49 protein-coding genes, 1 pseudogene and 1 riboswitch (2 of these 51 only partly in view) are annotated in these 56,713 nt (G+C 64.4%); of the genes and pseudogenes, 23 read left to right on the top strand and 27 right to left on the bottom strand.

The features are described 5' to 3' along the window. Positions 1-803, bottom strand: the start of a protein-coding gene (locus HG549_RS14155) for an NADP-dependent glyceraldehyde-3-phosphate dehydrogenase (protein ID WP_170030128.1). It extends 817 nt beyond the left edge of the window; 803 of the gene's 1,620 nt are visible here — the first part of the coding sequence; its start codon is at positions 801-803; the stop codon falls past the left edge of the window. Between the two features lie 148 nt (positions 804-951). Beyond that, the gene (locus tag HG549_RS14150) at positions 952-4,776 is read right to left on the bottom strand and encodes a leucine-rich repeat domain-containing protein (RefSeq protein WP_170030127.1); all 3,825 of its coding nucleotides are present in this window, start codon (positions 4,774-4,776) and stop codon (positions 952-954) included. Positions 4,777-5,109: 333 nt separating this feature from the next. Between HG549_RS14150 and HG549_RS14145 the strand changes: the two genes are divergently transcribed. The 3 genes from HG549_RS14145 to HG549_RS14135 all read left to right on the top strand — a co-directional run bounded on the left by HG549_RS14145 (position 5,110) and on the right by HG549_RS14135 (position 8,293). Beyond that, entirely contained in the window at positions 5,110-6,264 is a 1,155-nt protein-coding gene (locus HG549_RS14145) for a hypothetical protein (RefSeq protein WP_170030126.1), read from the top strand. A 73-nt stretch (positions 6,265-6,337) separates the two neighbouring features. Further along, complete coding sequence (locus HG549_RS14140; RefSeq protein ID WP_170030125.1) at positions 6,338-7,465, top strand: glycosyltransferase family 61 protein; 1,128 nt, start codon at positions 6,338-6,340, stop codon at positions 7,463-7,465. A 36-nt stretch (positions 7,466-7,501) separates the two neighbouring features. Continuing rightward, positions 7,502-8,293, top strand: a complete 792-nt coding sequence (locus HG549_RS14135) for an AraC family transcriptional regulator (RefSeq protein ID WP_170030124.1) — start codon at positions 7,502-7,504, stop codon at positions 8,291-8,293. Here HG549_RS14135 and HG549_RS14130 read toward each other — a convergent pair. After that, positions 8,263-8,871 carry a LysE family translocator gene (locus HG549_RS14130; protein WP_170030123.1) on the bottom strand — a complete coding sequence of 203 codons (609 nt, stop codon included), beginning with the start codon at positions 8,869-8,871 and terminating at the stop codon, positions 8,263-8,265. The two genes, HG549_RS14135 and HG549_RS14130, sit on opposite strands and share 31 nt — an antisense overlap. A gap of 280 nt (positions 8,872-9,151) precedes the next feature. On the opposite strand from HG549_RS14130, the gene HG549_RS14125 reads away from it, so the two are divergent. Next, positions 9,152-10,723: a TerC family protein gene (locus HG549_RS14125; RefSeq protein WP_170030122.1), complete on the top strand. Its 1,572-nt coding sequence runs from the start codon at positions 9,152-9,154 to the stop codon at positions 10,721-10,723. On the opposite strand, the gene rarD is transcribed toward HG549_RS14125, so the two are convergent. Beyond that, positions 10,686-11,573: an EamA family transporter RarD gene (gene rarD, locus HG549_RS14120; protein WP_170030121.1), complete on the bottom strand. Its 888-nt coding sequence runs from the start codon at positions 11,571-11,573 to the stop codon at positions 10,686-10,688. The two genes, HG549_RS14125 and rarD, sit on opposite strands and share 38 nt — an antisense overlap. A gap of 32 nt (positions 11,574-11,605) precedes the next feature. Continuing rightward, positions 11,606-13,192, bottom strand: coding sequence for an EAL domain-containing protein (locus tag HG549_RS14115; protein WP_170030120.1), 1,587 nt, complete (start codon positions 13,190-13,192; stop codon positions 11,606-11,608). A gap of 298 nt (positions 13,193-13,490) precedes the next feature. Between HG549_RS14115 and hppD the strand changes: the two genes are divergently transcribed. Continuing rightward, positions 13,491-14,567, top strand: coding sequence for a 4-hydroxyphenylpyruvate dioxygenase (hppD, locus tag HG549_RS14110; RefSeq protein WP_170030119.1), 1,077 nt, complete (start codon positions 13,491-13,493; stop codon positions 14,565-14,567). 20 nt (positions 14,568-14,587) lie between these two features. On the opposite strand, the gene HG549_RS14105 is transcribed toward hppD, so the two are convergent. Beyond that, complete coding sequence (locus HG549_RS14105) at positions 14,588-15,394, bottom strand: CSS-motif domain-containing protein (RefSeq protein WP_256665898.1); 807 nt, start codon at positions 15,392-15,394, stop codon at positions 14,588-14,590. Positions 15,395-15,526: 132 nt separating this feature from the next. Further along, positions 15,527-16,213 (bottom strand): type 1 glutamine amidotransferase domain-containing protein, encoded by a 687-nt coding sequence (locus HG549_RS14100; RefSeq protein WP_170030118.1) that lies wholly within the window; start codon positions 16,211-16,213, stop codon positions 15,527-15,529. A gap of 166 nt (positions 16,214-16,379) precedes the next feature. Between HG549_RS14100 and HG549_RS14095 the strand changes: the two genes are divergently transcribed. Beyond that, entirely contained in the window at positions 16,380-18,446 is a 2,067-nt protein-coding gene (locus HG549_RS14095; protein ID WP_170030117.1) for a PAS domain-containing sensor histidine kinase, read from the top strand. 5 nt (positions 18,447-18,451) lie between these two features. Here HG549_RS14095 and HG549_RS14090 read toward each other — a convergent pair whose 3' ends face one another. From HG549_RS14090 to HG549_RS14055, 8 genes are all read right to left on the bottom strand, one after another. Then, a complete protein-coding gene (locus HG549_RS14090) occupies positions 18,452-20,068 on the bottom strand; it encodes a response regulator (RefSeq protein WP_170030116.1) in 1,617 nt (538 codons plus the stop codon). A gap of 80 nt (positions 20,069-20,148) precedes the next feature. Continuing rightward, positions 20,149-21,204 (bottom strand): HEAT repeat domain-containing protein, encoded by a 1,056-nt coding sequence (locus HG549_RS14085; RefSeq protein ID WP_170030115.1) that lies wholly within the window; start codon positions 21,202-21,204, stop codon positions 20,149-20,151. A 251-nt stretch (positions 21,205-21,455) separates the two neighbouring features. Continuing rightward, on the bottom strand, positions 21,456-22,871 hold the full coding sequence (locus tag HG549_RS14080) for an efflux transporter outer membrane subunit (RefSeq protein WP_170030114.1): 1,416 nt from the start codon (positions 22,869-22,871) through the stop codon (positions 21,456-21,458). Then, entirely contained in the window at positions 22,868-26,047 is a 3,180-nt protein-coding gene (locus HG549_RS14075; protein WP_170030113.1) for an efflux RND transporter permease subunit, read from the bottom strand. Before HG549_RS14075 ends, HG549_RS14080 begins: the two co-directional genes overlap by 4 nt. A gap of 12 nt (positions 26,048-26,059) precedes the next feature. Then, the gene (mexE, locus tag HG549_RS14070) at positions 26,060-27,301 is read right to left on the bottom strand and encodes a multidrug efflux RND transporter periplasmic adaptor subunit MexE (RefSeq protein ID WP_170030112.1); all 1,242 of its coding nucleotides are present in this window, start codon (positions 27,299-27,301) and stop codon (positions 26,060-26,062) included. A gap of 252 nt (positions 27,302-27,553) precedes the next feature. After that, positions 27,554-27,847: a hypothetical protein gene (locus HG549_RS14065; RefSeq protein ID WP_170030111.1), complete on the bottom strand. Its 294-nt coding sequence runs from the start codon at positions 27,845-27,847 to the stop codon at positions 27,554-27,556. Positions 27,848-27,931: 84 nt separating this feature from the next. Further along, on the bottom strand, positions 27,932-29,284 hold the full coding sequence (locus HG549_RS14060) for a GntP family permease (RefSeq protein WP_170030110.1): 1,353 nt from the start codon (positions 29,282-29,284) through the stop codon (positions 27,932-27,934). 108 nt (positions 29,285-29,392) lie between these two features. Then, positions 29,393-29,932: a gluconokinase gene (locus HG549_RS14055; RefSeq protein ID WP_170030109.1), complete on the bottom strand. Its 540-nt coding sequence runs from the start codon at positions 29,930-29,932 to the stop codon at positions 29,393-29,395. A gap of 206 nt (positions 29,933-30,138) precedes the next feature. Here HG549_RS14055 and HG549_RS14050 point away from each other — a divergent pair, with 206 nt between their 5' ends. The 3 genes and pseudogenes from HG549_RS14050 to HG549_RS26335 all read left to right on the top strand — a co-directional run bounded on the left by HG549_RS14050 (position 30,139) and on the right by HG549_RS26335 (position 32,604). Next, positions 30,139-31,158 carry a LacI family DNA-binding transcriptional regulator gene (locus HG549_RS14050; RefSeq protein WP_170030108.1) on the top strand — a complete coding sequence of 340 codons (1,020 nt, stop codon included), beginning with the start codon at positions 30,139-30,141 and terminating at the stop codon, positions 31,156-31,158. A gap of 90 nt (positions 31,159-31,248) precedes the next feature. Beyond that, a pseudogene (locus HG549_RS26340) lies at positions 31,249-32,019 on the top strand (PAS domain-containing protein); the annotation flags it as partial. 90 nt (positions 32,020-32,109) lie between these two features. Next, entirely contained in the window at positions 32,110-32,604 is a 495-nt protein-coding gene (locus HG549_RS26335; RefSeq protein ID WP_225931966.1) for a methyl-accepting chemotaxis protein, read from the top strand. On the opposite strand, the gene HG549_RS14040 is transcribed toward HG549_RS26335, so the two are convergent. From HG549_RS14040 to HG549_RS14005, 8 genes are all read right to left on the bottom strand, one after another. Then, positions 32,579-35,866, bottom strand: coding sequence for a transporter substrate-binding domain-containing protein (locus HG549_RS14040; protein WP_170030106.1), 3,288 nt, complete (start codon positions 35,864-35,866; stop codon positions 32,579-32,581). The genes HG549_RS26335 and HG549_RS14040 overlap by 26 nt on opposite strands. Before the next feature lie 13 nt (positions 35,867-35,879). Further along, positions 35,880-36,494, bottom strand: a complete 615-nt coding sequence (locus tag HG549_RS14035) for a response regulator transcription factor (protein ID WP_170030105.1) — start codon at positions 36,492-36,494, stop codon at positions 35,880-35,882. A 220-nt stretch (positions 36,495-36,714) separates the two neighbouring features. Beyond that, a complete protein-coding gene (locus HG549_RS14030) occupies positions 36,715-36,957 on the bottom strand; it encodes a DUF1272 domain-containing protein (RefSeq protein WP_170030104.1) in 243 nt (80 codons plus the stop codon). 66 nt (positions 36,958-37,023) lie between these two features. Further along, a complete protein-coding gene (gene cobM, locus HG549_RS14025; protein WP_170030103.1) occupies positions 37,024-37,776 on the bottom strand; it encodes a precorrin-4 C(11)-methyltransferase in 753 nt (250 codons plus the stop codon). 34 nt (positions 37,777-37,810) lie between these two features. Continuing rightward, positions 37,811-38,197, bottom strand: a complete 387-nt coding sequence (locus HG549_RS14020; protein ID WP_170030102.1) for a cobalamin biosynthesis protein — start codon at positions 38,195-38,197, stop codon at positions 37,811-37,813. Then, positions 38,197-38,883 carry a CbtA family protein gene (locus tag HG549_RS14015; RefSeq protein ID WP_170030101.1) on the bottom strand — a complete coding sequence of 229 codons (687 nt, stop codon included), beginning with the start codon at positions 38,881-38,883 and terminating at the stop codon, positions 38,197-38,199. The genes HG549_RS14020 and HG549_RS14015 overlap by 1 nt, the downstream gene beginning before the upstream one ends. Before the next feature lie 9 nt (positions 38,884-38,892). Next, positions 38,893-39,081, bottom strand: a complete 189-nt coding sequence (locus tag HG549_RS14010; RefSeq protein WP_110742999.1) for a CbtB-domain containing protein — start codon at positions 39,079-39,081, stop codon at positions 38,893-38,895. Between the two features lie 91 nt (positions 39,082-39,172). Beyond that, a riboswitch (cobalamin riboswitch) is annotated at positions 39,173-39,395 on the bottom strand. Positions 39,396-39,514: 119 nt separating this feature from the next. Then, positions 39,515-39,994 (bottom strand): GNAT family N-acetyltransferase, encoded by a 480-nt coding sequence (locus tag HG549_RS14005; protein WP_170030100.1) that lies wholly within the window; start codon positions 39,992-39,994, stop codon positions 39,515-39,517. Positions 39,995-40,118: 124 nt separating this feature from the next. Between HG549_RS14005 and HG549_RS14000 the strand changes: the two genes are divergently transcribed. From HG549_RS14000 to HG549_RS13975, 6 genes are all read left to right on the top strand, one after another. Next, a complete protein-coding gene (locus HG549_RS14000) occupies positions 40,119-40,748 on the top strand; it encodes a LysE family translocator (protein ID WP_170030099.1) in 630 nt (209 codons plus the stop codon). 21 nt (positions 40,749-40,769) lie between these two features. Then, positions 40,770-41,651: an alpha/beta fold hydrolase gene (locus HG549_RS13995; RefSeq protein ID WP_170030098.1), complete on the top strand. Its 882-nt coding sequence runs from the start codon at positions 40,770-40,772 to the stop codon at positions 41,649-41,651. Positions 41,652-41,714: 63 nt separating this feature from the next. After that, positions 41,715-42,689, top strand: a complete 975-nt coding sequence (locus HG549_RS13990) for a hypothetical protein (protein ID WP_170030097.1) — start codon at positions 41,715-41,717, stop codon at positions 42,687-42,689. 96 nt (positions 42,690-42,785) lie between these two features. Continuing rightward, the gene (locus tag HG549_RS13985) at positions 42,786-43,673 is read left to right on the top strand and encodes a pirin family protein (protein WP_170030096.1); all 888 of its coding nucleotides are present in this window, start codon (positions 42,786-42,788) and stop codon (positions 43,671-43,673) included. 63 nt (positions 43,674-43,736) lie between these two features. After that, positions 43,737-44,666 carry a DNA-3-methyladenine glycosylase gene (locus HG549_RS13980; protein ID WP_170030095.1) on the top strand — a complete coding sequence of 310 codons (930 nt, stop codon included), beginning with the start codon at positions 43,737-43,739 and terminating at the stop codon, positions 44,664-44,666. A 186-nt stretch (positions 44,667-44,852) separates the two neighbouring features. Continuing rightward, a complete protein-coding gene (locus HG549_RS13975) occupies positions 44,853-45,113 on the top strand; it encodes a DUF1652 domain-containing protein (protein ID WP_063914185.1) in 261 nt (86 codons plus the stop codon). A gap of 19 nt (positions 45,114-45,132) precedes the next feature. On the opposite strand, the gene HG549_RS13970 is transcribed toward HG549_RS13975, so the two are convergent. The 3 genes from HG549_RS13970 to alkB all read right to left on the bottom strand — a co-directional run bounded on the left by HG549_RS13970 (position 45,133) and on the right by alkB (position 46,937). Then, complete coding sequence (locus HG549_RS13970; protein ID WP_170030094.1) at positions 45,133-45,747, bottom strand: Yip1 family protein; 615 nt, start codon at positions 45,745-45,747, stop codon at positions 45,133-45,135. 86 nt (positions 45,748-45,833) lie between these two features. Next, positions 45,834-46,121, bottom strand: a complete 288-nt coding sequence (locus tag HG549_RS13965) for a hypothetical protein (RefSeq protein WP_170030093.1) — start codon at positions 46,119-46,121, stop codon at positions 45,834-45,836. 168 nt (positions 46,122-46,289) lie between these two features. Next, on the bottom strand, positions 46,290-46,937 hold the full coding sequence (gene alkB, locus HG549_RS13960; protein WP_170030092.1) for a DNA oxidative demethylase AlkB: 648 nt from the start codon (positions 46,935-46,937) through the stop codon (positions 46,290-46,292). Between the two features lie 258 nt (positions 46,938-47,195). On the opposite strand from alkB, the gene HG549_RS13955 reads away from it, so the two are divergent. From HG549_RS13955 to HG549_RS13935, 5 genes are all read left to right on the top strand, one after another. Beyond that, positions 47,196-48,215 carry a LacI family DNA-binding transcriptional regulator gene (locus tag HG549_RS13955; protein WP_170030091.1) on the top strand — a complete coding sequence of 340 codons (1,020 nt, stop codon included), beginning with the start codon at positions 47,196-47,198 and terminating at the stop codon, positions 48,213-48,215. Between the two features lie 66 nt (positions 48,216-48,281). After that, positions 48,282-49,073, top strand: a complete 792-nt coding sequence (locus tag HG549_RS13950; RefSeq protein WP_170030090.1) for an AP endonuclease — start codon at positions 48,282-48,284, stop codon at positions 49,071-49,073. Continuing rightward, entirely contained in the window at positions 49,066-50,016 is a 951-nt protein-coding gene (locus tag HG549_RS13945; protein ID WP_170030089.1) for a sugar kinase, read from the top strand. The genes HG549_RS13950 and HG549_RS13945 overlap by 8 nt, the downstream gene beginning before the upstream one ends. Positions 50,017-50,075: 59 nt before the next feature. Beyond that, complete coding sequence (locus tag HG549_RS13940) at positions 50,076-51,368, top strand: MFS transporter (RefSeq protein WP_170030088.1); 1,293 nt, start codon at positions 50,076-50,078, stop codon at positions 51,366-51,368. A 10-nt stretch (positions 51,369-51,378) separates the two neighbouring features. Further along, positions 51,379-52,353, top strand: a complete 975-nt coding sequence (locus HG549_RS13935; protein ID WP_170030087.1) for a D-glycerate dehydrogenase — start codon at positions 51,379-51,381, stop codon at positions 52,351-52,353. A 105-nt stretch (positions 52,354-52,458) separates the two neighbouring features. On the opposite strand, the gene HG549_RS13930 is transcribed toward HG549_RS13935, so the two are convergent. Continuing rightward, a complete protein-coding gene (locus HG549_RS13930; RefSeq protein WP_170030086.1) occupies positions 52,459-53,463 on the bottom strand; it encodes an AraC family transcriptional regulator in 1,005 nt (334 codons plus the stop codon). Between the two features lie 195 nt (positions 53,464-53,658). Between HG549_RS13930 and HG549_RS13925 the strand changes: the two genes are divergently transcribed. The 3 genes from HG549_RS13925 to HG549_RS13915 form a co-directional block, all read left to right on the top strand. Then, positions 53,659-54,237: an alpha/beta hydrolase gene (locus HG549_RS13925; RefSeq protein ID WP_170030085.1), complete on the top strand. Its 579-nt coding sequence runs from the start codon at positions 53,659-53,661 to the stop codon at positions 54,235-54,237. A gap of 74 nt (positions 54,238-54,311) precedes the next feature. Next, complete coding sequence (locus HG549_RS13920; protein WP_170030084.1) at positions 54,312-56,267, top strand: DUF1302 domain-containing protein; 1,956 nt, start codon at positions 54,312-54,314, stop codon at positions 56,265-56,267. A gap of 38 nt (positions 56,268-56,305) precedes the next feature. After that, positions 56,306-56,713, top strand: partial view of a DUF1329 domain-containing protein gene (locus HG549_RS13915; protein WP_170030083.1) — the 5' end (the start) only. The gene runs 951 nt beyond the window's last position; the window shows 408 of its 1,359 coding nt (coding positions 1-408); its start codon is at positions 56,306-56,308; its stop codon lies off the right edge, out of view.

The following is a 56,713-nucleotide window of genomic DNA, read 5'->3' as shown; positions in this document are numbered from 1 at the left end:
TCACTGGCGGCCTTGTGCGTGCCGATGAAGGCGAACACATCGATCTTGCCACTGGCCATCAGCGCGCTCACCGTTTCCCGGCCGCGGCCATAGATGACGTTGATCACGCCTGGCGGGAAGCTGTCGCGGAACGCTTCGAGCAGCGGCCGAATCAGCAGTACGCCGAACTTGGCCGGTTTGAACACCACGGTGTTGCCCATGATCAGGGCCGGGATCAACGTGGTGAAGGTTTCATTGAGCGGGTAGTTGTAAGGCCCCATGCACAGCGCTACACCCAGCGGTGCCCGGCGGATCTGGCCCAGCGTGCCCTGTTCCAGCTCGAAGCGACTGGAGCGGCGATCGAGGTCCTTGAGGGCATTGATGGTGTCGACGATATAGTCGCAGGTACGGTCGAATTCCTTTTCCGAGTCCTTGAGGTTCTTGCCGATCTCCCACATCAGCAGCTTGACCACTGCTTCGCGCTGCTCACGCATGCGCGCCAGGAACGCCTCGACATGCTGGATGCGCTCGGCCACGCGCAGGGTGGGCCAGGCGCCGCGGCCTTTGTCGTAGGCCTGTACGGCGGCATCGAGAGCGGTGAGCGCGGTATCGGCGTCGAGCAGCGGCGCGCTGCCCAGCACCACCTGGTGTTCTTCGTTGCCGTCCTTGAGCCAGACCGGGCTGCGCACCGTGGCCAAGGGGCCGTCCCAGCGCCTGAGCTCGCCGTTCACCAGGTAGTCGCGTTGTTCCAGGGGGGCTTCCAGGCGCCAGGATTGCGGGATGTTTTCGGCACTGGGGAAGAGTGAATCGAGCAGACGGTCCATGGGTACTGCACCTCACATTACTGGGCGGGTTTAGAGCCGGGTGAAACGCTTCAGCTGCGAGCATGCACCGGCTGCCGGAAAAACACCAGTCTGGCCTAACCTGGCCATCAATGCCTGCCTGTTGTACAGGCAGGCGCGCAGGGCCATGTCAAAGCGGGAGGTTGAACAGGTTGTATGGCGGGTGCGTCAACCATTCCTGGCGCAGGGCCGGGTCTGCGTCGATCAACGCCAGGCGCCGCCAGAACTCGGCACGAGCATGTTGCGGATGGGACAGGAACGGTTCACCTTCGAGCAACGGCCTGAGATCGCGCCGATACTGCAGCGGTAACCGCTGCCACAGGGCCGCTTCGGCCGGGCCGGTCTGCTCGAAGAATTCCAGGTAGTCATCTGCGTTTACCAGCAGGTCCACCTGGTGCGTGGCGTTGTAGGCTTCGATCTGCGCAAGCACCGGGGCGCCCAGCCAGTCGCTTTCCAGGCGCAGCGCGTCTGCGACCGGCCGTGGCACGTTGAAACCCTCCGGCAACCGCAGCAGCTGATTGTCGCCAATGTCGAGCATGATCGGCTCGGTGACCAGCTCCAGGCCGCGCGGCAATTCGCTGAGCGTACAGTTGTTCAGGAACAGCGTCTTCAGATAAGCCAGCCCGCGCAGGTCCGGGGCCTGCAGCAAGGGGTTGCCCGACAGGTCCAGGACAACCAGGCCGAAGCAGCTGTCCAGGGTTTGCTGGGCCTGGGCATCCCAGGTGATACGGTTGCCTTCCATATCCAGCCAGCTTAGCTGGGCAGGGTTGCTCAGGCGCGGCAGTGTGTCGAAGCGGCAGTCAGTCAGCAGCAAGCGCTGCAGGTTGGGGAAGCGTTGGAAGAATCTGCCCGGCAACTGGCTGAGCGAACGGTTATAGCTCAAGGACAGATGCTCGACATGGCTGAAGTCATTGGGTAGTGGCAGGCTGGCCAGGGCCTGGTTGTCCAGTTCCAGGCCGGACAGGTCCAGGCTGTGCAGGCGGCCACCGCCTTCCAGCGCTACGGTCGAGAGTCGTTGCCAGGCGTTGAGGATGGGGCGGATCGCCCGCTGCCTCTGGTGCGTGCGCTGCGGGTCGGGCCGGGCCCACTCCCGCAGGTCGCGGCGCAGGCTATCCAGACGCTGCTGCAGGTCGCGCAGCCGCTGGGTGGGGGAGCGAAGGTCATCGAGGTACGGGTTGTCCTCATCGTTGCCGAGCCAGTTTTCGAATTCCTGATCGCTGGCGTCGGGGTACAGGCGGCGGTAGGCCCCGGCCAGCGACCCTGCCAGGCGCGGCTGATGGGGTTCGGGGGCAAGGGGCCGGCCGCCGTACAGGGCGCCCTTGGGCCTGCGCAGCAACGCGCGATGCCCCCACAGCCGCTGTGCCAGTATCGCCCTGTGCTGGTCGGCCCAGGCCAGCACACGCTGGCGTAGCGTGCTGCCATCGTCGGTGAGCAAACCCAGGGTCTGGCGTTGCGCGGCTGGCAGGGCCTGTTCTACCGCGCGGCACAGGTCGTGATCACGCAGTGCGGGTGCAGGGCGATCACCGAGATAGGCCTCATAGCCGTCGACGGTCTTGATCACACGGTACAGGGTAGTGGCCCGGTCGCTGCCGACCTGGTCCAGGCGGACGCCTGCCGGGCTGGCGCCGCACAACTCCAGGCGCACATCCCCAGGCCAGCCCGGCATGGCATCCAGTGCGCTGAACAACAGGTGTTCGCTGGCGCTGTTGGCCCGGGCTGGCTGAAGCAGGCCCTCCAGCGCGCGTACCAGCGGTAGCTCGCTGTGCACCTGCTCCAGCGATTGGCGAACCCACACAGGCAACTGGCTGCGCTGTTGCCAGGCGAGCAGTTCGGCGTCATCCAGCGGTGCCAGCAAGCGCCTGGCCAGGGCAGGGGACAGCCGCGGGTAGGTATCGAGCAATTTCTGCGTCGGTGGAGTAATGGCTGCGTCACCGTTGTACAGCCGCTCGAACAAGCCAGGCGGGGCCTTGCCAGCCAAAACCTCGACCTCGGCTTGTGCCGCCATGCGTTGCAGCGCATCGAGCAACAGTGGCGGCGTGGCCAGGCCTTCCAGGTGCACCCGGCGCAACTGCGTGGCATCGATGCCACAAAGCCGTCCAGCCTGCGCCAACTGGTCTGGGGTGAAGGCGCGGTAGGCATCGCCCAGCCGGCGCGCCAGCTGGGCAAATGGCCACTGCTCGGGGTGCTCATGCTGGCCACGCCAGGCGCCTTGGCCATCATGCGTCAGCGGTGGCTGCCAGGCATCCGGCGTATCAGGGTGAACCACCCGCCATTGCTGCAGGTCGTTGTCGAATCGTTGTTCGAACAGATGGCCGTCCATGCGGATGAAATGGCGGCCCTCGTACAGGTATTGGCCAAGTGGATTGGCCTGCAGGTGTTCGGGCAGAACCCGGGCACTGCGGTAGGGGGTGAGGTCTTCATTCCAGAGCCGGTAGCGCCCGTCGCGGCCGCGTACCTGCTGCAGGCTTTCCATCAATGGGCTGTTGAACAGCTTGGGGACCACCTTGGCAGCTGTCGCGAAGCCGGCAATCAGCGCCAGGTTCAGGCCGACCGCCTCCAGGTGGCGCAGCGCCAGGTGCCGGTCGCCTTCCTGCCAGGCCTCATAGCCCTCGAAGGCTTCGCCGAGCAACTGACATGCGGTAACGGCCAGCATCAGGGTGCCTACCCCTGGAATGAAGAAACCGGCGATATTCAGTGCATCCAGGCCAAGGCTTTCCCATGCCTCCAGGCGCCTGGCCCGCGCGCTGGCATCGGCCGCGGCTGTCGGCACCGCCAGCAGGCTGGCTTCGTGCTTGAGGCGGGCCAGGTGCAGGTCCTGGTAGTGGCCGAAAGGCTCGGCCGTGATCGCCAGGCGCGTGGGGCGCAGGTCGGCCTGTGCGGCACGCTGCCAGGTGCGGTCGGGGGCGCTGTTGCCGGTAGCGTCGAGGTTCTGCTGCAGCAGGTCGAGGAAGTGCGCGCGCTGGTCCTGGCTGATGTAGGCGCTGAAGGCCTGGCGGGCATCGGCTTCCAGCAGCAAGGTCGCCAGTGCATCGTGCACCGCCTCCAGGTTGCTGCACTGTCGCAGGGCTGGGTCATGGCCGGGCAGGTACAGGGCCAACCCTGCGCGGCCGGCGTCGATCAGCATGACTTCGTGCAGGGTGATGCCGAACAGCGCCAGCTGCCAGCACTTCACCTCGCCACCCTGCAGCAGTTGCTCGACCTGGTCACGCATGCTGCCGTCGACCAGGTGCCGCAAGTAGGCAAGGTCGGCGGCCAGGCGCAGGCGGTTTTTCTGCACCTTGATGGCCAGCGCTCGGGTGGTGGGCCGGGCGAAGTGTTGTTCAAGGTGGGCCTGATACGCACCCCCCAGGTCCAGTTCACGGCATAACGTGGCGAACTCGCTGGGGGCCAGCGGCAGGCGCTCCACCCGGTAGCGCTCGGACTTCAGCGGAAAGTGGGCCACAGGTACCTGCATACCCAATGTGACCGAACCTTGTACCTCGACTGCCGTCACCTGGATGTTGCCGCTCAAGGCAATGGCACTCTCGGCAGTGAACGCCTCGTCGTCGGCGAAGTTCTGCAGGGCTGCCTGGAGCAGGTTATGGCGCTGGTGACGATAGAGATAGCGCATGCCGCCCCAATGCCAGGTGCGTTCGACCCGCAGTAACTCGGTGCTGCGCAGGGCCTGAATGCCATGTTGGGCAAGGCGGCCCTGCAGCAACGGCTCAGCGAATTCAGTGATCTGTTTCAGGCCTTGCAGTGAGTGGGCCAGGGCTGCTTGTGCGTGGAGCAGGCGCGTGCTGCTGGCGCGCACGGCCTGGCGCAGGTCTGGGGGTGAATTGGCGAACCAGTCCTGTGCCTGCCACGGGGCGACCTGGGTACGCGGTAACGTGGCCCACTGTTCGGGCGTTGCCTGGCGGGCCCACTGCGGTAGTTGCGCTTCGAGCACGGTCTGATGAGGGTTGTTGGCGGGCATGGCGATGCTCCTTCTCTATAAGAGAAGGCATCAAACGTGATTTCTCGCTGGGCAAGTGGTAACGGGATAACGCGCGAGCGCAGGGCCACAGAACGTGTTCAGCGGAGGCGCTGTTCATGCAGGAAATTTGACGCCATGAAACGTTGCAGCAGCCCGAACAGGCGTCAGGAAATGCAATCAAAGTGCCGCTTGCGAAACGCTTTGGGCCCACCTTAAATTGTTAATCGATAGCACACTTTGTGGATAAAACGCGCAAATCCATAACCAGTCGTTGCTGAACAGTGGTCCTTTTCCGATAGACCAAAGAGCACATCGAAGGACGTCGAAGAAGAAATGAAAGCGACCTTGACGGCTTTGGCGCGAAAACACTTGTCGCCCTCGATACGCTACGAAATCAGACACCTGGCCAGCAAACTGCGTGAAGGACTGGCGCGTGCCTGCTTCTGGCGCTGGGAAGTGGCCAGGTTCCGCTTGCAGCAGGAAAGCCCTTACGAGATTGTCTATGTCGGGCGCAAGCAGCAGAGGGAAATGGCCAAGCTGCTGATCGCCGGCAAGGGCCAGGCCAGCATGGCAATCATCGACAGCGCCAGCGCGACCACGGCAGCCGACCACCGGGTGGTGGTCAGCGAAATGCCGACGGCGGGGGCGTTGTCGGTGCCGCATTACCTGAGCGCCGTGGTGCCGCTGGGCCGTCCGCTGGAGGACATCACGGCGCGCTACGACAGCGAGCTCAGACGCAGCATCCGCAAGCATCGCCCGCTGTACCGTATGCGCCAGGCCCTGACGGACGAGGAGATCGCCATGGCCGACCGCGACCTTCTGCGCCCCTATGCCAGCGCCAGGCAGGGGATCCATGCCGCCCAGTTCCCCACGCCGGAAGTGTTCCGCATTGCCAGGAGCGCCGGTCGGCTCGACCTGATCACGTTGAACGACGAAGTGATTGGCTGCCACCTGGGCTGTGAAGTGGTGCGCGGCGGCAAGCGTTATTGGAGCACGTTGCGTTTCGGCTATTGCGAGGCGGTGTTTTCCGATGCGCGCAAGTTGCGCGAGGTGAACTCGATCACCACCTTCATGGCGCTGGAATGGGCCCTGGAGAAGGGCTTCGATTACTACGACATTGGCCTTTGCCTGGCGCGCCCGGACGACGGGTTGCTGAAATGGAAGCGCCGCCGCGGCGGCGATATCGACTCGCTTGGCAACCATGCCTGTCTGTTTGTTCGCTTACCGAGGACCGGCACCGCGAAGTTCCTCTGGGACACTCCGATGTTCGCCATCGAAGGCGACAAGCTCACGCTGCACCTGGGGTTGCCCGAAGGCCCGAGTGACGCGGAAGTCGCCAGCCGCTACCAGGAAATGGTGTTTGGCGGCCTGCACAAGATCTACCTCTACGGTCGCAGCGGTGCAGGCGAGCCATTCATGGAGAGCTTACGCAGCCGCTACGCCAGCCTGCAGTCACCGCCCAGCATGGAACGGGTCATGTGCAGTTAGAGATATCCAAGTCGTGTTGATCTGGCACGTTGCGCCAAAATTCTTCTGGCCTCTTCACCAAGGGAGCAGCTTCATGGAGAGCGACATCTCGCAGTCCGGCACACCAGCGCCAGCCAGGCAGCACACCTGGACCTTGGCCGCCTATTGCAACATGGTGCGCAAACGGCTGGGCGGGCGCAGCGTCATCGACCTCAAGAGCATCGCGGACAAAAGCTGGGACATTGCCCCGGGCGAAACCACGGTCTCGCCACCGGCCATTTATCTGCCAGGTCAACTGGAGCGAGTGACGGGCTGGGAAGGCAAGCGTTTCTATCCGTACGTACACCCGGGTCCTACCATGCGGGGCGGCATCAGCGTGCAGCAAGGGCCGACCCGGGGGTACCTGTTCAAAGATGTGTGGTTGGTCGAGGGGGCATTGTACAAGGGCAAGGCCAGCCACTGGCTGTCGCTGAAGCCTCGCACTTTTCCAACCATCACCGTGGACCGCGAAGTCGATCGCGCGGCGATCTACTGCACGCAGAACGGCAATACCTGGTTCGGCACCTGGCTGATGGAAGATTGCCCGACCTATGCGTTGGCCCGCAACGAGGGCGTACCGGTGACCACGGCGCCTTCGGCCAGATTCCCGCTGTATCCCCAGGTGCAGGCCTATGAAAACTGGCTGGAGATGAGACCGCTGCGCTTGCGCAGTGCGTTCTTCCGGGAACTGGTGCTGTTCGATGATCTGTCCAACAACCGCAGCCGACATGCTCGCTACCGGGCCATGGGCGAAAAGTTGCTGGCGCATGTGGCGCATGCTTCCCACCCTGGTGTGTTCCTGCTGCGCGGTAGTGACGGTGACTTGCGCCTGTTGCGCAATGAGCTGGCGCTGGCCGAGCATTTGAGAGCCACCCGCGGCTTTCGCATTGTCAATCCGCTGAAGTGCGATGTACCCACTATCGTGGCGGCCTGTGCCGGGGCGAGGGTGGTGATGGGGGTGGAGGGTAGTCAGCTGGTGCACGGCGTGAACGTACTGCAACCCGGCGGCTGCCTGCTGACCTTGCAGCCGCCGAACCGGTTCGTCAGCTACTACAAGTACCTCACGGATCGTGACGACCAACATTTCGGCTTTGTGGTGGGGACACCGGAAGGCGATGGTTTTACGATTGATATTGGCGAAGTGGAACGAACACTCGACCTGTTTCCCCGGCATACTGTGTAGTATCCGGATGCATGACAGCGGCGAGCGGGGCGAGGGATGATCGAAGTATCAAGGTTTTGGCGTGATCCGGCGTTGCCCTTCGTCGAAGCGCGACGGGTAGGGGATGGGCGCCAGGTGTGTTACGCCGCGCACTCTCATGAAAGCTTTTCCCTCGGAGTGATCACCGGCGGGCGCAGTACTTACCTGAACGGTGACCGGCAGCTCGAGGTGGCAGCGGGTACCACGGTGCTGATGAACCCAGGCGTGGTGCATGCCTGCAACCCCATTGCCGGGGAAGCATGGTCGTACCTGATGCTGTTCGTCGACATGCCCTGGTTGCAGGCGCAGGGGTTTGCCTTGCCGGCCCAGGCCTGGAGTCGCTCGCCAGAATTGTACCGGCGGCTGTTGCAGCTGTTTGCCGACCTGTTCGATGCCAGCGTGCCAGACCGCGAACACCGCCTGGCGGCGCTGTTTGCCGCGTTGCCGGGTCTGCTCGGCGGCCATAGCGGTGTGCCCGAGGAGGGCAACCCGCGGTTGGCCGCCGCGGCTGCATTCATCCGTGCCCATCGCAGCGACCCGCTGAGCCTGGAAGACATCTGCGCCGCCTGCGGTCTGTCACGCTCCTACCTGATCCGCGCATTCCGCCAGCGCTTCGGCCTGACGCCGCATGGCTACCTGCTCGACCAGCGTGTGCAACTGGCCAGGGCGCAGTTGCGCCAGGGCCGGGCGATTGCCGAGGTGGCGCAGGAAGCCGGGTTTGCCGACCAGGCACACCTGCAGCGGGCGTTCAAGCAGCACCTGGCGGCGACCCCCGGGCATTACCGCAATGCCGCCCCTTGCTGGCCCTGAAGCACCAGGCAGATCGCGCTGCCCACCAACAGCACGGCCAAGCCCCGATTGAGCCGGCGCAGGTGCCGTGGGTTGCCCAGGTATTGCCGGATCACGCTGCCTGCCCACGCCCAGCTGGCCACTGAAAGGAAACAGATCGGCCCATAGATCCAGGCGAACAGCCACAGCAGCTGCTGCTCACCGCCGGTGTAGGCACCAACCCCGGCCACCGCTGCCAGCCAGGCCTTGGGGTTGAGCCATTGCATCGCCGCGCCGTGCCACGCCGAAGGGGCCTGCAGCGGATGGCTGCCACCCAGTTGCCCATCGTCGGCTGCCAGCTTCCACGCCATGTACAGCAGGAACGCCACGCCGCCCCAGTGCAACAGCAGGCCCAGTAGTGGCCAGCGCAGCAGCAACTGGTGCAGGCCCAGGCCGACCAGCACCAGCAGCAGACAGAAGCCCAGCGTGGCGCCGGCCACATGGGCCAGGCTGGCGCGCAGGCCATGGCGGGCACCGCTGCCCAGCGCGACGATGTTGACCGGGCCGGGGGAGATCGAAGCCGCCAGCGCGAAGGCGGCCATGGACAGGGACAGGCTCATGAGGAAATCCGTTTGGTTGAGAGAGGGTTTCATCCTCGGCTAATGACAGCCGGTGGTATTGAAGAAAAGTACCCATCGCCGGGCCGGCGGTTTGCTACGTTAGTGGTTACAGGTTTTGTAATAGTTTTCCGTTATCAAACTCAGCTGCTCAGCCGGTACGATCATTTTCCCTATTTGCTATCAAGGTCCCTATGAGCACCTTCGCGGAGCCCCCCAGTCCCCGGCCTTCACGGCCTTCCTTTTCTCGTCCTCGTGACGTTGCCCACATGAGTATCCGCTAATGGAATGGCTAGCCGACCCCACGGCCTGGCTGGGCCTGTTGACGCTTATCGTCCTCGAACTGGTGCTGGGCATCGACAACCTGGTGTTCATCGCCATCCTCGCCGACAAGCTGCCGCCGCATCAGCGCGACCGCGCGCGGGTGATTGGCCTGAGCCTGGCGCTGATCATGCGCCTGGGCCTGCTGGCCAGCATTTCCTGGATGGTCACCCTGACCACGCCGTTGTTCGAGGTGTTTGCCAAGAGCTTCTCCGGCCGGGACCTGATCATGCTGTTCGGTGGTGTGTTCCTGCTGTTCAAGGCCACCATGGAGTTGCATGAACGTCTGGAGGGCCATGTGGCCCAGGCCAGCGGCGCGGTGCGCCATGCCGCGTTCTGGCCGATCGTTGCGCAGATCGTGGTGCTCGACGCGGTGTTCTCGCTTGATGCGGTCATCACCGCAGTGGGCATGGTCGAACAGTTGTCGGTGATGATGATCGCGGTGATCTTCTCGATCGGCATCATGATCGTCGCCAGCAAGCCGCTGACCCGCTTCGTCAACGCCCACCCCACGGTGATCATGCTGTGCCTGGGCTTCCTGATGATGATCGGCTTCAGCCTGACTGCCGAAGGCCTGGGCTTCCATATCCCGAAAGGCTACCTGTACGCGGCGATCGGCTTCTCCATCCTGATCGAACTGTTCAACCAGCTGGCCCGTGCCCGCCGCAAGCGCAGCCTGCAGCAGCACCGGCCGCTGCGCGAACGTACTGCGCATGCTGTGCTGCGCCTGCTGGGTGGTCGCCGGGTCGAGGCTGACGAAGTGGGTGAGGAGATCGCCGACCTGGTCGCGAGCGGCGAGGAGCAGGTGGTGTTCGACCGTCGCGAGCGGGTGATGATCAGTGGCGTGCTGAACCTCGCCGAGCGGCCGATCCGCACGGTGATGACGGCACGCGCCGAGGTCGATGTGATCGACCTGGCGCAGCCGGCCGACGCCATTGCCCAGGCCCTGGCCAATTCGCCGTACTCGCGCCTGCCGTTGATCCGCGATGGGCGCGTGGACGAGCCACTGGGCTTCGTGCACAAGAAGGAACTGCTCAAGGAGCTGCTGGCGGGTAACCAGCCGGACCTGGAAGGTATGGCCCGGGCGCCATTGAACCTGCTGGAAAGCTTCAGCATCCTCAACGCCCTGGAACAGATGCGTGGCCAGTCCACCCATATCGCCTTCGTGGTCAACGAGTTCGGTGACTTTACCGGCCTGCTGACCATGACCGACATCCTCGAGTCGATCGCCGGTGAATTGCCCGATGCCAGCGAGGTTGAAGGGCCGGGCATCGTCGAGGACGGTGAGGGCTTCGTGGTCAGCGGTGCGGTGAACCTGAGCCAGGTACAGGCACGCACGGGGTTCAGCGCCCGCGCCACCGAGGACTACCAGACCCTCGCGGGCCTGGTCATGAGCCTGCTTGACCGCCTGCCGGTGGTTGGCGACCGCCTGGCCTGGAACGGCTGGACGCTGGTCGTGGAGGCGGTTGAAGAACGGCGTGTGCGCCAGGTTCGGCTTACACCGAACGACGCCGTTGACGCAGCAGGTGCCTGAACCCTTCGAGGATCAGCACCAGTACCGCGGCCCAGATCGGCAGGTAGGTCAGCCACTGGTCCGGGCCGATGGTCTCGCCGAGCAGCAGCGCCACGCCCACCAGCAGCACGGGTTCGACATAGCTGAGCAGGCCGAACAGGCTGAAGGGCAGCAAGCGGCTGGCCAGCACATAGGCAATCAGCGCCGAGGCGCTGATTGCTCCGAGAATCGGGATCAGCGCATACAACCCGGGGTATGCCTGCAGGTCAGCCGTGGACAGCGGGCCCTGGATCACGAAATACAACGCCCACGGCAACAGCAGGCACATGTCGCACCACAGGCCACCGAGGTGGTCTGTGCGGCACCGCCGGCGCAACACGAAGTAGATCGGGTAGCCGATTGTCACCACCAGGGTTTCCCAGGCAAAACTGCCATGCTGGAACAGTTCGTGGCCTACGCCCAGCGCGGCACACGCCACCGCCACCTTTTGCAGGCGTGACAGCCGCTCGCCGTAGACCAGCCGCCCGGTCAGGACCATGGCCAGCGGTAGCAGGAAGTAGCCCATCGACACTTCCAGGCTGCGCCCGTGCAGGGGCGCCCAGAGGAACAGCCACAGCTGCACACCCATCAGCCACGATGTGCCGAGCATGCCCAGCGCCAGCAGCGGCGTGCGTCTTACCCGGGCGAGCAATTCGGCGACCCGTTTCCAGTCCTGCGAGACCAGCATGAACAGGGTGAGGCAAGGCAAGGTCAGCAGCGTGCGCCAGCCGAAGATTTCCTCGCCGTCGAGTGGGGTGAGCAGCGAGGTATAGAAGTACATCACGGCGAACAGACAGGACGCCATGACCGACGAGAGAATGCCTTTTGACACGAATGCCTCGAATTGGGAGTTGAGCGGCTGGATCAGCCGCGCATGATCTCAGGGGGCGCAGCTTGCGGCAACCGCGATGCGCTCGCATGTGCGGCCAGCGCTTCGAGAAACGCGGCCGCCGGCATGGGCCTGGCGTACAGGTAGCCCTGCTGGAAGTCGACATCGTGACGGGCCAGGTAGTCGCGCTGGGCTTCGGTCTCGACCCCCTCGGCGACAATCCCCAGGCCCAGCTTGGCCGACAGTTCGATGATGGTGTCGAGGATGTGCACCGACAGCGCGTCGCCGCCGATCATGGCGACGAAACTCTGGTCGATCTTCAGGTAGTCGACCTTGAACTGGCGCAGGTAGTTGAGGCTGGACTGGCCAGTGCCGAAGTCGTCGAGGGCGATTTTCACGCCCATGGCGTCCAGCTTCTCGAACAGTTCCAGGGTCACCGGTGTGGCCTCGATCAGCTTGCGCTCGGTCAGCTCCAGGGTCAGCACCACCCGGCCAGGTGGAAAATGCTGGAGGAAGGTACGGCAGTCGTCCAGCAAGCTGAAGTCGCGGCAATGGTCGGCGGTGATGTTGATGCCGATATGGAAGCCGTCTTCCAGCAGCCCGGCATACGGTGCCAGGTTGTGTGCCGTGTGAGTCATCAGCGCGCGGGTCATGGCGACGATCTGCCCACTGTGTTCGGCGTAGGGGATGAACAGGTCGGGCCGCACCAGGCCTTCCTGCGGGTGATTCCAGCGCACCAGCACCTCGGCGCCGGCCCAACGGTAATCACCCTTGCGCACGACCGGCTGGAAGAACGGCAGGAACTCGTCGGCCTCCAGGGCCCGGCGCAGCTCGGCACGGGGCGAGGTGATGCGGCGTATCTGCCAGCGGCATACCAGGGCGGACACCGCGCCCAGCACCAGCAGCAGGCCGAACAGGGCGGGGTAGTGGCTGCGCCATAGCTGGCCTGGCCTGTCGCTGCCATAACCACCCTGCACGCTGAACGGGTAACGCGTCGAGCCCACCTGCACATTCGCCTTGGCGGCGGCGGGGGGCTGGCCCTTGTGCACGATGCCATCCTTGCCCAGCCAGGCATTGCCCACGCGGATCTGCAGCGTTTCGTCGGGGCCGATCAGGCGCAGCGCCGTGAGCAGGTGCTCACCATCGACCGTGCTGATCGCGCCCTGGTCATTGTCGCTGGCCCGATAGACCAGCAGTGGATGGCCCGGGGTGACCGAGTTGCCATCCATCAGCCACAGCTTGCCGTCGGCATAATTACCAGCGTTGACGGGCTCGTCGAAGTCACCGAACAGCGAGGTGCAATAAAGGGTGTTGTGCCGGAACAGGTTGGTCGAGCGGACGAAGGCGTTGCGCGTGACCTCGGCGCGCAATCTGAGTTTGACCTGCTCGCACGGGCTGCCGGCAAGCGGCAGCAGGGAGTCGGCAGCACTGGACAGGTTGTCGAGAATACGTTCGACATGCGCCACCACCTGGCGAGTGGTGGCTTGGCTGCTGGCCTGCATTTCGCGTTCGATCTGCCAGTTCATCACGGCCAGGCCGCACACCACCGGCAGCACGCCGACGACCCAGGGCAGCAGGGTGCGCCAGGTCAGGCCGGCGCGGCGTTTGGCTGTAAGGGGCATGCTGGCTGATCTGCAAGAATAAAACCAGAGGATAGCCGTTTGTCGGCAGGCGTGAGCAACTAAAAACGCGACAAACCAATTTACGCCCTGTAGAATCGATTTACGAATACAACAATAAGGTCCTTCAATGCCGAAGGATCAAGCCCGCCGAGAATGGGTCCATATGACATATCATGGGTTCAAGCTGATCATAGGTGACTTCCTCGCCCGCAGCGTGCGTGGAATCCCCTGCTCACCGCCGTTTCCGTCCGACATCCCACGCAATCATTAATTTTTCGCTGCAGATGAGGACACGAACATGGCTGATATCTTCGACAATCCAATGGGCCTGATGGGCTTCGAATTCATCGAGCTGGCTTCGCCGGCGCCTGGCGTACTCGAGCCGGTATTCCAGATGCTGGGCTTCACCAAGGTGGCTACCCACCGTTCCAAGGATGTGCACCTGTATCGCCAGGGCGGCATCAACCTGATCCTGAACAACGAACCCAAGAGCATCGCCTCGTACTTTGCCGCCGAACATGGCCCATCGGTGTGTGGCATGGCGTTCCGCGTGCGCAACGCCCATGAGGCCTATGCCCGTGCCCTGGAGCTGGGCGCCCAGCCAGTGGAAATCGAAACCGGCCCGATGGAGCTGCGCCTGCCGGCCATCAAGGGTATCGGCGGAGCGCCGTTGTACCTGATCGACCGCTTCGAAGAGGGCAGCTCGATCTACGATATCGACTTCAAGTTCATCGAAGACGTGGACCGTAACCCGGTGGGTGCCGGCCTGAAGATCATCGATCACCTCACCCACAACGTTTATCGCGGGCGCATGGCGTACTGGGCCGGCTTCTACGAGAAACTGTTCAACTTCCGCGAGATTCGCTACTTCGACATCAAGGGCGAATACACCGGCCTGACGTCCAAGGCCATGACCGCACCGGATGGCATGATCCGCATTCCCCTGAACGAAGAGTCTTCGAAGGGCGCCGGGCAGATCGAAGAATTCCTGATGCAGTTCAACGGCGAAGGCATCCAGCACGTGGCCTTCCTCACCGATGACCTGCTGAAGACCTGGGATGCCCTGAAAGGCCTTGGCATGCGCTTCATGACGGCACCGCCGCAAACCTACTACGAAATGCTCGAGGAGCGCCTGCCTGGCCATGGCGAGCCAGTCGATGAGCTGAAGGCTCGGGGCATTTTGCTCGATGGTGCCTCGCAGCCTGGCGACAAGCGCCTGCTGTTGCAGATCTTCTCGGAAACTCTGCTCGGCCCGGTGTTCTTCGAGTTCATCCAGCGTAAGGGGGATGATGGTTTCGGTGAGGGCAACTTCAAGGCGCTGTTCGAATCCATCGAGCGTGACCAGGTACGCCGTGGTGTGCTGAGCACCGACTGATAGCCCAAGGGGTACCGCCGTCATGCATCGATGGCGGCGGTATCAGCCTTTCGCTTGCGCGTTCTGGCCAGGCCCAGGTATGTAATGAACATGCTGGCGACCCCGACCAGTACCAGCGACGGGAGTACCTGATGCAGGGAAAGGCGGAACTCCTGCGCGGTATACCCTTTGGCGTAGCCCCCGATCACCACGTAGCCATATTTTTCCGATACTGCTCGCTGGTTGTATTCGGCTTGCGAGGGACGTTGTGCGTCGCGGCTGTCGCCGTCGCTCCAGATGTACAGCTCATTGAATTCCAGCAGCAAGGTCAGGCCGTCCTGGAAACCGCGTAGTTCGTCGCGCAGCAGTCGACCATAGGCGGTTGCGATGACACCGGGATCGCTGTGCGGTTTCTGGATCTTGATAATCGCCGCGTTGGGCGACGAAGGGGCGTCGAATGCCAGCTTCGCCCGCTGTCCGGACTCGGAAAAGGCGGAGAGATACTCCAACGGGTCCATGTCGGACGCACAATACGCTTGTTTCCCGCGGGTCAGCGCCAATGAACGAAGGTGTGGGCTGCTGGCGACGGTCTGGTCCAGCGCATCCAGCACTTCGGCGCAGGGTTTGCCGGCCAGCGGCAGGATTGTCTCCAGGCTGGCCTCCATGCGGCCTAGCGCCTGGTCGATGCTGAAAACCGCCTCCTGCACGGAAACCTGGGCGTTCTCTTCAAGTTTCCTTTCCAGTTGATAATCCATCATCAGCAACCCGGATAGCACGGGTATGGCGCCGATGGCCAGAATCAGCAACAGTTTTCGCCAATTGATAGTTTGAATCATGGTATTTGCCATAGGCGTGCCGCTCCGTTGACCCTTGCTGTTCGGGGTGAACAGGTCAGCATCGATCCTATGTGCTTGATGACGCGTCGGCTGTAGGCGACAACTGTTGCGCCTTTACAGAAAAGCCGAAGCTCGTTGTCAGCTTCACCTCTCTTTCAATTTCGCCAGTACCTTCTCGGCCAGCAGGGTGGTGGAGGCCGGGTTCTGCCCGGTAATCAGCCGATCATCGACCACCACGTAGGGCATCCACGGGTCCTCATGCTTGCTGTAGTGGCCGCCGCGCGCACCCAGCTCGTTCTCCGTCAGGAACGGGACCACCTTGTCCAGCTCGGCGAGCTTTTCCTCGGTGTTGGAGAAGCCGGTTACCTTGCGCTCCTTCAGCAACAGGCTGTGGTCGCTGAGCTTGATGTTCAGCAGGCCGACAACACCGTGGCAGACTGCAGCGACAATGCCGCCGTTTTCATATACCTGGCGCGCCAGTTCCTGCAGCGGCTGGTTATCGGCAAAGTCGTACATCACCCCATGGCCGCCGGTGTAGTAGATGACGCTGTACTCGGTGGCCTTCACCCGGCCAGGGCTCAAGGTGCTGCCCAGGCGCGACATGAAGCGTTTATCGTCATACCACTGCCAGTCCAGGTCGGGGGCCATTTGCAGGCTGTGCGGGTCGACGGGGACGTAGCCGCCCAGCGGGCTGACATAATCGACCTTGTAGCCGGCTCTTTCGACTTTTTCGACAAAGTGCACGGCTTCCCCCAGCCACAATCCGGTTGCCCGCTTGAGGGTCGGATACTTGGCCGTATTGGTCAGCACCACCAGCATTTTCTTGCTCATGACCACGCTCCCGTCGGCAACCTGAATGGGCCGTTGCTCCCTGGCCCCAGGGGAAACCTAATGAGCATAGCCGTCCTGTGCACGTGCGCCATAGCGCCTGGTGCATGCTGTGCTACCTTGAACGAAAACAATCATGCAGCCTTGAGCTCAGCGGGAGTAAGGATAATTGGTCGCAAACGCTACGCCGCACGAACCTGCGTCGCAGGTCATCCTGCAACCGCCTGTTGCGCCATTGGCCGAAACGATGGCCGAGCGGATTTCGCAGTTCGATTGGGGGCGTACGTCGCTTGGGCCCTGGCCGCGCTGGCCGGCATCGCTGCGTATCGCCGTCGACATGATGCACTTGTCACCATTCCCGTGTGCCGTAGTCTGGGGGCCGGATCTCAACGTGGTCCACAATGATGCCTACCGGGCGTTGCGGCCTGTTGCCCCGGATGCGTTGGGCATGGCCTTCGATGCATTGTGGAGCGATGTCTGGCCGCACATGGGGCCATGGGTGTTCAAGGCCCTGGAGGGGCGCTCGAGTTTTGTCGAGGACCCTCCGCTGCGAATCGCCTGCAATGCCGGTGCCGAGGCACTTTGGTGTGCGTTCGGCTATGCCCCGTTGCACGATGAGCTGGGCAATGTGGCGGGGTTCCTGCACACCGTGATCGAGACCGCCGCCGACGTCGAGGCCCACCATCATTGGCGCGAACAGGCACGCAGTTTCGAATTGCAGATCGAACGGCATGTGGCTGAGCGCGAGCAGTTCTGGCAGCTGTCGCGTGACGCGATGATGACCGTTACTCCCGAACTGAGGATGTGTGCCGCCAACCCCGCCTGGTACCGCATCCTGGGCTGGAGCGAGGAGCAAGTGCGCGATGCGCTGGTGCTGGACCTGGTGCATCCGGCCGACCGGGCAGAGGTGCAGGTGGCCGTCAGCGGGTTCCTGCAGTACCGCAACAGCGAGCAGATAGAGACCCGCCTGCGCCACCGCGACGGCCATTATCACTGGTTTCGCTGGAGCGCGCGTTTCGATGGCAGCCTGCTGACTGCGGTCGGCCGGGACATCACCGAGGACCGTGAGGAAGCCGCTCGCCAATCCGAAGCACTGATGCGCAACCACCAGCGCCTGGAGGTGGTTGGCCAGTTGGCCGGGGGCATGGGCCATGAAATGAACAATTTGCTGTCCGGTATCGGCGGTAGCCTCGAACTGTTGCAGCGCCGCTTTCAGGAAGGGCGACTGGAACGGGTCGAAGCCTATGTGGAAGTGGCGCGCGATTCGGTGCAGCGCGCCATGGAGCTGACCCATCGCCTGCTGGCATTTTCGCGCCATCAGCCGCTGGCGCCGAAGCCGCTGGATTTCAACCGGCAGCTGCGCCTGAGTGAGCCGCTGCTGCTCAGGGCACTGGGCGCAGAGATGTGCCTGCACTGGCAGCTGGATGTTACACCGTGGGCGGTATGCCTCGATGTCGTCCAGCTCGAAAATGCCTTGATCAACCTCTGCACCAATGCGCGCGAAGCCTGTCTGGAGCGGGGCAATGTCACAGTGCGTAGCGTCAACAAGCGGCTGACGGCCTGGTTCCCTGACGAAAAGGGTTTGCCGCCGGGCGACTATGTAGCCTTGCATGTCGAGGATGATGGTCATGGCATGGCGGCAGCGGACATTGCCAGGGCCTTTGAGCCGTTCTTCACCAGCAAACCCATCGGGCGAGGGTCCGGGCTTGGCTTGTCGATGGTGTATGGCTTCGTCGGCCAGTCGGGGGGCTATACCTGGATCGAATCGGCGCCGAACCAGGGCACCCGGGTCTCCATGCTGTTTCCAAGGTGCCGTGAGCCGGTTCCCGAGGCGCCTCGGGTGGTACAGCGCGCACAACGCATGTCACGCGGCGAGCGCCTGCTCCTGGTTGATGACGAGCTGGGCTTGCGCGCGGTCATGCGCGAGTACCTGGCCGAGCGTGGTTTCGACATCACTGAGGCCGGCGACGCCAATACCGCGCTGGAGCGCTTCCGCCATGATGGCCCGTTCGACCTGGTGATCACCGACATCGGCCTGCCGGGTGGTTTCAGTGGCCGACAAGTGGCCAAGGCCATGCGCATGCAGCTTCCTCGCCAGAGGATCCTGTTCATCACCGGCTATGCGGACCAGCGGATCGAGCCGCAGTTGCTTGAACAGCCCGGCACTGCATTGATGAACAAGCCGTTCCCGCTGGCGGACCTTGCGGACGAGGCACTGCGCCTGCTCGACGAGTGAACTGCTCAGGGCCGGCCGAGGATCTGGCGCACCAGCGCCTGCAGTTGCTGCAGCTCGAACGGCTTGCCCAACAAGTGCATGCCGGCCGCCAGGAAGCCGTCGCGGGCCATGGCCGTTTCCGCGTAACCGGTAATGAACAGCACCGGCAAGCGCGGGCGCAGGTTGCGGGCAATCTCGGCCAGCTGCCGGCCGTTCATGCCGGGCAAGCCTATATCCGTGAGCAGCAGGTCAACGGGTTGGCTCGAGCGCAGCACCTTCAGGCCGTCATTGGCACTGGCGGCACTGTGGCAGGCGAAGCCATCTTCGCACAGGGCCTGGCACAGCAATTGGCGTACATCCGGGTCATCCTCGACCACCAGCACGTGACGGCCACGGCCATTCAGCACGGTTGGCATCGGCTCGGTCGATGCCTGGGCCTGGCCCGGGTGGCGCGGCAGGTACAGCTCTACCTGGGTCCCTTGGCCGATCTGGCTATGCAGGGTGACATGGCCGCGTGACTGCTTGCTGAAACCGTACACCATCGACAGGCCGAGGCCGATGCCCTGGCCGATCGCCTTGGTGCTGAAGAACGGCTCGAAAGCGTGCTCCAGCGTGCTCTGCGCCATGCCCTGGCCGTCATCGATGATACGCAGGCACACATAGTCACCGGCACACAAGGCGCCGTCCGTGGGATGCCCGGCAGCAATCGGCTGGTTACTCGCCTCGATGCGCAGATGGCCGCCACTGGGCATGGCTTCGCAAGCATTGAGCAGCAGGTTGTCGAGGGCTTCCTGTAATTGCGCGCCATCGGCCTCGACAGGCCACAGGCCCTGGGCGATGTCCACCTGCAGGGTCACGGCCGGGTTCACGCAAGCCATCAGGCGCTTCGCCTGCAGCAGATCATGCAGGTCGACACGCTGGCTATGCAGTGATTGCCGGGAAGAGAAGGCCAGCAGCCGGTGGGTCAGCCGGGCCGCGCGTGACACCGCCTCGCGGCCCATGCGCAGCATGCTGTCCAGGCCGTCGCTGCGGCCCTGCTGCAGGCGCCGGTCGATCAGTTCGAAACTGCCGCCGATGCTGGTGAGCAGGTTGTTGAAGTCATGTGCGACTCCACCGGCGAGCTGGCCAATGGCTTCCATTTTACGCGCCTGGTAGCGGGCGAATTCGCTACGCTCCCGGGCCTCGCCGGGCGTTATGCCCTGAGCTTGCAGGCGTAGCTGCAGATCAAGCAGCTGGTCGCGCACCCGGTATTGCCGGTGTCGGTTGCGCAGCGCGGATTGGACCATCTGCAGCAGCTGGGCGTGCTCGAACGGTACAGCCAGCCGTATCAGATTGCCCTGTGGAAGGTGACACGCAGGCGTGACGCCATGAGCGCCCTGGGTGAGCAGCACGATGGGCAGGTCCGACCAGTTGGGTTGCTGGTCGAGGAACGCCTGCAGCAAGGGGCTCGGGCCTGGATCGAAGACCTGCTCGGCAATCAACGCCAGGCCTGCGCCTTCCGCCAGGCCAGCCTGCAGTTGGGCCAGGTCGAGCGCGCACAGGCTGTCGATGCCGGCGCCGGCCAGCAGCCGAGCGACATCTGCGGCTAGTGGCGACGGCGCCAGGATCAAGGCACGTTCGTCCAACGCCAACGAACTGGCCAAAACGTTTCTCCCGTAAGGGTGGTCCGATATCCACTGGACCTTGGCCACGGCCTCAGGGTTCAACCCAATCGCAACTTGGCCTACAGGCCTTGTTGCAACACCGGGTCGTCCGGGTTCTGCTGCTCCAGCTCCGCCAGTAGCACCTGCACGTTCTGCAACTGGCCGGTTTCTTTCCAGTACTGGATCAGCAATACCCGTGCCCGGCGATTGGCCGGTTGCCGGTTGATCACGGTTTCCAGCTGTTTTTGCGCCGCGTCGTACTGCTCCAGCTCATGCAGGGTCACCGCCAGGGTGTAGCGGTAGTCGGTGTTGTCCGGGTCCAGCTCGACAGCACGGGACAAGGCCAGCAGGGCGTATTCACGCTGTTCATGGCGGTTTAGCCAGAGGCCTAGCTCGTACTGCAAGAATGCCGAGCCGGGGCTCAGTGCCAAGGCCTTGGCCAGGACCTGCCGCGAGGCATCGTGATGGCCCTGGCGTTCCAGCAGGCGGACCTGGGTCGCCAATGCGTCGAGGTTGCCGGGGGCTACCGCCAGGGCGCGCTGCAGGGCGCTGGCGGCGCGTGGGTAATCGTTTTCGTGCAGGTACAGGCGCGCCAGGTGTACTTGGGCGTCGGCATCCTCGGGTTGTTCTTCCAGGGCCTGTTGATACTGTTCGAGGGCGGTCTGCAGCGGGCCGAAATACAGGCCGATGGCGTCCGGGTCGAGGCCCAGCAGGGCATCCACGGCGGCAAAGCGCACGCTTTGCTCGTCGTCGTCCAGCAGCGGGCCGAGCACCAGGCTGCGCTGCGCCGCTGGCAGCAGGCGGCGGATGCTGGCGATGGCCGCCCGCCGTACCAGCGGGTCGCCGTGTTCGAGGTCCTGGCGGGCAAGTTTCAATGCCTGCGGCGAAGGATAGTTGGGCAATTCGGCGTACAAGGCGGCACGCCGAACCGCAGGCAGATCGTTGCGTTGCAGTTGCTGGTACAGCACCCGGGCAGCGCCGGGCTGGCCTTCGTGGGCCTGGCGCAAGGCCTTGGCATAGCTGTGCGCAGGCAAGGTTGGCGGGGGTGGCTGGTCGTCGCGCCACAGGTAGCCGAACAGGGCCGATACCAGGATCAACAGCAGCAGGGCGATCAGGTAGCGGTTGCGTCTGGGCATCGGACGATCCGTGGCGGCGGGAAGGGCAGAGCTTGGGGCAGGTGGGGGGTAAATGCAACCGGGTGGGGGTTATCAGGTGCCTGGCTCGGGCCTTGCGCGGTGGCGCTCGGCCTCACAGGCAACGCACATCCCATGGCGTCCCCCCGCGCCCGATATACCTCCCGGGTCATAAAAAAGCCCCGCGGGCCTTCGCCTGCGGGGCAAACGGTTGGGGGAGGTGCCAACCAAAGGAGTCGTTGAAACAGGTCGAATCAGCGGGCGCTGGCGACGGTCTCCGGTTGCCAGCCGCCGCCCAGGGCCTTGTAGATCGAGACGATGCCGCGGTACAGCTCGACCTCGCCCTGGGCTTGCGCATCTTCCGCACTGAGCCGCTCACGCTCGGCATCGAGCAGCACCAGGTAATCCACCGTACCTTCGCGGTAACGAATCGAAGCCAGCTCCGCTGCCTTGCGGCTGGCATCGCTCTGGCGCATCAGCGACAACAACCGCTGCTGGGTCTTGTCGTAATCGCTGAAGGCATTGGCCGATTCTTCCAGGGCCAGCAACACCTGCTGTTCATAGTTGGCCAGCGCCCCTTCGGCATCGGCCTTGGCACCGCGCAGGCGGGCCCGCACGCTGCCCAGGTCGAAGGCTGCCCAGGTGATGCTCGGGCCCAGTGCCCAGGCGTTGGCTGCCGAGGAACCGATCTGCGAGCCGCGGGCGGCAGTAAAGCCAAGGAAGCCGCTGAGGCTGACGCGGGGGAACAGGTCGGCCGTGGCTACGCCGACATTGGCCGTGGCCGCCGCCAACTGGCGCTCGGCGCTACGGATGTCCGGGCGACGACGCAGCAGCTCTCCGGGGTCTCCCACCGGCAGAGCCTTGGCGATCGCCGGCAGGGCCTTGGGCGACAGGTCGACGCTGAGCGCTTCGGGGCGTTGGCCAAGCAGGGTGGCGATACGGTGCCGGGCGCGGGCCTGTTCCGCCTGCAGTTGCGGCACCGTGGCCTCGACCCCGGCCAGGCGCGCATCGGCACGCACCACGTCGAGGTCATTGCCGACCCCGGCGTCACGCAGGGTTTCGGTGATGGCCCGCGATTCCTGTTGGGTCTTGAGGTTGGCCAGGGCAATTTTCTCGCGCAACTGCGCGCCGCGCAGCTGGCCGTAGGCATCGACCAGCTCGGCGATCAGGCTGACCTGCAACTGCTGCAGGTCGGCTGCCGCCACCGCTTCCTGGGCTTCGCTGGCCTCGATCTGGCGCTGGATGCGGCCGAACAGGTCAAGCTCCCAGGCCATGTCCAGGCCCAGGTCGTAGCGCTCGCTGTTCACCCGTTGCGTGGTCTGGCCGGGGATCTGGCCCTTGCCGATATCGCTGCTGGCGCGGCTGGTGACTACCGGGAACTGATCGTTCTCGGCGTCTTCACGGATCGAGCGGGCCGATTTCAGCCGGGCGAAGGCCACGCGCAGGTCACGGTTGCCGTCCAGCGAAGCCTGCACCAACTGGTTCAGTACCGGGTCGTCGAACTGCTTCCACCACAGGCTTTCGAAGCGGCTACGGTCGTAGGCCTTGGCCTGTACGTCGCTGCTCAGCTGCGCGGGTTCGGTGGCCGGAGCCTGGTAGTCCGGGCCTACCGCGCAGGCCGCCAGGGCCAGCGCCAACAGGCTCGGGGTCAGGGGTTTGAGCAGGTTCATGCATGGCTCTCCAGCGAGTGAACGCGTTCGGCCTTGCGGGCCTGGCGGCGTTCGACGAAACGGCGGATCAGGAAGAAGAACACCGGGGTCAGGAACAGGCCGAACACGGTCACGCCGATCATCCCCGAGAACACCGCCACACCCATGGCATGGCGCATTTCCGAGCCGGCACCGGAGGAGAACACCAGCGGTACCACACCCATGATGAAGGCAATCGAGGTCATCAGGATCGGCCGCAGACGCAAGCGGCAGGCTTCCAGCACCGCGGCCAGCGGATCGAGGCCCTCGGCCTGCTTGTCCTTGGCGAACTCGACGATCAGGATCGCGTTCTTGCACGCCAGGCCAACCAGTACGATCAGGCCGATCTGGGTGAAAATGTTGTTGTCACCGCCGGAAATGATCACCCCGGTGATCGCCGACAGCAGGGTCATCGGCACGATCAGGATCACCGCCAGCGGCAGGCTCCAGCTTTCGTACTGGGCGGCCAGTACCAGGAACGCCAGCAGTACGCACAGCGGGAAGACGAACAGCGCGGTGTTGCCCGCCAGGATCTGCTGGTAGGTCAGGTCGGTCCATTCGAAGGTCATGCCGTTGGGCAATTCCGCTTTCAGCAGCTTCTCGATTGCCGCTTCCGCCTGGCCAGAGCTGTAGCCTGGGGCTGCAGCACCATTGATTTCTGCGGTGATGAAGCCGTTGTAGTGCATGACCCGGTCCGGCCCCGAGGTGTCGCTGACCTTGAGGAAGGTCGCCAGCGGGATCATCTCGCCAAGGTTGTTGCGCACCTTCAACTGGCCGATCTGTTCGGCATCGAGGCGGAATTGCTGCTCGGCCTGGACATTGACCTGGTAGGTACGGCCAAAGCGGTTGAAGTCGTTGGTGTACAGCGAGCCGAGGTAGACCTGCAGGGTGTCGAAGATGTCGGTGATGGCCACGCCGTGGGTCTTGGCCTTTTCCCGGTCGATGGCGGCATCCACCTGCGGCACGTTGACCTGGTAGCTGGTGAACAGGCCCGCCAGCTCCGGCACGTTGCGGCTCTTGGCGATGATGTTCTGGGTTTCCTTGTACAGCGCTTCGTAGCCCAGGTTGCCGCGGTCCTCGATCTGCAGGCGGAAGCCGCCGATGGTGCCCAGGCCTTGTACTGGCGGTGGCGGGAAGATCGCGATGTAGGCGTCCTGGATATCGGCGAACTGGGCATTCAGCGCGGCGGCGATCGCGGCGGCCGACTGGCTCGGGTCCTTGCGCTCGTCAAACGGCTTGAGCGGGGTGAACACGATGCCGCTGTTGGGGCTGTTGGTGAAGCCGTTGATCGACAGGCCAGGGAAGGCTACCGAGTCGGCCACGCCAGGTTGCTTCAGGGCGATCTCGCTCATGCGCTTGATCACCGCCTCGGTGCGGTCGAGGCTGGCCGCGTCAGGCAACTGGGCGAACGCTACCAGATACTGCTTGTCCTGCGCCGGCACGAAACCGGTCGGGGTAGACGAGAAGCCCAGGTAGGTCAGGCCCATCAGGCCGGCATACACGAACAGGGCGATACTGCTGGAGCGGATGACCCGGCGCACGCCACCGACGTAGCGGTTGGAAGCACGGTCGAAGAAGCGGTTGAACGGCGCGAACAGCCAGCTGCCCAGCAGCCTTTCCAGGAACCGCGAGAAACGGTCCTTGGGCGCATGGTGATCCTTGAGCAGCACCGCTGCGAGGGCCGGCGACAGGGTCAGCGAGTTGAAGGCCGAGATCACCGTGGAGATCGCGATGGTCAGGGCGAACTGCTTGTAGAACTGCCCGGTGAGGCCGGAGATGAACGCGGCGGGCACGAACACGGCGCACAGGACCAGGGCGGTGGCGATGATCGGGCCGGTCACCTCGCTCATGGCCTTTTGCGTGGCATCCAGCGGTTTCAGGCCCAGGCCGATGTTGCGCTCGACGTTTTCCACCACCACGATGGCGTCGTCGACCACGATACCGATGGCCAGGACCAGGCCGAACAATGACAGCGCATTGAGCGAGAAGCCGAACAGGTGCATGACCGCGAAGGTACCGATCAGCGAGACCGGCACGGCCAGCAGCGGGATGATCGAGGCGCGCCAGGTCTGCAGGAACAGGATCACCACCAGCACCACCAGCACCAGCGCTTCGAACAGGGTGTGCACGACCGCTTCGATCGAGCCACGGACGAACACGGTCGGGTCATAGACGATGCTGTAGTCCATGCCTTCGGGGAAGTCCTTTTTCAGCTCGGCCATTTTTGCCCGCACTTCGTCGGAAATCTCGATGGCATTGGAGCCTGGGCGCTGGAAGATCGGGATGGCCACCGCCGGCTGGTTGTTCAGCAGTGAGCGCAGGGCGTACTGGCTGGAGCCGAGTTCGACCCGGGCGATGTCCTTCAGGCGGGTGATTTCGCCATCGGCGCCGGCACGGATGATGATGTTCTCGAACTCTTCCTCGTTGACCAGGCGGCCCTGGGTGTTGATCGACAGCTGGAAGCTGGTCGAGCCCGGGGCGGGTGGGGCGCCCAGCTGGCCGGCAGCCACCTGGCGGTTCTGCTCGCGGATCGCCGCCACTACGTCGCTGGCAGTGAGGTTGCGCGAAGCAGTCTTGTTCGGGTCGAGCCACACGCGCAGCGAGTAGTCACCCATGCCGAACAGTTGCACGTCGCCCACGCCGCCCAGGCGTGCCAGCTCATCCTTGATGTTGAGGATGGCGTAGTTGGACAGGTAGAGCATGTCGTAACGGTTGTCCGGCGAGGTCAGGTGCACGACCATGGTCAGGTCGGGCGAGGCCTTGTCGACGGTGATACCGATACGGGTCACTTCCTCTGGCAGCTTGGGCTGGGTACGGGTGACACGGTTCTGTACCTGCACCTGGGCATTGTCCAGGTCGGTGCCCAGGGCGAAGGTGATGGTCAGCGTCAGTTTGCCGTCAGCGGTGGACTGGGAAGACATGTACAGCATGTTCTCCACACCGGTGATAGCCTGCTCCAGCGGTGCCGCGACGGTTTCGCCGATGACCTTGGGGTTGGCGCCGGGGAAGTTGGCACGTACCACCACGGTCGGCGGCACGACTTCGGGGTATTCGCTGATCGGCAGCTGGAACAGCGAGATCGAACCCGCGATCAGCAGCACCAGCGACAGCACCGCGGCGAAGATCGGCCGGGTAATGAAGAATTTCGAGAAGTTCATCGGTGTGGTCCCTTAACCGCGTGGCGCCGGGGCGCTGGCGACTTTCACGTTGTTGCCCGCCACCTTCGGCGTCGGGTTGCTGGCCTCCAGCGCCTGGCGCTGCTGGGCGAGGGCGGCGAGGGTTTGTTCGCTGGCCATCGGGGTCTCTTCCGGGGTGACCGGCGAACCTGGGCGGACACGCTGCAGGCCCTTGACCACGATACGATCGTCCTTGCCCAGGCCGCTGCGCACGATGCGCAGGCCTTCCAGCTTCGGCCCCAGCTCCACGGCGCGGTAGGCGGCCTTGTTGTCCTTGTCCATCACCAGCACGAACTTCTTGCCAAGGTCGGTGCCCACGGCTTCGTCATTGATCAGCACGGCTTGGTACTGGGCGCTGCCGACCAGCTTCAGGCGCGCGTACAGGCCCGGGGTGAACTGGCCGTCGCTGTTGTCGAACACTGCGCGACCACGGATGGTGCCGGTGCGCGGGTTGACCTGGTTGTCGACGAAGTTCATCTGGCCCAGGTGCGGGTTACCGGTTTCGTTGGTCAGGCCCAGGTACACCGGCGTGCTCTGGCCACGCTGGCCTTCGCGGGCCAGCTGGGTGTACTTGAGGTACACGCGCTCGTCGGCGTCGAAGTAGGCGTAGACCTTGTCGGTAGACACCACGCTGGTCAGCGGGGTGACATCGGCAGTCACGATGTTGCCGGCAGTGAACTGGGCACGGCTGACCCGGCCGCTGATGGGCGCGGTGACGCGGGTGAAGCTGAGGTTGAGGCGTGCCAGGTCAAGCTGGGCCTGGATTGCATCAACCCCGGCGCGGGCTTCGGCGGCGGCGCTGCTGCGCGATTCGGCAAGCTCCGCGGAGATGGCGTTGCTGTCCCGCAGGCGCTCGCCGCGGCGCGCTTCGTTGGCACTGCGGATGGCAGTGGCCTTGGCCTGCTGCAGTTGCGCTTCGAGGCGGCGGACCTCGGCCTGGAACGGGCGTGGGTCGATCTGGAACAGCAGGTCGCCTTTCTTGACCTGGGCGCCTTCGGTGAATGCCACCAGGTCGATCTGGCCGGACACCCGTGGGCGTACTTCGACGGTTTCCGGGGCCTCGAGGCGGCCGGTGAACTCGTCCCATTCGTTGATCGGTTGCTCGATCACCTTGGCCACACTGACCTTCGGCGCGGTGGGAGCCTGCACAGCGTCGGGGGTTCGGCCGCAAGCGCTGATCACCACCACTGCCAGGGCAGCGAGGGGAAAGCGCAAGGGTTTGAGTGATTGTTCCATGGAGAACTCCGCCAATGTATTAGTAGTGGGCGGAGTGTGAGTGTCTTGCGCGCGAGGCACGAATCGAACGAGACGAAGGTTATTATCACGCTGAATGATATCTGCGGATGATTCATCGACGGCGGCCATGGCGCGGCTGCCAGGCCGCGTGCCAGGGCGCCCCGCTGCATGCAGGCAGGGCGCCGGCGCCTGGGTGCATTGGCCGGGTTCAGCGCGGCCACTGCAACCTGAGGCAGCCGGCAAATCGGCGCGTCAACGCTGACTGTCGCCGGTGCCCTGGCGCCCGGTGCCTTCCGAGCCACTGCCATCCATTCCCGGCAAGTCGCGGTTGTCGTTCTGCTTCGCCGGCGGGCTGTCGGGGTCGTTGCCCTTGATGCGCGGGTCGGTGTCCCGTGGCATGGGCTTCTCGATCGGGTTGAGGGTGCTGTCCACGCCCGGTTTCGGGGCCGGGTTGTGCGGGTCGTCGGGGTAGGTGGGGCCGGTACCGGCCGCCAGGGCCAGCGGCGTAGCGAGCAGGGCGATCAGCAGGATGCTTGGACGGTGCATGGCAGGCTCCTTTGCTTCGGGTAGGGCTGATACTTCCTTTCGGCCCTACCCGAAACGTCAGGGTGCCATTACCCCGATCAACGGTTACACCACCAGTGACAGCAACAGGATGAAGATGATGCCGACGATCGACAGGATGGTCTCCATCATGCTCCAGGTCTTGAAGGTTTCCGCCACGGTCATGTTGAAGTACTGCTTCACCAGCCAGAAGCCGGCGTCATTCACATGCGACAGGATCAGCGAGCCGGCACCGGTGGCCAGCACCAGCAACTCACGGTTCACCCCCGGCACCAGGTCGATCACTGGCGCAACGATACCGGCGCCAGTGATGGTGGCGACCGTGGCAGAACCCGTGGCGATGCGGATTACCGCAGCCACCAGCCAGGCCAGCAGGATCGGCGAAATCTCGGCCTGCACGGCCATCTGCCCGATCACGTTGCCCACGCCGGTATCGACCAGCATCTGCTTGAAACCACCGCCGGCACCGACGATCAGCACGATCGCGGCGGTCGGTGCCAGGCTCTGGTCGAGCATCTTCATGATCTGCTGGCGGTTGAAGCCACGGGCCGCGCCGAAGGTATAGAAGGCCAGCAGCAGGGCTGCGAGCAGGGCGGTGATGGGGTGGCCGATCAGGTCCATCCACTGGCGCACGATGTGCTCGGCGGGCAGCACCACGTCGGCGAAGGTCTTCAGCAGCATCAGCACCACTGGCAGCAGCACGGTGACCAGGGTGATGGTGAAGCTCGGCAGGTTGCCCTGGTCGGATTCCTTGGCGATCTGGTCCATCAGCTCCTGCGACGGGCTGCCCGGGATGTAGCGAGAGATGAAGTTACCGAACAGCGGGCCGGCGATGATGGCGGTCGGCAGGGCCACGATCAGGCCATAGAAGATGGTCTTGCCGATGTCGGCATGGAAGATGCCGATGGCCAGCAGCGGGCCCGGGTGCGGCGGGACCAGGCCGTGCACCACCGACAGGCCGGCCAGCAGCGGAATGCCGATCTTGATCAGCGACACCCCGGAGCGCCGGGCAACGATGAACACCAGCGGGATCAGCAGCACGAAGCCGATCTCGAAGAACAGCGGGATGCCCACCAGGAAGGCGGCGAACATCATGGCCCAGTGCACGTTCTTCTTGCCGAAGGCGCGAATCAGCGTTTGCGCGATCTGGTCGGCGCCGCCGGAGTCGGCCATCAGCTTGCCAAGCATGGTGCCCAGGGCGAGCACGATGCCGACGAAGCCCAGCACGCCACCAAAACCGTCCTGGAACGATTTCATCACCTTGGCCACCGGCATGCCGGAGGTCAGGCCAAGGAAGCCGGCCGCGAGGGTCAGGGCGACGAAGGGGTGGACCTTGAAGTGGGTGATCAGCAGGATCAGCCCGACGATGGTAACCAGCGCGTCGAGCAGCAGGAAGGTATCAGTAGCCAGTCCGAACATGGTTTGAAGGCCTCGGTATTATCGTTGTTTTGGCGTAGATGTTTGAAACTTTGCCCGCAGGTACGGGCCGGGTAGCGCTGTCTTTGCCAGGCCGATGAAGCCGCCGGGTCAGGCGGTTTGCGCCAGGCTCCGCTCACCGCGCTGCTTTAGCCAGCTGTCCACCGCCTCGGCAAGCGCATCGACGGGCTGGGTTGCGTCAAGTGCCAGGGTCAGGGGTTCGCCACGGGGCGATTCGAGGGCGGCGAACTGGCTGTCGATGAGGCTTGCCGGCATGAAATGCCCAGGGCGGGCCAGCACGCGTTTTTCCGCCTCGGCGGGCGACAGTTCGAGGAACACGAACACCAGCCCGGGCATGGCCTGGCGCAGCGTTTCGCGGTAGCGGCGCTTGAGCGCCGAGCAGGTCAGGATCGGCCGCTCGCCCGCCTGGGTGGTCGCCTGCAGTTCCTGGCCGAGGCGCACCAGCCAGCCGGCACGGTCGCTGTCGTCCAGGGGAATGCCAGCGCTCATCTTGCGGATATTTTCGGCAGGGTGGAAAGCGTCGCCTTCGATCAGGCGGCCACCGCTTCGGGCGGCGATGGCAGCACCGATGCAGCTTTTGCCGCAACCGGCCACGCCCATCACCACGATGGCAGACAGGGGAGAATTCATCAGTACCTCCTGCGGGTGAGATAGCGCTGTCTCGTCGTCGACGAACAGACACCTCCCCGGTGTTATTGATCTTGTCCTTACGCAGTATGGACGCCCGGCGGCGAGCCGAAGATGGCTGCGACCAAAGATTACATTGCCTGCATCCTGAGACAGCGCTACCTTAGTGGCCGTTCCCCTTCCTTGCAAGTAGTAAAATTACAACATTCATGTCCCGCATCGGCTCTCGTACCACAGGTCGTCCTACCCTGGCTGAAGTTGCCAGGCATTCCGGGGTTTCCCCGATTACCGCATCGCGCGCCCTGCGGGGCGTCAGCACGGTCGCCCCGGAGCTGGTGGAAAAGGTCCTTGCCGCAGCGGCGAGCCTGGGCTATGTGGCGAACCCGGCAGCCCGTGCCCTGGCCTCGGCCCGCAGCCAGTCGGTGGTGGTGTTGATCCCGTCGTTGTCCAACCAGCTGTTCATCGACACCCTGGAAGCCATCCACGATGTCATGCGCCCGCGTGGCTTGGAGGTACTGATCGGCAACTACCACTATGATGTGGCCGAGGAAGAAAACCTGATCCGCAATTACCTGGCCTACCAACCTTGCGGCATGCTGCTGACCGGTTTCGAGCGCAGCGAGGCGTCGCGGCAAATGCTGGCGGCCAGTGGTGTGCCTTGTGTGCACATGATGGAACTGAACGGCGATGCCGGGGCATTGTCGGTCGGTTTTTCCCAGCAGCAGGCCGGCCGCGCTGCGGCGCGCCATTTGATCGAACGCGGGCGCAAGCGCCTGGCGTTCATTGCTGCGCAGCTCGACCCACGGGTGATGCAGCGCGCCGAAGGCTTCCGCCAGGCGCTGGCCGAGGCCGGCTTGCAGGCGGCCGAGCTGGAAGTGCTGGCGCCGGAACCGTCTTCCATCGCCCTCGGTAGCGCGCTGTTCAGCCAGTTGCTGCAACAGGCGCCGGATGTCGATGGCATCTTCTTCTGCAACGACGACCTGGCCCAGGGCGCGGTGCTGCAGGCGTTGCGCCAGGGGGTCGAAGTGCCACGGCAGGTGGCGATGGTCGGTTTCAACGACCTGCCGGCTTCGGCGCACATGGTGCCGCGGCTGACCTCGATTCGCACGCCCAGGGCCGCCGTGGGACGCGGTGCGGCACAGGCGCTGCTGGCGTTGCTGGATGGCAAGCGGGTGGCGAACGCCCAGCAGGACCTCGGCTTCGAACTGATGGTGCGGGAAAGTTCCTGATCTGCCTCTGGCCAAGTGCCGCGTTCGGTAACGCGCCTGTTGCCTGTACACGATGATAGCACTGTGCTTGCATGGCCCCGGCGGCGATCTATGCTCAGGACACCGCGCATACAGGAGGCCGTCGCCATGTTCGATTTTCATCGCCAATCCGATCTGGTCGAAATCCAGCGCAGCCATCAGGCGTTGGCCGCTTTGCAGGCCAAGCTGGCGGCGATCAGCCGCGCCATGGCCATGATCGAATTCGCTCCCGACGGCACCATCCTCGACGCCAACGAGCGTTTCTGCCAGGCCATGGGCTACAGCGCCGACGAATTGCGTGGCAAGCACCACCGGCTGTTCTGCGACCCTGACTACGCAAAAAGCGCTGAATACCAGCAATTGTGGCGTGAACTGGGGCAGGGCAAAGCCATCAGCGGCACCTTCGAGCGCATCGACAAGACGGGCCGCGAGGTCTGGCTGGAGGCCAGCTACATGCCGGTACTGGACGAGCAGCAGCAGGTCAGCAGCGTGATCAAGGTCGCGGCCGATATCAGCCAGCGGGTGGTCGAGGAACACGAAAGCGAAAGCTTGCTCAAGGCTATCAGCCGGTCGATGGCGGTGATCGAGTTCACCCCGCAAGGCCGGGTGATCACGGCCAACCAGAACTTTCTCGACACCATGGGCTATCGCCTGGAAGAGGTGGTCGGCCGCCATCACGGGCTGTTCTGCCTGGCGCAGGAGCGCGAGTCGGCCGGCTACCGCGAGTTCTGGGCGTCGCTCAACCGCGGCGAATACCATTCGCACCGCTTCGAGCGCGTCGACAAGCACGGCCGGACGGTGTATCTGGAGGCCTCCTACAACCCGATCTTCGACAGCAAGGGCCGCTTGTACAAGGTCGTCAAGTTCGCCCGCGACATCACCCGCCAGGTCAGTACCCAGCAAAGCGCTGCCGATGCCGCTCATGCCAGCTCGGTGCAGACCGATGCCTGCGCACGCAAGGGCACCCAGGTGGTGCAGCAAGCCGTGCAGGTGATCGAACAGATTTCCCAGGAGCTCAACGACGCCGCTCGCAGCATCGACGCGGTGAGCAAACAGTCGGATGTGATCGGCCAGATCGTGCTGACCATCCGCGGGATTGCCGACCAGACCAACCTGCTGGCGTTGAATGCGGCGATCGAGGCGGCCCGCGCCGGCGAGCACGGGCGCGGTTTCGCCGTGGTAGCCGATGAAGTGCGCAGCCTGGCGGCGCGGACCAGCAAGGCCACCCTGGACATTGTCGATGTGGTGCGGCAGAACCATGACCTGTCACTGTTGGCCGTGGCCAGCATGCAGTCCAGCCTGACCCGCACCGGGCATGGCGTGGCCCTGGCCAACGAGGCCGGCACGGTGATCATGGAAATTCAGCAGGGTTCACGACACGTGGTGGATGCCATCAGCCAGATCAGTTCGACGCTGCAATTGCACTGAGCGCATCGCCCAATTCGCCTTGCAGGGCCTGCAAGCTGTGTTCCAGTTGCAGGCGTAGTTCCGCCGTTGGCAGGCCCTGGCCGTGGGCCTGTTCGATGGCTTCACAGGCCTTGACCAGTGTGCGCATCCTGAGCATCTTCGCGCCGCCCTTGATCCGGTGAGCCAGGGCCCGCACAGCTTCGCCGGGTGCGTCTGCGCCCAGTGCGCGCAATGCGGCCAGGTCTTCGCTGATACTTTGCGACAGTTGTTCCAGCAAATGCCGCGTCAGTTGTTCATCGCCCTGGGTCAAGTGGCGCAGCTCGCCGAGGTCGAAGCCGCTGGCGCGCTGGGCTGGCGGCTGTTGCCGGGGCTGGGCCTGGGGCAAATGGGTCTTGAGCGTACGCAGGCCGATCGGTTTGAACAGGCACTCGTCCATGCCGCTGGCCAGGCAGCGGGCCCGTTCCTCGGCCTGGGCGTTGGCGGTCACCCCGAGGATCCGGCAAGGCGCCAGGCCGCGCTCGCCCTCGAGGCTGCGGATACGACGGGTCAACTGATGGCCGTCCATGACCGGCATGCTGCAATCGGTAATCACCAGGTCGAAGTGCGCCGCCTGCCAGCGGGCCAACGCGATTTCGCCGTTCTCGGCCAACGTCACGCTGTGCCCCAGGCTGTGCAGCTGGCGTTCCAGTAACAGCAGGTTGGCAGGGTAGTCATCGACCACCAGGATGTTCAACGGGCCGCTGCTGCGTTCCAGTGCCGGAGCATGCTGTTCGGCCGGGGTTGGGGCTGTACAGGTGGGCAGTTGCAGGTTGACCTGCACCTTGGTGCCTACGCCTTCGACGCTTTGCAAACTCAACGAACCGCCCATCAATTCGGCGAGGGTGCGGCTGATGACCAGGCCCAGGCCGGCACCCTGGCGCGCCCGCGGGCCGTCGGCCTGGACGAAGGCATTGAACAGCCGGGCCTGGTCGGCAGGGCTGATACCGATGCCGGTGTCGCGTACTGTCAGTTCCACCGTCAATGGGGCAGTGTCGGTGTCGGTGTCGGTGTCGGCGGCGAGCAGGCGCAGGCTGGCCTGGACCTCGCCACGGTCGGTGAACTTGATGGCGTTGCTGATCAGGTTGGACAACACCTGCTTGAGGCGCAGCGGATCAGCCTCGACCCAGACCGACGCGTCAGGCAGCTCGCTGTACAGGTGCAGGCCTTTGGCTCGCGCGTTGCCTTCGAACACGCGGACGCTGGCCCGTACCAGCTCGACCAGGTTGGTGGGCACCGGCTGCAGGGTGATATGCCCGGATTCGATCCGGGAAATGTCGAGGATATCGCCGATCAGTTCAAGCAGGCCGATCGCCGAATCATGCGCGGTCTGCAGCGTCTGGGTGTCGCAGCGGCCGCTGCGGCTGTCCTCCAGGGCCAATTCGAGCAAGCCGATCACCGCATTCATCGGGGTACGGATTTCATGGCTCATGGTGGCCAGGAAGGTACTTTTGGTCTGGCTGGCCTGCTCGGCATCGTCCTTGGCCTGACGCAGTTGCTCCAGCAGGCCTCGGCTGAGTGCCAGCTGCGCTTGCAGAGCATGCTGGGCCTCGGTGCGCTGGTTGATCAGTTTGCGCAGGTAGCTGTTCCAGAACACCACCCCGGCCAGCAGCAACGCCGACAGCACCAGTACCTGCAGAGCCAGGGTGCGGTAGTCGCGCCAGGGGCTGTCGCTGACCAGGGTACTGGTACGCCAGCGGTTGATCAGTTGGTCCAGCTCGTCCGGGGGGATGCTCAGCAGGGCCTTGTCGAGGATCGCCTGCAGCTGCGGCTGGTCGGCGGCCACGGCAAAGGCAGCAACGGCTGGGTCGTCGTCGAGCACACTGGCGATGCGCAAGCGGTCCTTGAACACATGGCTGATGTAGTAGGCAGCATTGATATGGCTGCTCAGGGCGACATCGGCGTCACCGTTGGCCACGGCTTCCATCAGGCCGAGCGGGTTATCCACTTCGACCAGCGTGGCCTGCGGGTAGCGCCGCTGCAACATGGCCCGTTGCGGGGAGCCGCGTACCAAGGCAATGCGCTGGCCCGGCAGCGTGTTGGCCTGGGTGGCTGGCGCGGGTTCGTTGCGGGTGACCAAGACCCGCGGGCTGACCAGGTAGGGGCGGGTATAGCGCAGTTGTTTCGAACGGTCCGCGCCGTACCCCAGGGCACCGATCATCTGCGCATCGCCGCGCATCAGGCGTTCGATCATCGCGTGTGCCGAAGGGCTTTCGAGCGGCTTGAAGCGCAGCCCGGTGCGCAACGATATCTGCTTGAGCAGATCGAGGGTGATGCCGCTGGGGTGATTTTGGGTATCGTTGAAGGTCAGCGGTGCCAGCGAGGTATTGATCAGTACACTGACATTGGGGTTGGCAGCGATCCAGGCTTCCTCTTCGTCGGTGAGGGCGGCGAGGTGGCGTTGCAGCAGCAGGCTGGTATTGCCGCTACTCCAACGGCGCAGGATGTTCAGGCGTTCGCTTTCGCTGATGCGCGCCAGCGCCGTGTCGACCAACCGACGCAGGCGTGGGTTGTCGTTGGCCAGGGCGAAGGCAAACGCCCCGGGCGCGACCTGACAGAAGTGGTCGATCTTCAACAGGCCCTGGTAGCTCTTGCCAATCGTGAAATCGGTACTGATGGCATCGCCCAGGTAGGCATCGGCCTCACCCAGTTCGACGGCAGCCAGGCCCGCCAGGGTGGAGCGATACAGGCTCAATTGCGCCTTGGGGTAGAGGGCCCGGACGCTGCTGGCGGGCAGGTAATGGTCGACCATGGCCAGGCGCAGGCCGGCAAGATCGGAGCCGCTCTTCAAGCGTTGCCCTTCGCGGGTGACGATTACCGGCAGGTCATCAGCGTAGGGGGCGCTCAGGCTGAGCTGGGCATCGGCTGCCTCGAATGCGTTGGAACTGCCCAGCAGGTCGATACGGCCATCGCGCAGCGCAGCGATGGCTTCGTGGCGGCTGTCGAAACGGCGCACTTCGATATCGACACCCAGCTGTTCGCCAATGATGCCTGCGTAATCGGCACTGAGGCCTTCATAGTCACGTTGGCTGACATTGATTTCCAGCGGTGGATAGTCGGGCCGCGAACTGCCCAGCAGCAGGCGCTGGCGTTGCTGCAACCATTGCCGGTCGTCGCTGGAGAGCGCCAGTGGTGCGGCGGCGCTGACCGAGCGGGCCAGCAACTGGCGGGGCTCGCTGTCTGCCAGCAGCGCACTGGAACTGGCCAGGGCGATAACCAGAAGGGCGCTTGCCAGCAGGCGTTTCATGGCAGGACCACGTTCACTGGACGCTGTTGCGTTTGGCCAGGTCGACCATTTCCACCAGGGATTCGGTCTTGAGCTTTTCCATGATGCGGCCCCGGTAGGTGCTGATGGTCTTGGCACTGAGGTTCATGCAGGTGCCGATGTTCTTGTTGTTCTCGCCGCGCGCCAGGCGCCGCAGCACTTCCATTTCACGGTTGGAGAGGCTGGCCAGGCGCACCGGCTCGCTTTCCAGGGAGTTGCTGTTGACCGACATCTGCGGGAAGGTCGAGTAGCCCTTGACCAAGGCCTTGAGGGCAAACAGCAACGCTTCGTGGTCTTCTTCCTTGGTGACGAAGGCACCGATCCCGGCGTCCAGGCAGCGCCGCACGTACAGGTCGGTCGCCTGCCCGGTCAGGACCATGATCTTGGGTACCGGCTCCAGGCATTGCAGGCGTTTGATCACTTCCATGCCATCCAGGCCGGGCAGGCCGATATCGAGAATGACCACATCCGGGCGCAGTTCGCGGGCGACCTGCGCCACTTCACTGCCATTGCCGACCTCACCGACGACATCGAAGCGCTCGCGCTCGAGCAGTAGGCGCAAGGACAGCCGGACGATGGGATGGTCGTCAACGATCAGCACGGTTGTCATGAAGGAAACTCCTGTCGGGATGTGGTCCGCTTCCTGGAACACTCAGGAATACGTCTGAACAAGGGGGGTTATCGGAAGCGCTGCACGATACGACCATTCCCGAAGTTTGGTAATGCCGAGTATAGAAGTGTTGAAAGTCCCCGTACTTGTTGTTGAAAATTCCTACAAATATGGGAAACATCACCCTACCAAAGCGGTGATGTCCACTTGTTGAGGCTGGTCAAGCGCAGGCGGCATGCGCCTTGTTCACCCGCAGGGTCGAGGCAGGGTTGTTGGCCAGCACCTGGCCGACCCGCGTCGGGCGGGCCACCAGCTGGCCGGTGCAGTTCGGGCAACGCCCGTGGAAACGGGTTTCGGCACAGGTGCGGCAGAACGTGCATTCGAACGAGCAGATCACCGCATCGGGGCTGTCACCCGGCAGGTTGGTATCGCAGCACTCGCAGTTGGGGCGTAGATCCAGCATTGGCATGACTCCTGTTCGCAAGTAGGGACATGGAGTCTGCTATGCCTGCGCCGAACCTGGCAATGCTCAGTTCCCTGGGCGATACAGATGGGCGTGGCCGGCACGGTACAGGGCCGACTCGGCGAACGGTGTGTCGCCCAGGACATGCCCGACCAGGATCAGCGAGGTACGCCGAAAGTCCTTCGCTGCTACGCGTTCGACGATATCGCCCAAGGTGCCACGCACCCAATCCTGGTCTGGCCAGGTGGCGCGATGCACCACCGCCACCGGGCACTGTGCGCCGTAGTGCGGCAGCAGTTCATCGACAATGCGCGGCAGGTGCCGGACCCCCAGGTGAATCGCCAGCGTGCTGCCATGCCGCGCCAGGTCGGCCAGTTGCTCGCCGGGAGGCATTGGCGAGCTGTCGCCATAGCGGGTCAGGATGACCGTCTGGGCGACTTGTGGCAGGGTCAGCTCGCAGCCGAGCAGGGCGGCGCTGGCCGCTGTGGCAGTGACCCCGGGAACGATCTGGTAGTCGATGCCCAGCGCCTGCAGCTGGCGAATCTGCTCGCCGATCGCGCCGTACAGGCTGGGGTCGCCGCTGTGCACCCGGGCCACATCCTGGCCTTGCTCATGCGCGCTGCGCATGGCGGCGATGATCTGCTCCAGGTGCAGTTCGGCGCTGTTGATCACGGTCTTGGCCTGATGGCCCTCGAGCACCGCGGCAGGGACCAGCGAGCCGGCATAGATGATCACCGGGCACTGGCGGATCAGCCGTTGCCCCTTGACTGTGATCAGTTCCGGGTCGCCGGGGCCGGCGCCGATGAAATAGACCGTCATGGAAAGTCCTTGCAGAAAAGTGGCGGTGAAATCTTCAACAGGCCAGGGCCAGGGTCGCCGGGCCCAGTACCTGGCGCGTCAGCAGCAACCTGGCGGTGCCATGGCGCTGGCTGGCCAATGCCAGGGCTGCGCTTTCTGCCACGCCCCAGCAGCCGCTGTGAGCATGGGCGGCAGCAGAGCGGTGGCTGAGCTGCGCCTGGTAGGCGTGTAGTTGCGCGGTAGGGTACAGCACCAAGGGCACGGCGAGGCGTTCGGCCAGCTGTTGCAGGCCGGGTTCGTCGGCCTTCAGGCTGATGCTGGCAATGCCATGCAGGTCGGCCAATGCCAGGCGCTGACTGTTCAGCGCCTGATAGAGCAACGCTTCCAAGGCCTCCGCCGGGCAACCCCGGCGGCAGCCGAAGCCGGCATAGAAGGCCGCCATCAGGCCTGCTTGGCGCGGCGGAACAGCCAGGCGCTGAGCAGGCCCAGGGCCAGCCAGAAGGCGGCGTTGGTCAGCCACGAGGCGAGCTTGAACTGGGTTTCCAGCGCCTCGGGGGCCAGGCGTTCATGCACTTCGGGCTGTGGCGCGCCAATCACATGCGGGACCACCAGCAGGGCAACGCCCAGCACTTTCAGCAGCCAGTGGCGGGCGAACACCAGCAAGGCCAGGCCCAGGGCGGTAGCGCTGGCCGTGCCGATCCACCAGGCCTGGCGTTGGCCCAGGTCGGCGGCAGCGGTGCCTGGCAGCTCCGGCGGCAGGCCCAGGGTCGGGGCCAGGCAGAACACGGCGAAACCGGCCAGGCCCCAAAGTGCACCGGTGCCGATACGCCGCGGTTCGCGCAGGCTGTAAAGGGCGGCCAGGATCAGGGCAAAGCCGACTGCAACCACCAGGTTGCCGCCAGTGGTCGACAGCACGCGTTGCCAACCGTCTTCCGGCGACCAGGCTTCGGCGCTGTGTTCATGGGCCGGCACCTCGCTGCCATGCTCGTGGTGAGCCGCTGGTACCGACGACTCGTAGGTTTCCGCCTCAAGAATCAGCGGGGCGACCCAGAAGCTTTGCAGCAGGGTCAGCAACAAGGCCGCTAGCAGCCCGCTGAAGCCCGCGGTACGGGCAATGCGCATGATCATCAGGCGTACTCAGTGGCAGGGGAAGGCGGCGCTGTGGCGGGTGTCGTGAGCGGCGTTGTGCACGGCCTCGATGTGTGAGAAACCGGCGAAATAAACCAGGCACAGGCCCAGCAGGCTGGCGCCGACGGCGATGACGACACGCTGGCTGAGCGTGACGGGGGTGGCAAGGCTATGTGGCTTGGCGCTGGTGACAGGCATGACGCGTTCCTCTGCTGTTGGGGGCAACGGGCGAGCGCGGCAACCCCGGGCGTGACTGCCCAGGGGAATGCAACAGCGCCCGCCCACCGCGGGGTGTTCATGAACGCCAGGCCGGTCTCCGGGCTTGCGAGGAGGAGCCGGGCTCCTGGAAAGCATCGCCTTCCCATGCCCGACTACAGGGCACAGTGGTATTGACGCTTCGCTCGCTTACCGTTGCGGGGGCAGCACCGGCTTTGTCCGGCCCTGCTGGAGGGCCTGTGACGCACCGGTTTCCCGTTTCACCCCAAGGGGGCACCTGAACGCGAGGTGTAAGAAGACCATGGGGCGCGCCTGGCGTCAATTGTCAGATGCCTCTGGGGCGGTGTATTGATCGGCGCCGCACAGGTGAAGCGAAGGGCTGCAAGGCCGCCCCCGGCAGTGTTCGGATGGCAGTTCAACCGCGCGCAAATGCCGCCAGTTTGTCGCCATCCAGGCGATAGCGGACCCACTCATCCTGCGCCTCGGCCCCCAGCGACCGGTAGAAGCCGATCGCCGGCTCGTTCCAGTCCAGTACGCTCCATTCGAGCCGCCCGCAGTGGTTGGCCACCGCTTCGCGGGCAATGTGCCGCAGCAGTTGCCGTCCGGCACCGTCGCCGCGTTGTTCAGGGGTCACGTACAGGTCCTCGAGATAGATGCCGTTGCGCCCCAGCCAGGTCGAATAGCTGTAGTAATACACGGCAAAGCCGATTGCCTGGCCATCGCGCTCGCAGATCAGGCTGTGCACCGTGCTGCCTTCGCCGAACAGGCTGTGCTCGATATCGGCAACGCTGGCGATGACTTCGTGGCGGGCACGTTCGTACTCGGCCAGTTCGGTGATGAAGGCCAGGATCTGCTCGGCATCGGTGCGTACGGCAGGTCGAATGGTGACGGTCATGGTGACGGCTTCCTTGGGCTCATGGTGGCGGTACAGTAATGTGTATCTGAATAATTTATTGGAACTGTACCAGTCGCGAAGAAGGCAACTCCGCTAGTGTGGCAGCACCCATGAAGAAAATGGAATGCCCGCCATGCTTGCCTCTGCCGACCTGCTGACCGCCTTTGTGCTGTTCGCCTTCGTATCCTCGATCACGCCAGGGCCCAACAACACCATGCTGCTGGCGTCGGGGGTGAACTTTGGCGTGCGCCGCTCGATTCCGCACGCCATGGGCATCAGTGTCGGGTTCATGCTCATGGTGCTGGCCGTCGGCCTGGGCCTGGGCGAGGTGTTCAAGGCCTGGCCGATGCTGTACACGGTATTGCGCTACAGCGGCGCTGCCTACCTGCTGTACCTGGCGTGGAAGATCGCCACCTCCGGGCCGGTCGGCACGGCCTCGTCCAGCACCGGAAAACCGCTGGGGTTCTGGGGGGCTGCGGCGTTTCAATGGGTCAACCCCAAGGCCTGGGTAATGGCGGTGGGGGCCATTACCACCTACACGCCGGCGCAGGGCTATGTGGCCAACGTGATTGTCATTGCCGCCTTGTTCGCCCTGGTCAACCTGCCCAGCGTGGGGGTGTGGGTGATGTTTGGCAGCGCCCTGCGCACACTGTTGCAGAACCCGCGCTGGCTGATGCTGTTCAATGTCCTGATGGCCTTGCTGCTGGTGATTTCACTGTACCCGCTGCTGTTTGTAGAATCGGCGTTTTCCTGACCCTGCGAGTACAGCAAGCCGATGCAGTTGATCCCCTGGTCCCATGAATGCGCCGAAGGCTTCACCCTGCGTGGCTGGCGAACCCCGGCCAGTGGCCGGCCGTTGCTGCACTTTTTGCACGGCAACGGCTTCTGCTGCCTGGCTTATCAGCCTTTGCTGCTGCGGCTGGGCGAGCATTTCGACCTGTGGCTCAGCGATGTCCAGGGCCATGGCGACAGCGACCATGGCGGGGCATTTCGTGGCTGGAACCGTACCGCTGCGCTGGCGGTGGAGGCTTTCGCCGCCGGGCGGGGCGAGTATGGCGACGTACCGCGGTATGCCGTGGGGCACAGCTTCGGGGGCGTGCTCACGGGCTTGATCCTGGCCAGTGAGCCGCAACTGTTCAGCCGTGCCGTGCTGCTTGACCCGGTGTTGTTCAGCCGGCGCATGCTCGGGGTCATGGGCGCGGCCGCATTGCTTGGCCTGCACCGGCGCCACGCGCTCGCACGCAAGGCCGCCAGCCGCCGCAGCCACTGGCCTGATCGAGAGACGGCGCTGGCTTCGCTGCAGGGCCGCGGTATCTTCAAGGGATGGACCGATGCAGCGCTGCACGCCTATGTCGAGCATGCCATTGGTGATTGCGGTGAGGCGGTGGTACTCAAGTGCCGGCCCAGCCGCGAAGTGGAAATATTCAGCTCGTTCCCCCGACGCCTTTGGGCCAGCCTGGCGGCGATCCGCACACCCACTCACGTCTTGTATGGCGAGGATACGTATCCCTTCGTGCCCCATTCGGTCAAGCGCCTGACCGCGCTCAATCCTCAGGTGAGCGGCAGGCAGGTTGCCGGTGGGCACTGCTTCATGCAGGAACATCCCGAGGCTTGTGCCGATGCCGTGCGGGCCTTCCTGCTGCAGCAGGCGGGATAGTTTTCCAGACAGCATCGGGCAGGACGGCGTGGCTAATCTTGGGCTTTGCCCGAGCCTACGCACATGACCAGCCAGACCTTGCTAAAGCCCGCCTATCTGCAAAAGCGCTACGACTACTCCTGCCGGGCGATCGAGTCGCTCAGGCAAGCCATGCACAGCACGTTGGCAGCGCTGGCAGAGCGCTCACCCCTGGCTGTGGTCAGCGTGGGTTCCTACGGTCGATGCGAAGTTTCCCAAGTTTCGGACATCGACTTCTTCATCGTGCATGACAGCAGCTTGCCGGTGGACCGTCTGCACCAGATATTGCGCCAGGTCGACGACATCCTGCGGCCGGTCAGCCATCCGGGGGAGAGCGACGTGGCGAAGTTCGGCCGGGAAGCGTTGGCCCGCTATGCGGACTTGAGCGAGCACATCGGCTGGAAGTGTGAAGACAACACTGCGTTGACCCGGCGAATGTTGATGTTGTTCGAAGGCCGCCCCCTGTATGGGCGCGCGGCCTTTGCCGAGTGGCAGCATGACCTGCTGCGCCGTTATGTTCCTGATGACCATGGCCACGGCCTTGCCAGGTTCCTGCTTAACGACCTGATTCGCTACTACCGGACCCTGATGGCCAACTTCGAGGAGAAAAGGGCCGAAGGCAAGGCTTGGGGGGTACGCAATATCAAATTGCTGTTTTCCCGTAAACTGCTCCTCGCCGGCGGCATCGTAGCCATTGCCGAGGTTCACGGCCTGCCTGCGCCAGCCAAGGTCAACCGCCTTCGACAATTGCTGGCGCTGACGCCGTTGCAGCGCCTGGCAACGCTTGGCGAGGGCAACCCTTATAGCGATGCGCTGTTCGAAGACTACGCCGTGTTTCTCCAATCGATCTCCTCGACGGAAAATCGCCGCTATCTGGACAGACTGAAACCTGACCAGGCAATGGCGGATCCGCTTTATCGGCAGCTGCGGGTCCGCGGCCAAGCCTTTTCGTTGAAACTCGAGCATTGGTTGAGATCGCAATACCCGGGGCATCCGATCCTCCACGCCATATTCTTCTGATTGTCCTTCATATGGAACGATGTATGCCATTTCAGCCAGCTACTGCCTGATTGGCATCGCTGGTAAGGTGATCGCAGCCAAGAGAGGAGCCTTCTCATGAAAAGCATACTGGGTATCCACCGCAGCCCTCACGCCCATTGGGTAGGTGATGGCTTCCCGGTGCGTAGCCTGTTCACCTACGACAACCTGGCCAGCAAGATCAGCCCGTTTCTGTTGCTGGACTACGCCGGCCCTCATCCGTTCACGCCGACCAACGCGCGGCGCGGCGTCGGCCAGCATCCGCACCGCGGCTTCGAGACTGTGACCATCGTCTACCAGGGCGAGCTGGAGCACCGTGACTCCACGGGTGCTGGTGGCTTGATCGGCCCCGGTGATGTGCAGTGGATGACCGCTGCCAACGGCATCATCCATGAGGAGTTCCATTCCCCAGGCTTTGCCCGCAGCGGCGGCATGCTGGAGATGGTCCAGCTGTGGGTCAACCTGCCGGCGCGGGACAAGCGTGCAGCCGCTGGCTACCAGACGCTGCTGGCCAAGGATATCCCGCTGGTCATGCTGGACGGCGAGGGCGGGAGCCTGCGGGTGATCGCGGGTGACTATCGCGGGCACTCGGGGCCGGCGCGCACCTTTACCGCCATGGATGTCTGGGACTTGCGCCTGAATGCCGGTGCCACCCTGCGCCTGCCGGTGGCCGCCGGGCGCAACGCGGCGCTGGTGGTCTTGCGCGGCAACGTGCGGGTCAACCATGAGCGCGAAGCTGGCCCGGCCAGCCTGGTGCTGCTTGACCGGTCGGGTGAAGACGTCGCCATCGAAGCGCTGGAGGGTGCCAGCGTACTGCTGCTCAGCGGTGAGCCGATCGATGAACCGATCGTGGGTTATGGCCCGTTCGTGATGAACAGCCAGGCGGAGATTGCCGAGTCGTTCGACGATTTCCATGCCGGACGGTTCGGGCAGATGCACGACGCCCGGGACACGACGCAACCGTGATTGAACGGCCTGTACCGGCTACGACGCCGGTACAGCTCGTGCATTTGCTGGCATGATGCAGCCATGGCCAAGCTCACTTCCCTGCACACCGTGCGCCGATCGCTGCCCGGCGCCAGCCACCAGACCCTGTGGCTACGCTACCGTGCCCCCTATCATTGGCCTTCGACCCTGGCCTTCCTCGCCGCCCGCTGTATCCCTGGCGTCGAGACCTGTCGGGACGGCACCTACAGCCGCTCGGTGGTGGCTGCGGGGCGGCATGCGGTCGTACACGCCACGCCTTCGGGTAACCAGTACCTGCGCATCCGTCTTGAAGGCGTTCCGGCCCGGGCGCTGCCAGGCCTGGTCGCCAGGCTGCGGCGGGTGTTCGACCTTGATGCCGAGCCTGCGCAGATCAACGCCGGGCTTGCCCACGATCCGCTGATGGCCTGCTTGCTGCAGCAGCGCCCAGGCTTGCGCGTGCCACAAGGTTGGGACGCCGGTGAGCAAGCCATGCGCACGGTGCTGGGCCAGCAGATCAGCGTGGCCGGTGCCATGACCCTGGCCGGGCGCCTGGTGCAACGCCACGGTGAAACCCTGCGCCTGGTCGTGCCAGGGTTGAGCCACGTTTTCCCGACACTGCCGGTATTGGCGGCTGCGCAGTTCGAAAACATGGGGATGCCACGTGCACGCGCAGCGACCCTGGGCACCCTGGCCAGTGCCTTGCTTGCCCAACCCGGGTTGCTGCGGCGTGGGCAGCCGCTTGATGCGCTGCTGCGCGACCTGTGTCGGCTGAAAGGGATTGGCCCGTGGAGCGCGTCCTACCTGGCGCTGCGCCAGGCCGGCGCAGCCGATGCCTTGCCGTTGGGCGATGTGGCCTTGGCCAAGGCGTTGCGCAGGCTTGAAGGCGACCAGGCGAACCTGGCCGAACGGGCCCTGGCCTGGCGACCCTGGCGAGCCTATGCAGCTCAGCATCTATGGGCGTCGTTGGGGCCGGACGGGACCGCTCGTCGTTAAATCCGCCATTGGATCCGAACACTCGGCGCACACCGGCAATCTTCCACTAAGGTGCTAAAGGATTTCCGCATGATCATTGCCGCGGCGTTATGAATGCCTGCCCCGGCATGCGCAATATCAATTGGCACCGTGCCTGACAAAGGTGTACTCCACACAAACAGGCCATCCCACAGAGAGGGTCATACCATGTCGTTGATAGGAGTTTCGATGCTGGAGATGCGGCAGATGATCGAGCAGGCCTGCCTGCCTGATCGCTGTGAAGTCAGCTGCCCGGACGGCGCCAACCTGACCATCCGCCTGGGTCAGGGCCAGAGTCTCGATGAGGGCGTGACCCTGAGCGGTGTCCCGCTGCAAAGCCTTAACAGTTGCCGCGACCTGGTCAATCTGGTAGGGCAGTTGCACGCGCTGCGTGACAGTCACCCCGCACCACTCAAGGCGATTGCCTGAGGGTGCCTTTGCGCTCCGGTCAGCCCAGGCTGGCCGGGCGCACATATTCCGGCATCAGGCCGTTGAACCAGAACAGGATCATCGCCACCAGGATGGTCACCAGCAGCAACAGGCCCACCCCCCACACGCAGGTCGCGAACAGCAAGGCCTGTTCTTTCTTCAGCCGCAGGAACGTCTGCAATCCGCCATACAGCAACACACTGGCATACGCCGACGCCGCCAAGAGCGCGACCACGGCCAGCCAGCGGATCGGCAGCAGGCCGACCACGCCGGCAAAGAACCATGGCGTGGCGCAGTAGGCGGCAAAGCCGATGCATTGGTTGAGGCTGGGCTGGGCATCGAAACCTCGCGACATCCAGCGAATCATCACCCCCATCAGCATGACCCCGACCACCGTGGTGCCGTAGAGCAAGGCGGCCAGCTGCGCGGCACTGCCCATGCTCAGGCGCACCCGCTCCTCGGCCGCCAGGCTCCAGCCGAACGTGGTGGTGCCGACGAACAGGCAAACGGCAGGGATCAATGCCAGGGCCAGCAGACGTGGCAGGTATTGCTGCGGGCGGTCTTCTTCGGCCCGGCGGATGTCCAGCCAAGCGTCGGCGGGGTGGGTGAAGAGCTTGAGCAACGGACTGTTCATGACATTCTCCGGCAGGCGTGGGCTCTTTTGTATGGAGACGCGCCGTGCCCGGCAGGTTCAGCCGGGTTGGCCGCCGTTGATCGGCTTCACTGCAGTTCCAGCAGCAGGTTCAAGCCACCGTCGCCGCACTTGCCCTGGTCGCGGACCACACCGTGGTAGCTGCGCCCATCCCAGACAAACGCCACGCTGTGGGCGCGCTCCACCTTGTCGGGCAATGGCGGGCAGATGTGCAGGCGCAGGCCTGGGCGACCTTGCAGGTTGAGGGCGGCAATCTGGCACTGGCATTCCATGCTCTGCGCGACTGGGCCGAACAGGGTGTCGCGCACGTAATCGAGCTGCAGGGAGGCATTGGGCGCGCGGCAGGGCATTTTCATGGTCGCGCTGCTCCGGTGCAAAGGCGGCTGGCAGAGTACAGGTAGGGCATGGCGGGCTCCCGGCTGAAAATGGCATGGCCTATCTTTTGAAGCTTGCCAGGCCAAGATGTTCAACCTGTTTCATGCGCGTTCATCCAGTTTGCGCCGATGCTGCAGCCCAGGCCCGGTTCAGCGCCCGGCCTTGCGCAGGGTCAGGTTGATGCGCCGTTCACCCAGGCGCGGATGCACGCCCGGCTTGATCGGCAGCACGCCATGGAAACGCAAGCGGTCTGCGCCACCCCAGACCAGCACATCGCCATGGCTCAGGGCGATGCGCCGGGTCTTGTCGGCGCGCTGCAAGCCCCCGAACAGGAACACCGCCGGCAAACCCAGCGACAGTGACACGATTGGCTGGCCGAAGTCCTGCTCATCGCGGTCCTGGTGCAGGCTGAGGCGGGTACCGGGGAGGTAATGATTGACCAGGCAGGCATCCGGCACGAAACCGTCGAAGCCGGCCAAGGCCGCCGCGCGGTTGGCCAGGGCAAGCAATACCGGGGGCAGGGCAGGCCAGGGTTGGCCGCTGAGCGGGTCGCAGTGGCAGTAACGGTAGCCCTGTTCATCGCTGACCCAACCCAGCGTGCCGCAGTTGGTGAGCGCTACGGCCATGCGCAGGCCACCCGGGGTGTACATGTGCCGGAACGGCGCGGCACGCAATACCGGGCGCAGGGCGTCGAGCACAGGCTCGACTTCAGCCAGGGCGAAGCCGGGCAGCAGCACGGTGTGGCTGGCCAGGCGTTGCGCCTGGGTGCCGAACAGGTCGAGGTCGGACTGGATCATTGGCTGGAGTATCGGGCCGGGTAGCAAGCATTGTACTGCGCTTGCCGGGCCTGGCCTATTCATGCACGACGCCACTGCCAGCTACAGGTTACCGTAGACTGATATTCATCATTATTAACAATGGGTTAATGACTATAGTTAATGTTGAACATTATTTTTCCCATGGTTTGTCGACCAACGGCAGGTTGACGAACACGCACAGTTTTGCTGTATTGAAACCGGTTTCATCGCTATCACAACAATCATAAGGAACAGCTCATGACCGACGCGCCTGGCCATCCCCGTGAACGGGTCACCATCAGCGAAGTCGCGCGTGTCGCGGGCGTGTCCAAGGCCACCGTCTCGCGCTATATCGGCGGCGACCGGCAGTTGCTGGCCGAAGCCACGGCCAAGCGCCTGGAGCAGGTCATCGAGCGCCTCGGCTACCGCCCCAACCAAATGGCCCGTGGCTTGAAGCGCGGTCAGACACGGTTGGTCGGCATGCTGGTAGCCGATATTCTCAACCCCTATTCGGTAGCCGTGATGCACGGCGTGGAAACCGCCTGCCGCCAGCACGGCTACAGCCTGGTGGTATGCAACACCAACCGCGACGACGAGCAGGAACGTCACCATCTGGTGGCGCTGCAGTCGTACAACGTCGAAGGGCTGATCGTGAACACCCTCGGCCATCACCCCGGCGAACTGCTCAACCTGCAGCGCGACATCCCCATGGTGCTGGTCGACCGTCAACTGCCCGAGCTGAAGGTCGACCTGGTGGGGCTGGATAATGCCGACGCGGTCGAGCAGGCCCTGGACCACCTGCAAGCACAAGGCTACCGCGATATCCTCGCGGTCACCGAGCCCCTGGATGGCACCAGCTCACGTGTGGAGCGGGTCCAGGCGTTTGCCGCGTCGATCGGCCGTCGCCCTGGCATGCGCCAGCAGGTAGTGGAAATCACCACCGGCTTGAATGGCCAGCTGGCCTCGTTTCTTGCCGGCAGAGGCCATGGTCCGCAGGCCATCTTCACGTTCAACGGCATCGCCACCCTGGCCGTCACCCGGGCCCTACATGACGCCGGCTGCCACCTGTTTGTGGACGTCGGTTTGATTGCCCTGGACGACCTCGACTGGTACCCCTTGGTCGGCAATGGCATCACCGCACTGGCCCAGCCTACCGAGCGTATCGGCGTGGCCGCCTTCGACAGCCTGCTGGCTCGTCTGCGCGGCGACAGTGGGGCGGCCAGGCGCATCGACTTCAAGGCCGACCTGATCATCCGCGGCTCAACCCCCCGACAGTAACCAGCGGCAGGTGACTGCCTGCTGGCGCTAGGAAAAAATGAAACCGGTTTCACAAGGACAACAACAATGCACAAGAACCCCGTTTCCATCAGCCTCTCCAGCTACGGAGCCGATCTGGTAAGGCAGCGTGGCCAGGAGCACTTCCTGGACCTGCTGGTTGCCGCTGGCGCTACCCGTGTGGAACTACGCGAGGAATTGTTCAGCGGCGTGCCGGACACTGCCGCGCTGGCTGCGGCCATTGCCGCGCAGCGCCTGGAGTGCGTGTATTCCACGCCTCTTGAACTGTGGACGGCGCGAGGCCTGCCTGACCCGCAACTGCTGGACAAGCTGGCAACCGCACACGCCCTTGGCGCGGTGGCACTCAAGGTTTCCCTGGGGCATTACCGGGAAGGGTGTGATGTCGCGGCCCTGGCGCGGCTGTTGCCGGGCCCCGGGCCTGTGCTGCTGGTGGAGAATGACCAGACCGTGCAGGGCGGCAGCATCCAGCCGCTGCAGCAGTTTTTCCAGCGCGCCGAAGACCTTGGGCTGAGCCTGGGCATGACCTTCGACATCGGCAATTGGCAGTGGCAGGGCGAGCCTGCCCGACACGCCGCACGCCTGCTCGGCCGCTGGGTGCGTTACGTGCATTGCAAAGCCGTGCAGCGCCTGGCCGATGGCCGCCTGGTTGCCGTACCACCGCAGGCCGCGGACTTGCAGGAATGGGCTGCGCTGCTGGCCGAGTTCACCCCCGGTGTGGTGCGCGCTGTCGAATACCCCTTGGCCAGCGACGACCTGCTGGCGCTGACCCGTACCCAGGTGCGCAACTTGTCGGCGCTGGGGCGGTGTGCCACAGCGCACAAGGAGCCGAGCCATGCGTGAACATGACGTGCTGTGTTTTGGCGAGACCATGGCCATGTTCGTCGCCGAGCAGGCCGGGGACCTGGCCAGTGTCGGCCAGTTCGGCAAGCGCATTGCCGGGGCGGACAGCAACGTGGCCATCGGCCTGGCGCGGCTCGGCTTCAAGGTCCGCTGGCTGAGCCGGGTGGGTGACGATTCGCTTGGCCGTTTCGTGCTCGACAGCCTGCGCCGCGAAGGCCTGGATTGTTCCGGCGTCGAGGTCGATGCCAGCTATCCCACCGGTTTCCAGCTCAAGGCCCGCTGCGACGATGGCAGTGATCCGGCGGTGGAGTACTTCCGTCGTGGCTCGGCGGCCAGCCGACTGTCGCCGGCGCTGATCCGCCCGGGCTGGCTGCAGGCTCGCCACCTGCACGCCACCGGCATCCCGCTGGCCTTGTCGGCAGGTTGTCGGGCGCTGTCCCATGCCCTGGTGGATGGCATGCGCGACGCCGGGCGCAGCATTTCCTTCGATCCCAACCTGCGCCCCTCGCTGTGGCCTGACCAGGGCAGCATGGTGCGCGAAACCAATGCCCTGGCGGCCAAGGCTGACTGGGTGTTGCCCGGCCTGGAGGAGGGCCGCCTGCTGACCGGCCAGCACACGCCGGCAGACATCGCGGCGTTCTACCTCGACCTGGGGGTGACCCGCGTGGTGATAAAGCTGGGCGAGGCGGGTGCCTACTTCCGCAGTGCCGAAGGCGAAGGCCTGGTCGCGCCAGTGCCGGTCAGCCGCGTGGTGGACACCGTCGGTGCCGGCGATGCCTTCGCTGTCGGCGTGCTCAGCGCGCTACTGGAAGGCCGGCCCATGGCCGAGGCGGTGGCGCGTGGCAACTGGTGCGGCAGCCGCGCCGTGCAGTCGCGCGGCGACATGGAAGGGCTGCCGCTGCGCCATGAACTGGAGGCCCACGACCTGCGCAGAAGTGCCTGAACAGCTCATACCTCGAATCACCTGTTGCAACAAAAACAACAAGCTCAGGAGAAACACCCATGCAAAAGCACAACCTGGCCACGCGCCGCTGGTGGTACATCATCCCGATCGTCTTCGTCACCTATAGCCTGGCGTACCTGGACCGTGCCAATTACGGCTTCGCCGCCGCTTCCGGGATGGCCGAAGACCTGCACATCACGCCCGTGCTGTCATCGCTGCTGGGGGCGCTGTTCTTCCTCGGCTACTTCTTCTTCCAGGTACCCGGCGCCATCTATGCCGAGAAGCGCAGCGTGAAGCAGCTGATCTTCGTCTGCCTGATCCTCTGGGGCGGCCTGGCCACGCTCACCGGCATGGTCAGCAACGTGTACATGCTGGTCGGCATCCGCTTCCTGCTCGGGGTGGTGGAGGCGGCGGTGATGCCGGCGATGCTGGTGTACCTGTGCCACTGGTTCACCCGTGCCGAGCGCTCGCGAGCCAATACCTTCCTGATGCTCGGCAACCCGGTGACCATCCTGTGGATGTCGGTGGTATCGGGTTACCTGATCAAGCATTACGACTGGCGCTGGATGTTCATCATCGAAGGCCTGCCTGCGGTGGTCTGGGCGTTCTGCTGGTGGCGCCTGGTAGACGACCGCCCGGCCCAGGTGAGTTGGCTGAGCGAGCAGGAAAAGACCGCCCTGCAGCAGGCGCTGGCCGCCGAGCAGCAAGGTATCAGGCCGGTGAAGAACTACCGCGAGGCGTTCCGCTCGCCACAAGTGATCATTCTCGCGCTGCAGTATTTCTGCTGGAGCATCGGCGTGTACGGCTTCGTGCTGTGGTTGCCGTCGATCCTCAAGCAGGCGGCCAACGTTGATATCGTACAGGCCGGCTGGCTGGCGTCGGTGCCGTACCTGGCGGCGGTACTGGCCATGGTAGGGGTGTCGTGGGCGTCCGACCGCCTGCAGACGCGCAAGCGCTTCGTCTGGCCGCCGTTGCTGATCGCCGCCGTGGCCTTCTATGGCTCGTACGCCCTGGGCAGCCAGCACTTCTGGCTGTCGTACGCGCTGCTGGTGCTGGCCGGCGCCTGCATGTATGCACCCTATGGGCCGTTCTTCGCGATCGTGCCGGAAATCCTCCCGGCCAATGTCGCTGGCGGCGCCATGGCGCTGATCAACAGCATGGGGGCGCTGGGTTCGTTCGGCGGCTCGTGGCTGGTGGGCTACCTCAATGGCGCCACCGGTGGGCCCGGTGCCTCTTACCTGTTCATGTGTGGTGCGCTGCTTGCCGCAGTGGCGCTGACCGCCGCACTGGACACTTCCCAGACGTCCGGCCGAGCCAAGCGCGGCGGTTCGCGTCTGGCCATGAGCCAATAGGAAACCTGCGATGAACAAGCGAATCGTGTTGTACAAACGCCTGCCCGACGACCTGATGGCGCGCCTGCAAGCGCGCGTCGAGGTGACCTGGGTGGATATCAACCAGCCCGACGGCCTGGCCCGCCTGCGCGATGCCTTGCCGGGGGCGCATGGGCTGCTGGGGGCCAGCCTGCGGCTGGACGCAAGCCTGCTCGACCTGGCACCACAACTGGAAGTGGTTGCCAGCGTTTCGGTTGGCGTGGACAACTATGACATTGCCGAGCTCAGCCGGCGCGGGGTGATGCTGACCAACACCCCCGATGTGCTGACCGAGACCACCGCCGACACTGGCTTTGCCTTGATCCTGGCCACTGCCAGGCGGGTTGTGGAACTGGCGAACTGGGTCCGCGCCGGCCACTGGCAGGCGAGCCTGGGCGCGGCGCATTTCGGTAGCGATGTGCATGGCAAGACGCTGGGCATCGTCGGCATGGGGCGCATTGGCGAGGCCCTGGCCCGACGCGCCGCGGCTGGCTTCGGCATGCATGTGCTGTATCACAGCCAGCGGGCCAAGCCCCAGGTGGAGGCGCGTCATGCTGCGCGTCAATGCAGCCTTGATGAGCTGTTGCAGCAGGCAGATTTCGTCTGCCTGACCGTGCCGTTGAGTGCCGCCACCGAAGGCTTGATCGGCGCACGGGAGCTGGCGTTGATGAAGCCCGAGGCGATCCTGGTGAACATTTCCCGCGGGCGGGTAGTGGACGAGGGCGCACTGGTCGAAGCGCTGCGCGCCAGGCGCATACGCGGCGCGGGGCTGGATGTGTTCGTGCAGGAACCGTTACCGCTGGACTCGCCACTGCTGCGGCTCGACAACGTGGTGGCGACCCCGCATATCGGCTCTGCGACCGAGGAAACCCGCCAGGCCATGGCACGTTGCGCGGTGGACAACCTGCTCAGCGCCCTGGCAGGTGAGCGGCCGGCGAATCTGGTCAATGAGCTGCGCAGGGCTTGAGGTTGCGGGCATGCCCGCGAATAGCTGGTGGAGCGGCTTCAGCCGCGATCACCGGCGCAGCCGGTGCCATCCACCGCGTCGCCTGCATCGCGGATAAATCCGCTGCTACGATTCATCGTGCCGGGCCCGCCAGCTGGCCGGCGGCATGCCGAACTGGGCGATGAACCAGCGGGTGAATGAGCTGGGCATGGAATAACCGAGCATGTCGGCAATGCGCCCCAGCGAATAGCCGGGGTTATCCAGGTAACGCATCACCAGGTCGCGGCGCACGCTGTTGATCAGGTCCTTGAAGGTCAACCCGTTTTCCTCGAGACGCCGCTGCAGGGTGCGCACGTTCATGCCCTGCGTCTGTGCCACCTGCTCGATGGTGGCGCGGCCCATGGGCAGCAGCAGGTAGATGGTCTTGCGCAGCTCCAGCTCCAGCGACGCGGTGCTACCCGCCGGCAGACTGTCCAGGTAACGCTGCGCCAGGCGGGCCATGGCTTCGTTGGCCTGGGGGCTGGCGCTGTCGAGGTCGGCGGCGGGGCAGACGATGCCATTGAACTCACTGCCGAACACCAGGGTGCAGCCGAAAATGCGCCGGTGTGTCGCCAGGTCGGCCGGGGCCGCGTGGGTGAAGTTGGCGCTGATCGGGTGCCAATGGGCACCCAGCAGGGCCGCGCACAGACGCATCATCACGCCGATCGCCAGTTCGGTGGCCTGGCGGCTGCAAGGCGCACGCTCGTTGATCACTTCTTCGCGAATGACCACGGTCTTGCCGGCTTCCTCGATATGGATGGCCAGGGCGTCATTGAGCAGGTGTCGGTATTGCACGATCACCTGCAATGCATCGCGCAGGGTGCGCTGGTGGCTGAGCAGCAGGCTGATCTCGCCGAAATCCGACAGCTGCCGCAGTTCGGCCACGCGCAGGCCGAAGCTTTCGCAGCGGCTGGCGCTGGCCGACGCTTCCAGCAAGGCAATGACACTGGCCACCGGGATACGCCGGTTGGGGTCCTCGAGCAACGCGGCGCTAAGGCCGACCTGCGCCAGCAATGCATGCGGGTTCAGGCCCAGGTGGCGGGACACTTCGAGGTAGTTGGTCAAACTGGCGGCACGGACGAGGGCAGGCATTCTTGTTGTTTTCCATGTTGGGGATGCCGACATGCGTTTTTGTGCCTTATAGCCTGCGTGTCATGAATTGAAAAGCAAAGCCCTCGCAGGCCAGGTGTCATCAAATGAAAAGCCCCTGACGCCGAATGTGAAGCACCCCGCCAGCGCGCTGTTTACTGTGAACCTCAAGAGCTGCATCCCGAGACGAGGTTCACCGTGGAAAAACTGCACACCACTGCCACCGTGTTGATTGTCCCTGGCCTGCGCGAGCATGTTGCCGAGCACTGGCAGACCTTGCTCGCCAACCGCCTGGCCAAGGTTCGCAGCGTACCGCCGCTGCAGGTTGACGGCCTGAGTTGCACGGCCCGGGTCGAGGCGATCCAACGTGAGCTGGAACAAATCGAGGGTGAGGTGCTGCTGGTGGCGCACAGCGCCGGGGTACTGATGGTCGCCCACTGGGCGGCGCGCTACCAGCGGCCAGTCAAAGGGGCGTTGCTGGCGGCGCCGCCGGACCTCAGCGCGCCATGGCCGGCCCACTACCCAAGCCCGGCCAGCCTGGCCGAGCATGGCTGGGCGCCGCTGCCGGACGCGCCATTGCCATTCCCGAGCATTGTCGCCGCCAGCAGCAACGACCACTTGGCCAGCTACGCCGCGGCTGGCGACTTGGCCCGTCGTTGGGGTAGCGAACTGGTCAGCCTGGGCGCCGTTGGCCACCTCAACCCGGCTTCCGGCTTCGGTCACTGGCCTCTGGCCGAGGCCCTGGTCCGCCGTCTGGATAACCCGACCCTGCAGTAACGCATGGACGCCCCAGCCATGCCCGCAAGAAGACGGGCGGCGTAAAAACAATAACAATACGTGGAGCCATCGTAATGCCAGTAACCCGCATTCACCGTGCTGTGAAGCCACAGCGCTGCCTGCTCGCCTGCGCCATCAGCCTGCTCTCGCTGCCTGGCGCCCAAGCGTTCGAAGTCGACACCGGTAACGAAAACTGGGCCGTGCGCTTCGACAACACCGTCAAATACAACTACGGCGTGCGCACCGAAAGCGCCGACCAGCGCCTGCTGGGTACGCCCAACAGCAACGACGGTGACTACAAATTCCGCAAGGCCGGCACCAACATCAGCAACCGCGTTGACCTGTTGACCGAGCTGGACGTGGTCTACCAGAACAACAGCGGTTTCCGGGTCAGTACCGCCAGCTGGTACGACAAGGCCTACGCCAACACCGGGTCGAACAGCAACCCGTTCGTCAACGGCAACGGTGACCAGTCCGGCATCAACCCCAGCCTCAATGGCCTGCCGGGTACTGGCGTAGCGCTGGGCAGCCCGCACCTGAGCAACTATGCACAGCGCTACTACAGCGGCCCGTCGGGGGAGGTGCTGGACGCCTTCGTGTTCATCAGCCGAGACGTCGGCGAAGCCTCCCAGGTGAGCGCCAAGCTCGGCCAGCACAACCTGTTCTGGGGGGAAACCCTGCTCAACCCGGTGCACTCGCTGAGCTACGGCCAGTCCGGCCTGGACCTGGCCAAGCTGGCCGCCTCGCCGGGTACCGAAGCCAAGGAACTGTTCGTGCCGCGCAACCAGCTGTCGACCTCGTTCCTGGTCAACTCCGAACTGACCCTGGGCGCCCAGTATTTCTTCGATTGGGACGCTGCACGCCTGCCCGAGGCCGGCACTTACTACGGCGGCTCGGACGTGGTCGGCGAAGGCGCGCAGAGCTTCCTGCTCGGCCACACCGGCACCCCGGGGCTGATCCCGGTGCGCGGCGCGCTGACCAGCATCCGCCGTGGCCACGACCTGAAGCCTGGCAAGAGCGGCGACTGGGGCATCATGGCCAAGTGGTCGCCCGAGTGGCTGGGCGGCACCCTCGGCTTCTACTACCGCAAGACTTCCGAAATCCTGCCGCAGGCGTGGCTCGATGCACGCGACATGACCGTCGCCAACGGCCCCTTCGGCAACCCGCCGGGCAGCCGTCAGGGCGCAGTCGGCAACCTGTACAACTCGTTGCAGGGCACCACGTACCAGTTCGCCTACGCCGACAACATCGACATCTACGGCCTGAGCCTGTCCAAGGATGTGGCCGGCATCAGCGTCGGTAGCGACCTGAATATCCGCCACAACATGCCCCTGGCAAGCATCCCGGCCATCGTCAGCGCGCCTGGCCGCGGCGGCCTGGGGGGCGGCTTCGGCCTGCTGCCGGCCCGCCTGCCCAGCAGTGGGGTGATCTACGACGTGCCCAGCGACGGTGACGGCATGAGCGCCAGCGGTGACACCCTGCACTGGACCTTGAACGGCCTGATGACCCTGGGTGACACGCCGCTGTTCGACTCGGCAACCCTGCTTGGCGAGCTGTTCTACAGCAACCTGCTCAAGCTCGATAGCCACAACGCGGCCTTGTACAAGGGCAAGAGCAGCTACCGCGGCATCGACAAGGCCACCCGCGACAACTGGGGCATCGCCATCAACTTCACCCCCACCTGGTACCAGGTGCTGCCGGGCATGGACCTGAGCATGCCGCTGTCGGTCAACGTCGGCCTGGACGGCGTGTCGCCGGTGCAGGGCGGCGGCGCCGAGAACACCGGCAACTATGCGGTGGGCGTAAGCGCCGCGATCTACAACCAGTACTTCGTCGACCTCAAGTACGTCGACAGCTTCGGTGAGACCAAGGCCTGCAAGGATGGCCAGACCGATGGCAGCACCCCCAACGCCCTCGACGGCGAGCAGGATTACACCTGTTACGGCGGCGGCTATGCCTCCTTCTCCGGCGCAGGTGCCACCACCGAGGACCGTGGCGCCCTGTATCTGACCGTAAAGACCACCTTCTGAGTCCTCTTTCCCAGAGCCTGCACAGGAACACAACCATCATGAACTTCGTACGTACCCTGCTGGCCTCATGCCTGTCCCTGGCCGCGCTGAACGCTGCCCAGGCCGCTGTTTCCAATGACCAGGCCGCGCGCCTGGGCACCAGCCTGACCGCCATTGGCGCGGAGCAGGCCGGCAATGCCGACGGCTCCATCCCGGCCTACCAGGGCGGCCTGCTGACGCCGCCGGCCGGTTTCCAGAACGGTGCCAGCATGCGCCCCGACCCATTCGCCAACGACCGGCCGCTGCTGGTCATCGACGGCAAGAACGCCGAGCAATACAAAACTCAGCTGACTGCTACCACCCTCGAGTTGCTCAAGCGCTACCCCAGCTACCGCGTCGATGTCTACCCGACCCACCGCAGCGTCGCGCTGCCCCAGGCGGTGCTCGACAACACCCGCAAGAACGCC

Source organism: Pseudomonas sp. SK (genome assembly GCF_012975065.1).
GTDB lineage: Bacteria > Pseudomonadota > Gammaproteobacteria > Pseudomonadales > Pseudomonadaceae > Aquipseudomonas > Aquipseudomonas anuradhapurensis.
The sequence above is the reverse complement of the archived record's forward strand: the minus strand, read 5'-3'. Positions and strand labels throughout refer to the sequence as shown.

Excerpts from the sequence above, each read along its gene's own strand:
- HG549_RS14150 (WP_170030127.1), bottom strand. The coding sequence starts at position 4,776 with ATGCCCGCCAACAACCCTCATCAGACCGTGCTCGAAGCGCAACTACCG.
- HG549_RS14145 (WP_170030126.1), top strand. The coding sequence starts at position 5,110 with ATGAAAGCGACCTTGACGGCTTTGGCGCGAAAACACTTGTCGCCCTCG.
- HG549_RS14140 (WP_170030125.1), top strand. The coding sequence starts at position 6,338 with ATGGAGAGCGACATCTCGCAGTCCGGCACACCAGCGCCAGCCAGGCAG.
- HG549_RS14135 (WP_170030124.1), top strand. The coding sequence starts at position 7,502 with ATGATCGAAGTATCAAGGTTTTGGCGTGATCCGGCGTTGCCCTTCGTC.
- HG549_RS14130 (WP_170030123.1), bottom strand. The coding sequence starts at position 8,871 with ATGAGCCTGTCCCTGTCCATGGCCGCCTTCGCGCTGGCGGCTTCGATC.
- HG549_RS14125 (WP_170030122.1), top strand. The coding sequence starts at position 9,152 with ATGGAATGGCTAGCCGACCCCACGGCCTGGCTGGGCCTGTTGACGCTT.
- HG549_RS14115 (WP_170030120.1), bottom strand. The coding sequence starts at position 13,192 with ATGCCCCTTACAGCCAAACGCCGCGCCGGCCTGACCTGGCGCACCCTG.
- hppD (WP_170030119.1), top strand. The coding sequence starts at position 13,491 with ATGGCTGATATCTTCGACAATCCAATGGGCCTGATGGGCTTCGAATTC.
- HG549_RS14105 (WP_256665898.1), bottom strand. The coding sequence starts at position 15,394 with ATGGCAAATACCATGATTCAAACTATCAATTGGCGAAAACTGTTGCTG.
- HG549_RS14100 (WP_170030118.1), bottom strand. The coding sequence starts at position 16,213 with ATGAGCAAGAAAATGCTGGTGGTGCTGACCAATACGGCCAAGTATCCG.
- HG549_RS14085 (WP_170030115.1), bottom strand. The coding sequence starts at position 21,204 with ATGCCCAGACGCAACCGCTACCTGATCGCCCTGCTGCTGTTGATCCTG.
- HG549_RS14080 (WP_170030114.1), bottom strand. The coding sequence starts at position 22,871 with ATGAACCTGCTCAAACCCCTGACCCCGAGCCTGTTGGCGCTGGCCCTG.
- HG549_RS14075 (WP_170030113.1), bottom strand. The coding sequence starts at position 26,047 with ATGAACTTCTCGAAATTCTTCATTACCCGGCCGATCTTCGCCGCGGTG.
- mexE (WP_170030112.1), bottom strand. The coding sequence starts at position 27,301 with ATGGAACAATCACTCAAACCCTTGCGCTTTCCCCTCGCTGCCCTGGCA.
- HG549_RS14065 (WP_170030111.1), bottom strand. The coding sequence starts at position 27,847 with ATGCACCGTCCAAGCATCCTGCTGATCGCCCTGCTCGCTACGCCGCTG.
- HG549_RS14060 (WP_170030110.1), bottom strand. The coding sequence starts at position 29,284 with ATGTTCGGACTGGCTACTGATACCTTCCTGCTGCTCGACGCGCTGGTT.
- HG549_RS14055 (WP_170030109.1), bottom strand. The coding sequence starts at position 29,932 with ATGAATTCTCCCCTGTCTGCCATCGTGGTGATGGGCGTGGCCGGTTGC.
- HG549_RS14050 (WP_170030108.1), top strand. The coding sequence starts at position 30,139 with ATGTCCCGCATCGGCTCTCGTACCACAGGTCGTCCTACCCTGGCTGAA.
- HG549_RS14040 (WP_170030106.1), bottom strand. The coding sequence starts at position 35,866 with ATGAAACGCCTGCTGGCAAGCGCCCTTCTGGTTATCGCCCTGGCCAGT.
- HG549_RS14035 (WP_170030105.1), bottom strand. The coding sequence starts at position 36,494 with ATGACAACCGTGCTGATCGTTGACGACCATCCCATCGTCCGGCTGTCC.
- HG549_RS14030 (WP_170030104.1), bottom strand. The coding sequence starts at position 36,957 with ATGCTGGATCTACGCCCCAACTGCGAGTGCTGCGATACCAACCTGCCG.
- cobM (WP_170030103.1), bottom strand. The coding sequence starts at position 37,776 with ATGACGGTCTATTTCATCGGCGCCGGCCCCGGCGACCCGGAACTGATC.
- HG549_RS14020 (WP_170030102.1), bottom strand. The coding sequence starts at position 38,197 with ATGGCGGCCTTCTATGCCGGCTTCGGCTGCCGCCGGGGTTGCCCGGCG.
- HG549_RS14015 (WP_170030101.1), bottom strand. The coding sequence starts at position 38,883 with ATGATCATGCGCATTGCCCGTACCGCGGGCTTCAGCGGGCTGCTAGCG.
- HG549_RS14010 (WP_110742999.1), bottom strand. The coding sequence starts at position 39,081 with ATGCCTGTCACCAGCGCCAAGCCACATAGCCTTGCCACCCCCGTCACG.
- HG549_RS14005 (WP_170030100.1), bottom strand. The coding sequence starts at position 39,994 with ATGACCGTCACCATTCGACCTGCCGTACGCACCGATGCCGAGCAGATC.
- HG549_RS14000 (WP_170030099.1), top strand. The coding sequence starts at position 40,119 with ATGCCCGCCATGCTTGCCTCTGCCGACCTGCTGACCGCCTTTGTGCTG.
- HG549_RS13995 (WP_170030098.1), top strand. The coding sequence starts at position 40,770 with ATGCAGTTGATCCCCTGGTCCCATGAATGCGCCGAAGGCTTCACCCTG.
- HG549_RS13990 (WP_170030097.1), top strand. The coding sequence starts at position 41,715 with ATGACCAGCCAGACCTTGCTAAAGCCCGCCTATCTGCAAAAGCGCTAC.
- HG549_RS13985 (WP_170030096.1), top strand. The coding sequence starts at position 42,786 with ATGAAAAGCATACTGGGTATCCACCGCAGCCCTCACGCCCATTGGGTA.
- HG549_RS13980 (WP_170030095.1), top strand. The coding sequence starts at position 43,737 with ATGGCCAAGCTCACTTCCCTGCACACCGTGCGCCGATCGCTGCCCGGC.
- HG549_RS13975 (WP_063914185.1), top strand. The coding sequence starts at position 44,853 with ATGTCGTTGATAGGAGTTTCGATGCTGGAGATGCGGCAGATGATCGAG.
- HG549_RS13970 (WP_170030094.1), bottom strand. The coding sequence starts at position 45,747 with ATGAACAGTCCGTTGCTCAAGCTCTTCACCCACCCCGCCGACGCTTGG.
- HG549_RS13965 (WP_170030093.1), bottom strand. The coding sequence starts at position 46,121 with ATGAAAATGCCCTGCCGCGCGCCCAATGCCTCCCTGCAGCTCGATTAC.
- alkB (WP_170030092.1), bottom strand. The coding sequence starts at position 46,937 with ATGATCCAGTCCGACCTCGACCTGTTCGGCACCCAGGCGCAACGCCTG.
- HG549_RS13955 (WP_170030091.1), top strand. The coding sequence starts at position 47,196 with ATGACCGACGCGCCTGGCCATCCCCGTGAACGGGTCACCATCAGCGAA.
- HG549_RS13950 (WP_170030090.1), top strand. The coding sequence starts at position 48,282 with ATGCACAAGAACCCCGTTTCCATCAGCCTCTCCAGCTACGGAGCCGAT.
- HG549_RS13945 (WP_170030089.1), top strand. The coding sequence starts at position 49,066 with ATGCGTGAACATGACGTGCTGTGTTTTGGCGAGACCATGGCCATGTTC.
- HG549_RS13940 (WP_170030088.1), top strand. The coding sequence starts at position 50,076 with ATGCAAAAGCACAACCTGGCCACGCGCCGCTGGTGGTACATCATCCCG.
- HG549_RS13935 (WP_170030087.1), top strand. The coding sequence starts at position 51,379 with ATGAACAAGCGAATCGTGTTGTACAAACGCCTGCCCGACGACCTGATG.
- HG549_RS13930 (WP_170030086.1), bottom strand. The coding sequence starts at position 53,463 with ATGCCTGCCCTCGTCCGTGCCGCCAGTTTGACCAACTACCTCGAAGTG.
- HG549_RS13920 (WP_170030084.1), top strand. The coding sequence starts at position 54,312 with ATGCCAGTAACCCGCATTCACCGTGCTGTGAAGCCACAGCGCTGCCTG.